At 74.5% G+C, this 57,671-nt stretch carries 50 protein-coding genes (2 of these 50 only partly in view); 24 read left to right on the top strand and 26 right to left on the bottom strand.

The window, feature by feature from the left end; translation table 11 throughout:
• The 9 genes from LN037_RS04690 to LN037_RS04650 form a co-directional block, all read right to left on the bottom strand.
• A protein-coding gene (locus tag LN037_RS04690) for an N-acetylmuramoyl-L-alanine amidase (protein WP_230750277.1) crosses the window boundary here: on the bottom strand, nucleotides 1–271 show its start. The gene continues 890 nt to the left of window position 1, outside the view; the window shows 271 of its 1,161 coding nt (coding positions 1–271); it begins with the start codon at nucleotides 269–271; its stop codon lies off the left edge, out of view.
• Between the two features lie 245 nt (nucleotides 272–516).
• Entirely contained in the window at nucleotides 517–843 is a 327-nt protein-coding gene (gene trxA, locus LN037_RS04685) for a thioredoxin (RefSeq protein WP_230750275.1), read from the bottom strand.
• 35 nt (nucleotides 844–878) lie between these two features.
• Entirely contained in the window at nucleotides 879–1,892 is a 1,014-nt protein-coding gene (gene trxB / locus LN037_RS04680) for a thioredoxin-disulfide reductase (RefSeq protein WP_230750273.1), read from the bottom strand.
• Between the two features lie 58 nt (nucleotides 1,893–1,950).
• Nucleotides 1,951–2,622, bottom strand: coding sequence for an RsmA family anti-sigma factor (locus LN037_RS04675; RefSeq protein WP_230750271.1), 672 nt, complete (start codon nucleotides 2,620–2,622; stop codon nucleotides 1,951–1,953).
• Nucleotides 2,619–3,281, bottom strand: a complete 663-nt coding sequence (gene sigM, locus LN037_RS04670) for an RNA polymerase sigma factor SigM (protein WP_230750270.1) — start codon at nucleotides 3,279–3,281, stop codon at nucleotides 2,619–2,621. The genes LN037_RS04675 and sigM overlap by 4 nt, the downstream gene beginning before the upstream one ends.
• Before the next feature lie 78 nt (nucleotides 3,282–3,359).
• Nucleotides 3,360–5,417: a hypothetical protein gene (locus tag LN037_RS04665; RefSeq protein ID WP_230750268.1), complete on the bottom strand. Its 2,058-nt coding sequence runs from the start codon at nucleotides 5,415–5,417 to the stop codon at nucleotides 3,360–3,362.
• A 166-nt stretch (nucleotides 5,418–5,583) separates the two neighbouring features.
• Entirely contained in the window at nucleotides 5,584–8,082 is a 2,499-nt protein-coding gene (gene murJ, locus LN037_RS04660) for a murein biosynthesis integral membrane protein MurJ (protein WP_230750266.1), read from the bottom strand.
• Entirely contained in the window at nucleotides 8,079–10,358 is a 2,280-nt protein-coding gene (locus LN037_RS04655) for a hypothetical protein (RefSeq protein WP_230750264.1), read from the bottom strand. Before LN037_RS04655 ends, murJ begins: the two co-directional genes overlap by 4 nt.
• Nucleotides 10,355–10,840: an NUDIX hydrolase gene (locus LN037_RS04650; protein ID WP_026204159.1), complete on the bottom strand. Its 486-nt coding sequence runs from the start codon at nucleotides 10,838–10,840 to the stop codon at nucleotides 10,355–10,357. The genes LN037_RS04655 and LN037_RS04650 overlap by 4 nt, the downstream gene beginning before the upstream one ends.
• A 194-nt stretch (nucleotides 10,841–11,034) precedes the next feature.
• Between LN037_RS04650 and LN037_RS04645 the strand changes: the two genes are divergently transcribed.
• Nucleotides 11,035–12,453 carry a CCA tRNA nucleotidyltransferase gene (locus tag LN037_RS04645; protein WP_230750408.1) on the top strand — a complete coding sequence of 473 codons (1,419 nt, stop codon included), beginning with the start codon at nucleotides 11,035–11,037 and terminating at the stop codon, nucleotides 12,451–12,453.
• Nucleotides 12,454–13,019: 566 nt separating this feature from the next.
• Here the strand turns inward: LN037_RS04645 and LN037_RS04640 are convergent.
• Nucleotides 13,020–14,489, bottom strand: coding sequence for an MFS transporter (locus LN037_RS04640; protein ID WP_230750261.1), 1,470 nt, complete (start codon nucleotides 14,487–14,489; stop codon nucleotides 13,020–13,022).
• A 143-nt stretch (nucleotides 14,490–14,632) separates the two neighbouring features.
• Here LN037_RS04640 and LN037_RS04635 point away from each other — a divergent pair, with 143 nt between their 5' ends.
• On the top strand, nucleotides 14,633–15,238 hold the full coding sequence (locus tag LN037_RS04635; protein ID WP_230750259.1) for a YqgE/AlgH family protein: 606 nt from the start codon (nucleotides 14,633–14,635) through the stop codon (nucleotides 15,236–15,238).
• 80 nt (nucleotides 15,239–15,318) lie between these two features.
• The gene (locus tag LN037_RS04630) at nucleotides 15,319–15,846 is read left to right on the top strand and encodes a DUF427 domain-containing protein (RefSeq protein ID WP_230750257.1); all 528 of its coding nucleotides are present in this window, start codon (nucleotides 15,319–15,321) and stop codon (nucleotides 15,844–15,846) included.
• 13 nt (nucleotides 15,847–15,859) lie between these two features.
• Here the strand turns inward: LN037_RS04630 and LN037_RS04625 are convergent, their stop codons facing one another.
• Nucleotides 15,860–16,333, bottom strand: coding sequence for an SdpI family protein (locus tag LN037_RS04625; protein WP_230750255.1), 474 nt, complete (start codon nucleotides 16,331–16,333; stop codon nucleotides 15,860–15,862).
• A 103-nt stretch (nucleotides 16,334–16,436) separates the two neighbouring features.
• Between LN037_RS04625 and leuS the strand changes: the two genes are divergently transcribed.
• Nucleotides 16,437–19,352 carry a leucine--tRNA ligase gene (gene leuS / locus LN037_RS04620; RefSeq protein WP_230750253.1) on the top strand — a complete coding sequence of 972 codons (2,916 nt, stop codon included), beginning with the start codon at nucleotides 16,437–16,439 and terminating at the stop codon, nucleotides 19,350–19,352.
• Between the two features lie 227 nt (nucleotides 19,353–19,579).
• On the top strand, nucleotides 19,580–20,500 hold the full coding sequence (locus LN037_RS04615; RefSeq protein WP_230750251.1) for a putative endonuclease domain-containing protein: 921 nt from the start codon (nucleotides 19,580–19,582) through the stop codon (nucleotides 20,498–20,500).
• A gap of 167 nt (nucleotides 20,501–20,667) precedes the next feature.
• Here the strand turns inward: LN037_RS04615 and LN037_RS04610 are convergent, their stop codons facing one another.
• Entirely contained in the window at nucleotides 20,668–21,741 is a 1,074-nt protein-coding gene (locus LN037_RS04610) for an inositol-3-phosphate synthase (protein ID WP_230750249.1), read from the bottom strand.
• 16 nt (nucleotides 21,742–21,757) lie between these two features.
• Nucleotides 21,758–22,342 carry a PadR family transcriptional regulator gene (locus LN037_RS04605; RefSeq protein ID WP_230750247.1) on the bottom strand — a complete coding sequence of 195 codons (585 nt, stop codon included), beginning with the start codon at nucleotides 22,340–22,342 and terminating at the stop codon, nucleotides 21,758–21,760.
• A 133-nt stretch (nucleotides 22,343–22,475) separates the two neighbouring features.
• Here LN037_RS04605 and LN037_RS04600 point away from each other — a divergent pair, with 133 nt between their 5' ends.
• The 9 genes from LN037_RS04600 (at nucleotide 22,476) to dnaB (ending at nucleotide 33,420) form a co-directional block, all read left to right on the top strand.
• Complete coding sequence (locus LN037_RS04600; RefSeq protein WP_230750245.1) at nucleotides 22,476–22,883, top strand: DUF5318 family protein; 408 nt, start codon at nucleotides 22,476–22,478, stop codon at nucleotides 22,881–22,883.
• A gap of 64 nt (nucleotides 22,884–22,947) precedes the next feature.
• Nucleotides 22,948–25,617: a transglycosylase domain-containing protein gene (locus tag LN037_RS04595; protein ID WP_230750244.1), complete on the top strand. Its 2,670-nt coding sequence runs from the start codon at nucleotides 22,948–22,950 to the stop codon at nucleotides 25,615–25,617.
• A 5-nt stretch (nucleotides 25,618–25,622) separates the two neighbouring features.
• Nucleotides 25,623–27,242 (top strand): glycosyltransferase family 87 protein, encoded by a 1,620-nt coding sequence (locus LN037_RS04590; RefSeq protein WP_230750242.1) that lies wholly within the window; start codon nucleotides 25,623–25,625, stop codon nucleotides 27,240–27,242.
• Between the two features lie 186 nt (nucleotides 27,243–27,428).
• Nucleotides 27,429–28,472, top strand: coding sequence for a hypothetical protein (locus LN037_RS04585; RefSeq protein WP_230750240.1), 1,044 nt, complete (start codon nucleotides 27,429–27,431; stop codon nucleotides 28,470–28,472).
• 149 nt (nucleotides 28,473–28,621) lie between these two features.
• Nucleotides 28,622–28,954, top strand: coding sequence for a 30S ribosomal protein S6 (rpsF, locus tag LN037_RS04580; protein WP_230750238.1), 333 nt, complete (start codon nucleotides 28,622–28,624; stop codon nucleotides 28,952–28,954).
• The gene (locus LN037_RS04575; RefSeq protein WP_230750236.1) at nucleotides 28,954–29,505 is read left to right on the top strand and encodes a single-stranded DNA-binding protein; all 552 of its coding nucleotides are present in this window, start codon (nucleotides 28,954–28,956) and stop codon (nucleotides 29,503–29,505) included. The genes rpsF and LN037_RS04575 overlap by 1 nt, the downstream gene beginning before the upstream one ends.
• A gap of 33 nt (nucleotides 29,506–29,538) precedes the next feature.
• Complete coding sequence (rpsR, locus tag LN037_RS04570) at nucleotides 29,539–29,775, top strand: 30S ribosomal protein S18 (protein ID WP_018330393.1); 237 nt, start codon at nucleotides 29,539–29,541, stop codon at nucleotides 29,773–29,775.
• 17 nt (nucleotides 29,776–29,792) lie between these two features.
• On the top strand, nucleotides 29,793–30,245 hold the full coding sequence (gene rplI / locus LN037_RS04565; RefSeq protein ID WP_230750234.1) for a 50S ribosomal protein L9: 453 nt from the start codon (nucleotides 29,793–29,795) through the stop codon (nucleotides 30,243–30,245).
• Between the two features lie 553 nt (nucleotides 30,246–30,798).
• Nucleotides 30,799–33,420 carry a replicative DNA helicase gene (dnaB, locus tag LN037_RS04560; RefSeq protein ID WP_308286107.1) on the top strand — a complete coding sequence of 874 codons (2,622 nt, stop codon included), beginning with the start codon at nucleotides 30,799–30,801 and terminating at the stop codon, nucleotides 33,418–33,420.
• 27 nt (nucleotides 33,421–33,447) lie between these two features.
• Here the strand turns inward: dnaB and LN037_RS04555 are convergent, their stop codons facing one another.
• The gene (locus tag LN037_RS04555) at nucleotides 33,448–34,350 is read right to left on the bottom strand and encodes an NADP-dependent oxidoreductase (protein ID WP_230750232.1); all 903 of its coding nucleotides are present in this window, start codon (nucleotides 34,348–34,350) and stop codon (nucleotides 33,448–33,450) included.
• Nucleotides 34,351–34,427: 77 nt separating this feature from the next.
• Between LN037_RS04555 and LN037_RS04550 the strand changes: the two genes are divergently transcribed.
• Both LN037_RS04550 and LN037_RS04545 read left to right on the top strand, forming a co-directional pair.
• Nucleotides 34,428–34,985 (top strand): carboxymuconolactone decarboxylase family protein, encoded by a 558-nt coding sequence (locus LN037_RS04550; RefSeq protein ID WP_230750230.1) that lies wholly within the window; start codon nucleotides 34,428–34,430, stop codon nucleotides 34,983–34,985.
• 53 nt (nucleotides 34,986–35,038) lie between these two features.
• A complete protein-coding gene (locus LN037_RS04545) occupies nucleotides 35,039–35,194 on the top strand; it encodes a hypothetical protein (protein WP_230750228.1) in 156 nt (51 codons plus the stop codon).
• Here LN037_RS04545 and LN037_RS04540 read toward each other — a convergent pair whose 3' ends face one another.
• The 6 genes from LN037_RS04540 to LN037_RS33360 all read right to left on the bottom strand — a co-directional run bounded on the left by LN037_RS04540 (nucleotide 35,195) and on the right by LN037_RS33360 (nucleotide 39,148).
• On the bottom strand, nucleotides 35,195–36,205 hold the full coding sequence (locus LN037_RS04540) for a sigma-70 family RNA polymerase sigma factor (protein WP_230750227.1): 1,011 nt from the start codon (nucleotides 36,203–36,205) through the stop codon (nucleotides 35,195–35,197).
• Nucleotides 36,206–36,327: 122 nt separating this feature from the next.
• A complete protein-coding gene (locus LN037_RS04535; RefSeq protein ID WP_230750225.1) occupies nucleotides 36,328–37,560 on the bottom strand; it encodes an MFS transporter in 1,233 nt (410 codons plus the stop codon).
• Between the two features lie 11 nt (nucleotides 37,561–37,571).
• A complete protein-coding gene (cutA, locus tag LN037_RS04530; RefSeq protein ID WP_230750223.1) occupies nucleotides 37,572–37,886 on the bottom strand; it encodes a divalent-cation tolerance protein CutA in 315 nt (104 codons plus the stop codon).
• 11 nt (nucleotides 37,887–37,897) lie between these two features.
• A complete protein-coding gene (locus tag LN037_RS33370) occupies nucleotides 37,898–38,536 on the bottom strand; it encodes an MFS transporter (protein WP_308286104.1) in 639 nt (212 codons plus the stop codon).
• A gap of 31 nt (nucleotides 38,537–38,567) precedes the next feature.
• The gene (locus LN037_RS33365) at nucleotides 38,568–38,888 is read right to left on the bottom strand and encodes an MFS transporter (protein ID WP_308286103.1); all 321 of its coding nucleotides are present in this window, start codon (nucleotides 38,886–38,888) and stop codon (nucleotides 38,568–38,570) included.
• 44 nt (nucleotides 38,889–38,932) lie between these two features.
• A complete protein-coding gene (locus tag LN037_RS33360; RefSeq protein ID WP_308286102.1) occupies nucleotides 38,933–39,148 on the bottom strand; it encodes a hypothetical protein in 216 nt (71 codons plus the stop codon).
• A 95-nt stretch (nucleotides 39,149–39,243) separates the two neighbouring features.
• Here LN037_RS33360 and LN037_RS04520 point away from each other — a divergent pair, with 95 nt between their 5' ends.
• Together LN037_RS04520 and LN037_RS04515 are read left to right on the top strand one after the other, a co-directional pair.
• On the top strand, nucleotides 39,244–40,674 hold the full coding sequence (locus LN037_RS04520) for an MFS transporter (protein ID WP_230750221.1): 1,431 nt from the start codon (nucleotides 39,244–39,246) through the stop codon (nucleotides 40,672–40,674).
• Between the two features lie 143 nt (nucleotides 40,675–40,817).
• The gene (locus LN037_RS04515) at nucleotides 40,818–41,684 is read left to right on the top strand and encodes an aldo/keto reductase (protein WP_230750219.1); all 867 of its coding nucleotides are present in this window, start codon (nucleotides 40,818–40,820) and stop codon (nucleotides 41,682–41,684) included.
• 63 nt (nucleotides 41,685–41,747) lie between these two features.
• Here the strand turns inward: LN037_RS04515 and LN037_RS04510 are convergent, their stop codons facing one another.
• The gene (locus tag LN037_RS04510) at nucleotides 41,748–43,403 is read right to left on the bottom strand and encodes an SDR family oxidoreductase (RefSeq protein WP_230750217.1); all 1,656 of its coding nucleotides are present in this window, start codon (nucleotides 43,401–43,403) and stop codon (nucleotides 41,748–41,750) included.
• 393 nt (nucleotides 43,404–43,796) lie between these two features.
• On the opposite strand from LN037_RS04510, the gene LN037_RS04505 reads away from it, so the two are divergent.
• From LN037_RS04505 to LN037_RS04495, 3 genes are all read left to right on the top strand, one after another.
• The gene (locus LN037_RS04505; protein ID WP_230750215.1) at nucleotides 43,797–44,345 is read left to right on the top strand and encodes a hypothetical protein; all 549 of its coding nucleotides are present in this window, start codon (nucleotides 43,797–43,799) and stop codon (nucleotides 44,343–44,345) included.
• A 196-nt stretch (nucleotides 44,346–44,541) separates the two neighbouring features.
• Nucleotides 44,542–45,129 (top strand): DoxX family protein, encoded by a 588-nt coding sequence (locus LN037_RS04500; RefSeq protein WP_230750213.1) that lies wholly within the window; start codon nucleotides 44,542–44,544, stop codon nucleotides 45,127–45,129.
• Nucleotides 45,130–45,236: 107 nt separating this feature from the next.
• The gene (locus LN037_RS04495; protein ID WP_230750211.1) at nucleotides 45,237–46,532 is read left to right on the top strand and encodes a D-arabinono-1,4-lactone oxidase; all 1,296 of its coding nucleotides are present in this window, start codon (nucleotides 45,237–45,239) and stop codon (nucleotides 46,530–46,532) included.
• Here the strand turns inward: LN037_RS04495 and LN037_RS33355 are convergent.
• Nucleotides 46,475–48,889, bottom strand: a complete 2,415-nt coding sequence (locus tag LN037_RS33355; RefSeq protein ID WP_230750209.1) for an FUSC family protein — start codon at nucleotides 48,887–48,889, stop codon at nucleotides 46,475–46,477. The genes LN037_RS04495 and LN037_RS33355 overlap by 58 nt on opposite strands.
• Before the next feature lie 181 nt (nucleotides 48,890–49,070).
• On the opposite strand from LN037_RS33355, the gene LN037_RS04485 reads away from it, so the two are divergent.
• Nucleotides 49,071–50,930, top strand: coding sequence for an acyl-CoA dehydrogenase (locus LN037_RS04485; RefSeq protein ID WP_230750207.1), 1,860 nt, complete (start codon nucleotides 49,071–49,073; stop codon nucleotides 50,928–50,930).
• Nucleotides 50,931–51,052: 122 nt separating this feature from the next.
• Entirely contained in the window at nucleotides 51,053–52,468 is a 1,416-nt protein-coding gene (gene argG, locus LN037_RS04480; RefSeq protein ID WP_230750205.1) for an argininosuccinate synthase, read from the top strand.
• A 62-nt stretch (nucleotides 52,469–52,530) separates the two neighbouring features.
• On the opposite strand, the gene LN037_RS04475 is transcribed toward argG, so the two are convergent.
• The 4 genes from LN037_RS04475 to LN037_RS04460 form a co-directional block, all read right to left on the bottom strand.
• Nucleotides 52,531–53,415 carry a DUF1206 domain-containing protein gene (locus LN037_RS04475; protein ID WP_230750203.1) on the bottom strand — a complete coding sequence of 295 codons (885 nt, stop codon included), beginning with the start codon at nucleotides 53,413–53,415 and terminating at the stop codon, nucleotides 52,531–52,533.
• Entirely contained in the window at nucleotides 53,412–55,409 is a 1,998-nt protein-coding gene (locus LN037_RS04470; RefSeq protein WP_230750201.1) for a VanW family protein, read from the bottom strand. The genes LN037_RS04475 and LN037_RS04470 overlap by 4 nt, the downstream gene beginning before the upstream one ends.
• A complete protein-coding gene (locus LN037_RS04465) occupies nucleotides 55,406–55,705 on the bottom strand; it encodes a GroES family chaperonin (RefSeq protein WP_255693213.1) in 300 nt (99 codons plus the stop codon). The genes LN037_RS04470 and LN037_RS04465 overlap by 4 nt, the downstream gene beginning before the upstream one ends.
• A gap of 243 nt (nucleotides 55,706–55,948) precedes the next feature.
• Nucleotides 55,949–57,139, bottom strand: a complete 1,191-nt coding sequence (locus LN037_RS04460) for an ATP-binding protein (protein ID WP_230750197.1) — start codon at nucleotides 57,137–57,139, stop codon at nucleotides 55,949–55,951.
• A 177-nt stretch (nucleotides 57,140–57,316) separates the two neighbouring features.
• Here LN037_RS04460 and LN037_RS04455 point away from each other — a divergent pair, with 177 nt between their 5' ends.
• Nucleotides 57,317–57,671, top strand: the start of a protein-coding gene (locus LN037_RS04455) for an AurF N-oxygenase family protein (protein ID WP_230750195.1). Its footprint extends 551 nt past the window's final position; 355 of the gene's 906 nt are visible here — the first part of the coding sequence; the start codon lies at nucleotides 57,317–57,319; the stop codon falls past the right edge of the window.

Here is a 57,671-nt window from a genome sequence, read left to right as displayed (position 1 = left end):
TGTTGGTCATCTGCAGGCAGAGCATGCGGTCGCCCAGGGACCAGCGGGCGTCGCGCAGCGCACGGTAGGTCGCGGGGCCCACGACACCGTCCGTGATCAGCCCGCGGTTCTGCTGGAACGCGCGGACCGCGTCCTCGAGCGCCGAGTCGAACAGCGCCGTGTCGAACACGGAGTGCGCCGCGTCGGCGGGCTCGAGCAGGCCCAGACCCTCGAGCGCTGCGCGGACCTCGGCGACCGCCGGACCGGTGTCGCCGCGGCTGAGCAGCTGCATTCGGTTGCTCCCGTCCTGTCCGGTCACTGCGGCGGTGAGGCCGATCCCGCGCAGGCGGCAACGGTGTCGCACCGCCGACGTGGACTGCGTCGGTTTCACCCGAGCCTCATTGTGCCCTGCCGCCCCGCACACACCCGGCATCGGGCCCGCGCCGGAGGGTCACGGTTCGGGTTCGGGCGACCCCGGACACGACGACGCCGGGCCCGGACGAGGTCCGGACCCGGCGTCGGGAAACGTGCGGCAGGTCAGCCGAGCACGTCGGAGAGGTCGTTGAGCAGCGCGGCCTTCGGCTTGGCGCCCACGATCTGCTTCACCGGCTTGCCGCCCTGGAAGACGATCATGGTCGGGATCGACATGACCTGGTAGTCCCGCGCGGTCGCCTGGTTCTGGTCGATGTCCAGCTTGGCGACGGTGATCTTGTCACCGTGCTCCTGGGCGATCTCCTCGAGCACCGGGGCGACCATCTTGCACGGCCCGCACCAGGTCGCCCAGAAGTCGACGACGACCGGCTTGTCGCTGTTCAGCACCTCGTCCGAGAACGTGGAGTCGGTGACGTTGATCGGGCTGCCCATGAGGGCTCCTTCCGGAGGTACGGATCGGGACGGGTTCAGTGCGCCGGGACGGCGTCGAGCTCGGGGGTGAGCTCGGTGCCGGCGCCGGGCTTGGGCGAGGTGTCCGGGACGGCGGTCGCCGGGTTCTCGGCGAGCCAGCGCTCGGCGTCGATGGAGGCCGTGCAGCCGCTGCCGGCCGCGGTGATGGCCTGCTGGTAGGTCTTGTCGGTGAGGTCGCCGCAGGCGAACACGCCGGGGAGGTTCGTGTAGGTGCTGGGGTGCGCCACGTGGACGTAGCCCTCGTCGTCGAGGTCGACCTGGCCGGCGACCAGCTCCGAGCGCGGGTCGTGCCCGATGGCCACGAACATCCCGGTCGCCTCCAGGGTGTCCTCCTCGCCGGTGACGACGTCGCGCACCCGGACCCCCGTCACGGAGTTCTCGCCGAGCACCTCGGTGACCACGGCGTTCGTCCGGAAGCGAATCTTCTCGTTGGTGCGCGCCCGCTCCAGCATGATCCCGGAGGCCCGGAACTCCTCGCGGCGGTGCACGATCGTGACCGATCGGGCGAACCGGGTGAGGAAGGTGGCCTCCTCCATGGCGGAGTCGCCGCCGCCGACGACCACGATGTCGTGGTCGCGGAAGAAGAACCCGTCACACGTGGCACAGGCCGACACGCCGTGGCCCAGCAGTCGCTCCTCGCCGGGCACGCCGACGTAGCGCGGCGCGGAGCCCATGGCGAGGATCACGGCGCGGGCGGAGTGCCGCTCCTTGCCGACGGTGACCGTCTTGACCTCGCCGGACAGGTCGATGCCGTCGACGTCCGCGGGGCGCAGGTCCGCGCCGAAGCGCTCGGCCTGGCGGCGCATCTGGTCCATCAGCTCCGGGCCCATGATTCCTTCGACGAACCCGGGGTAGTTCTCGACCTCGGTCGTGGTCATGAGGGCACCACCGAACTGGCTGCCCTCGAAGACCACGACGTCGAGCTGCGCCCGGGCCGCATAGGTCGCCGCGGTGTACCCCGCCGGTCCGGAACCCACGATGATGACGTCGTGGATGGTCTGCTCACTCACGTCCGCTGAAACGTCGCCCACGGCCCCAGGATTCCCCACGCCGTGTCGCCCGGCCCACTCACCCGCCCACCGTGACGTCGCCGAGGGTGTCCGGCGTCCCGGGCGCGCAGCCGGGGCCGACGACGAGCAGCCGGAACCGGGCGGCCACTCCGGTGGTGAGCACGTACAGCGTGCCCGGTCGCCCGTCGAGCACCACGGCCCGGCTGCCGACCGGGACGGTGCCGGCCGGCAGCCCGTGCGCGACCAGGCAGGACGCGCGCGCGGCCGGGTCGGGCGTGCCGTCCCGGCCGCCCAGGCCCGACCGGAGCGCCTGCGGCAGGTCCGCCGAGGTCAGGACGACGGGTGCACCCGGTGTGGGGGCCGCCGTCGGCGCCGGGGGCGGGACGGGACCGCCGCCGGACGGCCCGAGGACCACGACGGCCACCGCCGCGGCCGCCGCGGCGACGAGACCCACGGCCGCGGTGGCGGCCCACCGCCGACCCGGCCGGGGCACCCGTCGTCGGGCGGGCGGCCGGTCCGGGGCGTCCCGTTCGGCGGCCACGGCGGCCAGCAGGGACCCCGTGAGGCCCTCCGGGGCGACCGGGCGCGGGGCGGCGGCGAGGTCGGCGCGCGTGCGGTCGAGGGCGGCGAAGAGCTCCTCCTCGCCGGGACGGGGGCCGTCGCCCTCGCCGTGGCGCAGGGCGGCGTCGGGGACGTCCCCGGCGCGCGCGCCGGGGGCCGGGTCGGTCATCGGTCCCCTCCTGACGGGCTGCGCATCCGGCCTCCCGGGGCTCGGACGTCGCCGACCCCCGGTTCGTTCCCGACGATTCTCGCCGCCGGGCCCCGGCGCTCCTCGGGGGCGGTGTCGAACTCCGGCCGCAGGTGGCCGAGCAGGGTGGCGAGGCGGTAGCGACCCCGCGCGGCGCGACTCTTGACCGTGCCCTCCTTGATCTCGAGCACCGCGGCGGCCTCGGCCACCGTCATGCCCTCCATGTCCACCAGGACGACCGCGGCGCGCTGGGCCAGCGGCAGCCGCCCCAGGGCCTCCTCGACGGCCAGGGCACGCTCCCGGTCGAGGATCGGGTCGCGGTGCAGCGGGACGTCGACGGCGTCGGTGAGTGGCTCGGCGGGGCGGGTGCGCCGTCGGCGGAGCCGGTCGAGGCTCGCGTGGTGGACGATGCGGTGCAGCCAGGTGTTCACGGTGGCCTCGCCGCGCCACCGGGCCGCGTTGCGGTAGGCCGAGATCATGGCCTCCTGGACGACGTCGGCCGCGTCGTGCGAGTCCCGCAGGATGCGGGTCGCGAACGCCCAGAGCCGCTCGGAGTAGCGCCGGACGATCTCCTCGAACGCGGTCGGGTCCCCCGCGACGTGCGCCGCGAGCAGCGCCTCGTCGGATCGGGTGTCGGCCACGGTCGCCGACGCTAGGCGGCCCGTCCGGCGGGCAGGGGCGCTTTCGTGGAACCCGCGCGAGCGGGGACCGGCACGGGCTCAGGGCCCGCCGATCACCGTCACCTCGGAGATCTCGCTGGCGTACTGCCCGTCGGACTGCCCGAGCGCGGTGATCCACACGAGCAGGTTCGAGGTGGGTGCCCCGGCCTGCAGCGGGATCGTGGTGGTGTCCCCGGACACGGTGCCCGTGCCGAGCAGCTGCGTCTGCGCCAGCGGGAGGTTCGGCGCGGCGGCGGAGCGGACCTCGATCGTCGTGCCCGGGCTCGGGGACCGCACGATCACCTGGGTGGGCCGGCTCGGCGTCCGGAACGTCGTCATCAGCCCGATGCCCGGCTTCAGCGCGGGGAACTGCTGGCGGTAGTCCGACGTCGACCACGTCGTGGACGGGTCGTTGTCGGCGGCGCGCCCGACGCGGTCGGGGTTGTCGGGGTTCCCGGACGGGTCGTAGACGGCGATGCTCGCGAGCTGCACCGGGGCGCCGGGTGCGGCGGGCACGGCCGGGACCGCGGGCGCCGGGGCCTGGCTGGGCGCGGGTGCCGGGGCGGCGGACGTCGGGATGACGAGCGGCGGTCCCGAGGAGGGGCCGCCCCCGAGCAGCGAGACCGCCTGGAAGGCCACGAACGCGACGATCGCGAGCACCGCGACCACCAGGAGCGTGACGCCGATCCGCAGCTTGCGGCGCGTGTCGGGGTCGGGGCGGTCGCCGTCCTCGTCGTCGGGGTGCCAGACGGCCCCGTCGTCCTCGGCGAGCTGGACGCCGTCCTCGGTGAGGGGCAGGAGCACGCCGTCGTCCTCGGCGCCCTCGCGCAGCTGCCGGACGAGGCCGTGCACCGCGGCGGCCGTGCGGATCCCGCCGGAGGCGTCGATCGTGCGGTCGACGAGCGCCGCGAGCCCGACCGGCAGGGCGGGCCGCAGGTCCCGGACCGGCGCGATCCCGCCGGTGGCGGTCCGCGGGGCCGCGGTGAGCCCGGCGGGGGTGGCGCCGTCGCTGGAGGGCCAGCGGCCGGTCAGGAGCAGGTAGAGGATCGCGCCGAGGCCGCGGACGTCGTCGTCGACCTCGGCGTCGCCACGCGGCATGGGGAACGCGAGCCGGGCGTTGGCGCGGGCCGTGACCCGCACGCGCTGCGGGTGGTCCAGCCCGAGGACGAGCCCGGCGCGGTGCGCGTCCGCCACCGCCTGGGCGAGCGGCTCGACCACGCGCAGCGCCGCGCTGGGCGAGAGCGGCCCGCCGGCGACGAGCTCGGCGAGGTCACGGCCCGGGGTCCACTCGGCGACGGCGGCGCCGAGGACACCGCCGGGCAGACGGCTGGAGCCGGGCTGGATGACGTCGAGGACGCGGGCCGCGTTCCGGTGGGCGAAGTGCGCCGACCGGGTCGCGCGGGACAGCGCGGAGGAGGCGCGGGCGTCGGCCTGCCAGCCCCCGACCAGCAGCGTCATCGCGACGTCGCGCTCGAGCGTCGTGTCCCGGGCCTTCCACAAGGCGGCGTCGGCGGCCAGGTCGCGCCCGACCTCGGCCACCAGCCGGTAGCGGTCGGCGATGACCGTGCCGGGCACGAGGGCGCCGCGCGGGCCGACGGGGATGGGGCCCGACGACGGCGGGCGCGGGCCCGGGGGCGGGCTCGGGCGGCGTGAGCCGCGGGCCGGCGTCGACGACCGGTTCCCGGGACGACCGCCCGTGCCGCCGCGCCGGGCACCGTCGGGCAGGAAGGTGGTGGGGCCGTCGATGCCCGTCCCGGAGGGGGCGACCGGCGGCACCGCGGTCGTCGGGGCGTCGTCTGCGGGCGCGGGCGACGGGGTCGCGGCCGGGGTGGACGGCTCCTCGGCCGGGGTCTCCCGGCGCTCCGCGGCGGCTCCGTTCGTGGCCGAGCCGTTCGCGCCGGGGCCGTCCGCAGCAGAGCCGTTCGTCGGCGACCCGTTGGTGGGCGACCCGTTCGTCGGGGAGCCGTTCGTGGTCGGGCCGCTCGCGGCGGACCCCGTCGTGGCGGCTCCGGGCGTCTCGGCGGGGGTGGCACCCTCGGTCGGGTCGGCCACCGCGCCGGACGCCGGGCGTCCGGTGGACGGGCCCGGCACGCGCCGCGCGGTCGCCGCCTCGTCCACCCCGTCACCTCCGGGCTCGCCCCACCCGCGCCACCGCTCCCCGCGGGGAGCACGTCACCGGCGAGACTACGGGACTCGGGGCCCGTCGTCGTGGACGCGGGCCCGGGCGCGACCCCCGTCACCGGCACGCAACCCGTCCGGGCGTCGGGTCCGACCCGACCGGGGGTCAGCGGCCGACGAGGCGGCGCAGCCGCGTGACCACCGGATCCAGCTCGGGCACGCGCAGCAGGCGCATGGCGACCACCAGCACCAGCAGGGACACCACCCCGCCGACGCCCACGGTGAGCCAGGCCCGGGCCACCGTCCCGCCGCCGGGCAGCAGCCGTTCGAGCAGGGTCACGAGCAGGACCGCGACGAGGACGGACATGACGGACGCCAGGCCGGTGAGCAGCACCGTGCGCAGCACCCGGCGGGTGTCGAGCCGGCCGAGCCGCACCCGCAGCCAGACGTCGCCGACCACCAGCCCGACCACGAAGCCGAAGGCGTTGACCGCGGCGAGCCCGAGCACCACCTGGTCGGGTGGCAGCAGGACGGGGCAGAGGTAGGCCAGCGGCACCTTGACCACCGTCATCACGATCATGATCAACGTCGGCGTGCGCGCGTCCGCCATCGCGTAGAAGACGCGCAGCTGGAGCATCGTCACGGCCATGGGCAGGAGCCCGAACGCGGACGCGGACAGCGTCATGCCCAGCGTGGCGGCGGACGCCCCGCCGGAGCGGCCGAGCGAGAACATCGCGACGCCGAGCTGCGACCCGAAGACGGTGAGGATCGCGCTGACCGGCAGCAGCGTGACGGTGGACAGGCGGGAGCCGAGGGAGAGGTCGGCGACCACCTGGTCGAGCCGGCCGTTCGCCGCCGCGGCGCTCATCCGCGGCATGAGGGCGGTCAGGAGCGACACCCCGAGCACGCCGTAGGGCACCTGGATGAGCAGCCAGGCGTTCGAGTAGACCGACGGTCCGCCGGGGTCGGCGGAGAACGCCACGCGCAGGATCGCCGTGAGGCCGACCTGCGAGATGATCACGTAGCCGATCACCCACGCGGCCAGGCCGCCGAAGGCCGTGAGCCGGGGGTCCCAGCCGAAGCGCCAGCGCCAGCGGAAGCCGGTGCGCCGCATCGCGGGCAGCATCACGGCGGCCTGCAGGACGATGCCGAGCGTGCTCCCGACGCCGACGACGAGCAGCTGGGTGGTCGAGATCCCGCCGTCGGGCGGGCTCGGCAGGAACCAGTAGACGGCGAGCGCCACCAGCACGACGACGTTGTTGAGGACGGGCGCCCACGCCGCCGGTCCGAACACCGCCCGGGCGTTGAGGATCGCCCCGAACAGCGCGCCCATGCCGTAGAAGAAGATCTGCGGGAGCAGCAGGTAGGCGAAGTCGGTGGCGAGCGGGCGGTAGGCCTCGTTCTCGATGTAGGGCAGCACGAGCAGCGGCGCGGCGACCGTCGCAATCGTCGTCGCCACCAGCAGCGCCACCGCGGCGCCGGAGAGCAGCTTCTGCGCGAAGGCGTCCCCGTCGTCGCCGTCCTCCTTCGCGGCCCGCACGAGCACCGGGATGACGACGCTCGTCAGCACGCCGCCGAGCAGCAGCTCGAAGATGATGTTGGGGAGCGTGTTCGCGATCTGGAAGGCGCTGCCGACCAGCTCGAGACCGATCGTCGCGGCCAGCGCGAGCGTGCGCAGGAAGCCGGTGAGGCGGCTGACGAGGGTCGCGATCGCCATCCCGCCGGACGCCTTGACCAGCGAGGAGTCGTCGCGGTCGTCGCTCGGGGCGCGCGGGGCCGGGACCGCGGGCGCGTCCTGCTCGAGCGGTGGACGGGGCAGCAGGACGGTCTCGTCGCGGGAGTCGCCGACCGTCCATGAGGCCAGCGGGGCCGCCCGCACGGTCGCGGCGTCGACGCCGGGCAGCGCGCCCAGCCGGGTCGTCGCCTCCTCGACGCGCGCGGGCGGACGACCGGTCGTCGGGTGCTCCTCGACCGGCAGCGCGCGGGCGGGGACGGTGACCGCGTCCCGGGCGGCGAGGGGACGGGTGGCGCCCGGGTCGGGCGTGCGGGCCGGCGGCACCGGGCCCGCCGGCATCGGGCCGGGCGAGGGCGTCGGCCCCGGCATCGGCGCGGCACCGAGCGGCGGCACGGCGGCCTGCGGCGTGCCCGACGACGGGCCACCGCGCGGGCGTCCCGGGCCGTGGTCACCGAGCACCTGCAGCGGTCCGCCGGGCCGGTCGGGCGCCGAGTTTGCTCGATGATCGTGGTCGCGCTCGTGCCCGGGACGCGGCGGGGCACCGGGCGCCTGCGGAGGCGGCCCGGGATGGGCCCCGGGCGGAGGACCGGGCCGTCCGGGCGGCGGGCCGGGGGGTCCGGCCGGACCCGGGGCTCCCGGCGGGGGTCCCTGGGTCGGCCCGGCCGGTCGACCGGCGGGCGGGGGCGGGCCGGGACGGTGCGGCGGTGCGGCGTCCGGGCCGACGGGTGCGAGCGCGGACGGCGGCGGCCCCGCCTGCGGCCGGGCGGCCGTGGGGCGGGTGCGGGCCTCGGGGTCGTCACCGGGCGGACCCGGGGGCCGGCGGGCGGGCTCGTCGACCGGGGCGGGCGGGGGCGGCACCACGACGTGGCCGTCGGGGTCCTGGGCGGACGTGTCGGCGCCGGGACCCGGCCCTCCGGGGCGGGCGCTCATCGCGCCTGCAGGGTGCGGTCGTCGTCCGTCGTCCGGGAATCCCGGCCGTCCGGCGTCGTCCCCGGGCGTCGCCTGCGCCGGGATCGACGGTCGCGCCGCGCCGCGCGGACCCGCAGCGCCACCCGCAGGCTCGCCAGGATCACCAGCACGACGGCTGCGGACGCGGTCAACCACACCGTGATCGTGCCGTAGGCGGTCGATCGCAGCAGGAGACGAGCCGTGGGGCCGAGCGACTCGCCGCCGGGGGTACGCGCGGTCGCGTCGATCGTGAACTGGCCCGCGCGCTCGACGTCGAGCGCGACCTGGAACTGGTAGCTGCCGAACGCGGGCACCTGGCGCACCGTGACCGGCGAGGCGCGCACGCCCGGCGTCGGCTCGAGCGCGACGGTGACGTCCACCGCCACCGGGAGCTGGTTCTCCACGGTGAGCAGCAGCGGGGCGTCGCTGGACCCGAGCGAGTAGGTCCCGGCGGGCTGGATCACGCGCACCATGCCGCGCAGCGTGCGCATCTGGGCCGCGACGTCGTCGGCGGCCGCCCGCTGCAGCGCCGGGTCGCCGCGGCCGGCGGCCGAGAGGCTGCGCAGCAGCGCCCCGGTGAGCGGCTCGAGGTAGTCCGTCGGCGTCGGCGCGCCCGCCCGGTCCTGGCGGCTGGCCGCGAGCAGGTCGCGCTGGTCGTCGCGCACCGCCCGGATCTCGTCGAGGACCGCGGGCGACTGGTCGGACACGGCCGCCCGGTCGCCCGGCCCGAGCGCGACCGCCGGAGTGGCCGGGTTCACGGCCGCCCGGGCCACGAGGGTGCCGAGGTCGGCGGGGACGACGAGGTTCTGCCGCGCGAGGTCGTCCACGCCCGCGAGCAGCGCGGACGCCGCGGCCCCGTCGACGGCCCACTCCGCGGGCGGGGCGAGGACGACCGGGGCGGGCACGGCGAGGGGCTCGAGGGCGCGGAGGGCGACGACGGCGAGGGCGTCCTGGGTGGCGAGCGCCCCGTCGGCGACCGTCGAGCCACCGGCGGTGCCGTTCGGGTCGGCCGGGCTCTGCGCGAGCGCCCGGGCCGCCAGCGGATCGGTGGCGACGGCGAGCGGGCTGCTCCCGCCGGCCCCGCCCGCGAACCGGCCGACCCCGCCCGGCGGGACGCCGTCGGTGAGGGTGGCGCCGTCGACCACGAGCGCCCGGGCGCCGCCGACGGCCAGGTCGGCGAGGCTGCGCTCGTCGAGGAGCCCGCCGGCGGGGACGGTGGTGTCGGGCACGGGGGTGACCCCGAGCAGGGCGGCCGTGCGCTGCGCCCCGAGGGTGCGGGCGGCCGTCGTCAGGTCGCTCATGTTGCCGCGGCTGGTGGCGAGCAGGTCGGCGTCGGCGTAGGGCAGCGCGACGACGCAGCGCCCGACGGCGGCGGCGCGGACCGCGTCCAGCCACCGGCCCGCGACCGCCGCGCCGACCCCGGGACGCGGCCCGGTCGGGCTGGCGACCTGGTAGCCCGCGCTCATGTCCCGGGCGGTCTCGAGGAGGTCGGCGTCCACCGCGAGGCACGTGGCGGCCGCGGCGGGGCTGCCGAGCGGCGCGGCCCGCGGCAGGGCGTCGACGAGGCCGGAGAGGCGCCCGCCCGGGGCGAACGAGGCGGCGAGGGAGTCGTCGGCGAGCAGCGTCGGTGCCCCGGGCGGGACCGCGAGGCGCCGCGGGCGGTCGGTGAGCGGGTAGAGCAGCGAGACCGTCGTGGGGGCGGGTGCCGCGGCGGGCCGCCCGGGCAGACCGGCGACGGGGAGCAGGAACCGCTCCGCGGCGACCCGCTCGGGGGCACCGGTGCCCGGGGTGCCGTTCACCTCGACGACGACGGGGTAGACGCCGGGGCCGGGCAGCGCCAGCGCCGCCAGGGGCACGGGCAGCGTCAACGGGACCGAGTCGCCCGGGTCGAGCTGGGCCGCGACGGGGGTGAGGGGCGGGGCCACGGCCGTCGGGTCGGGCGAGATCCCGCCGGCTAGGGCGCGGTCGGCCTCGCGGTCGGCGACGACGGGAGCGCCCCGCTGCAGCCGGACGCCGAGGTCGCGCACCGGGACGGGGCCGCGGTTGGTCAGCCGGCCGGTGACGGTCAGCGCGGTCGTCCCCGGCCCGACCACCCGGGGGGTGAGGTCGAGCGCCAGCGCCACCGGTCCCGACGACGGGTCGGGTCCCTGGTCCGGGGCCGCGCGCGCGGCCGGGGCCCACCCGGCGGCGCCCAGGAGCAGGACGAGCACCGCGACCACGAGGGGCAGGAGGGTCCGGCGGGCCCCTCCTGCGATCACGCGGACTCCTCCAGGATCTCCGCCGCCAGCCGCACGAGCCGACGCTCGTCGGCGTACGCCAGGCGCGAGCCGAGCTCGGTCAGCGGCACCCAGGCCACCTCGGTCACCTCGACGTCGGCGTCCGAGAGCTCCCCGCCGCGCGCCGCGAGCAGGAAGTGCTGGACGGTCTTGTGCACGCGCCGGTCCTCGGCGACGAACCAGTAGTCGATGCTGCCGAGCGGGGCCTGCACGGCCGCGATGATCCCGGTCTCCTCCTCGACCTCGCGCACCGCCGCCTGCTCGGCGGTCTCGCCCTCCTCGATGTGGCCCTTCGGCAGCGACCACAGGAGGCGGCCGCGCCGGTCGAGCCGCCCGATGAGGGCGGCGCAGCCCCGCTCGGCGTCGACGACGAGGCCGCCCGCGGAGAACTCGTCGACCGTCCGCATCCGCCGCCGCGGACCGCGCCGACGGCGGTCGGCGGGTCGGCGTGGCGACGGGGGCATTCCGTGATGGTACGGCCTCCCGGCCCGCGGACGGGGTCGTGACGAGGCCCGGCGGGGCCCGCTCACACGGTGGTGGTGGCGGGCGTGGAGCCGACCGCGCGATAGGCTGTCCCGCCGTGCCCGCACCATCCCCGACCGCCTCCCAGGCCCCCACGTCCGTCGTCGGGAAGGCCGGAAACGAGCAGCACGAGCCCGTGGACGCCGGTCAGACTGCCGTGGTGGAGCTGTTGCGCTACTCCCCCGTCGCCGACGATCTCGGTCGTCGGTTCGCGGACGCCGGGCACCGGCTGTACCTGGTCGGCGGCAGCGTCCGCGACGCCCTGCTCGGGCGCGACTCGACGGATCTCGACTTCACCACCGACGCGCGCCCGGACCGGGTGAAGAAGATCGTCTCCGGGTGGGCCGAGGCCGTGTGGGACACCGGCATCGAGTTCGGCACGATCGGGCTGGCGCGCCACGGCGTGACCCTCGAGGTCACGACCTTCCGGGCGGACAGCTACGACGGGGTCTCCCGCAACCCGGTGGTGGCCTTCGGGGACACCGTCGAGGGCGACCTGGTGCGCCGCGACTTCACGGCGAACGCGATGGCGGTCTCGCTGCCCGACCGCACCTTCGTCGACCCCTGCGGCGGCCTCGCGGCCCTCGCCCGCGGCGTCCTCGACACGCCGATCGAGCCGGAGCGCTCCTTCGACGACGACCCGCTGCGCCTGCTGCGGGCCGCGCGGTTCGTCTCCCAGCTCGGCTTCACCGTCGCCCCGCGGGTCCGCGAGGCGATGACGGCGATGGCGCCGCAGCTCGCGCGGATCACCGCCGAGCGCGTGCAGGCCGAGCTCTCGAAGCTGCTGCTCGGCGCGCACCCGCGGGCCGGCATCGAGCTGATGGTCGACACCGGCCTCGCCGACGTCGTGCTGCCCGAGGTGCCCGCGATGCGGCTCGAGATCGACGAGCACGCCCAGCACAAGGACGTGTACGAGCACTCGCTGACCGTCATGGAGCAGGCGATCGACCGGGAGACCGACGGTCCGGACCTGACCCTGCGCCTCGCCGCGCTGCTGCACGACATCGGCAAGCCCGCCACCCGCAAGGTGGAGCCGGGCAACCGCGTCAGCTTCCACCACCACGAGGTGGTCGGCGCCAAGATGACGCGCAAGCGGCTGCGCGAGCTGCGCTACCCGAAGCAGCTGATCGACGACGTGTCGCAGCTCGTCTTCCTCCACCTGCGCTTCCACGGCTACGGCAAGGGCGAGTGGACCGACTCCGCCGTGCGGCGCTACGTCACCGACGCGGGGCCGCTCCTGGACCGCCTCCACCAGCTGGTGCGCTCGGACTCGACGACCCGCAACAAGCGGCGGGCGGCCGCGCTGCAGCGGACCTACGACGACCTCGAGGAGCGGATCGCCCGGATCGCCGCCTCCGAGGACCTCGCGCGCGTCCGCCCCGACCTGGACGGCAACGCGATCATGGAGCTCCTCGGGGTCGAGCCCGGACCCGTCGTCGGGAAGGCGTGGCGGCACCTCAAGGACGTGCGCCTCGAGCGCGGGCCGCTGGACCGGGACGAGGCCGAGGCGGAGCTGCTGGCGTGGGCCCGCGCGGAGGGGATCCTCGACTCCTGATCCCTCCCCCCGGGGTGGCAGGAAAGCGTCGTTGCTGTCGTCCAGTGGCAGGATCTCCGCATCGTCGGCCCGGCGTGGAACCGATCGGCCGCGCGCCGAGTCCGAACCCGTGTGATCACCTATCGGTTCGGCACCGGCGACGGGCCGGTCCACCGCCACCGCTCACCGGCCGACCGGGCGCTCGGCGGCGGGGCGCCGGACGCCGTCGCGCTCGACTTCGACGGTGACGGGCGGGTCGACGACGCCCTGTGGGACACCGACGGCGACGGCACGGCCGACCGCGCGGTGCTCGACCTCGACGACGACGGGCGTCCGGAGCGCGCCTACGCCGACCCCTCCGGCCGCGGGGTGTGGGACGCGCCGGCCACGGTGACCTTCACCGACCTCCGCGGACGGCGCGGCTCGACCGTCGCGGTGCTCGACACCGACGGCGACGGCGTGCCCGACGGCGGGTGGGCGCAGCTGGGCCCGACGGACCGCCGGGACGTCGTCTGCGACCTCGACGGCGACGGGCGGGCCGACCAGGTGCTGGTCGACCACGACGGCGACGGGCGCGCCGAGAGCGCCTACGCCTCGTCGGATCCGGTGGCGCCGGAGGGTCGCTGGGACGTGCTGCTCGCCGACACCGACGCCGACGGCACGGCCGACGCGGTCATCGACGAGGACACCTCGGGGTGGCTGCCGCCCTGAGCGGGCACCACGGCCCCGCCGTCCGGGCCGCGCGTGTCCCCGACCGGCACGCCCCGGCGCAGCGCGATCTCGTGGACCACCAGACCGAGCACGTACAGCCCGGCGGCGAGGAGCACCAGCGTCACCGACCGGCCGTCCGGCGGGCTGAGCAGCGCGGCGGCGGCGACGGCCGAGACGTAGGTGACGTTGAAGACCGTGTCGGAGAGCGCGAACACTCGGCCGCGGCGGGCGTCGTCGACCTCCCGCTGCACCGCGGCGTCCGCGCAGAGCTTGATGGCCTGGCCCACGAGACCGAGGACGAACGCCGCCGCGAGGATCGTCGGGAGGACCATCGGCAGCCCCAGGGTCACCAGGGCGGCGACGGCGAGGGCGAGCATCACGCGCACGGTCGCGGGGCGCCCGATGCGCGCGGTCAGCCACGGGGTGACCACCGCGGCCACCCCGAGCCCCGCCGCGGCCGCGACGACGGTCTCGCCGAGCCCGGCCACGCCGGCCTGCAGCGGCCCCCAGTCGGTGAGGCCGTTGCGCATCAGCAGGAGCATCACCAGCGTCGCGACCCCGAACGCCAGGCGGTGCGTCGCGACCGCGCAGAACGCCGCCACCACGCCCGGTGCCTCCCGGGCGGCGCGCGCGCCGTCGGCGAGCCCGAGGGCCACCGCCCGGACCGCCTGTGCGGCCTCGGAGGGGTCGTCCGGCCCGAGCGAGCCCCGCCGGATGCCGACGGCCACCACGACGATGACCACCGACCCGAGGACCGCGGCCGCCGCGGCGATCCCGGACTGCACGTTGCCCGCGCCGATGAGCCCGGTGAGCACGAACGAGCAGGCCGCGCCGAGGGCGGCGGCGATCGCGCCGCTCGTCGTCACCAGCGAGTTCGCGGCCACCAGCCGCCGGGGCACCACGACGTGCGGCAGCGCCGCCGAGAGCCCGGCCTGCACGAACCGGCTCACCCCGATCGTCGCCAGCGCGCCGAGGTAGAGGGCGGGGCCGGTGACCCCGGCCGCCACCACCGCGGCCGTCGCGAGCGTGAGGACGGCCCGCAGCGCGCCGGCGACGACGAACACCCGGCGCCGGTCCCAGCGGTCGAGCAGGGCCCCCGCGAACGGGCCGACGAGCGAGTACGGGAGCAGCACGACGGCGAGGCCGAGCGCGACGAGCACCGGGTCGGACTGACGCTCCGGGTTGAACAGCACGGCGCCGCCGAGGGCCGCCTGGAAGACGCCGTCGCCCCACTGCGCGCCGAGCCGGATGGACAGCAGCCGCAGGAATCCCGGGTGTGCGGCGAGTTCCCGACGCCGGGCGCGGCCGGGCCGCGCGGGCGGGTTCCGGTCGGTCGAAACGGGCACGACGACCCACGCTACGCGGACCTCCGCACGACCGGGAGGGTGGTGGTCGCCCGTCCGGCGGCCCCCTCCGTCCGGTCAGGTGACGCGGACCGCGTCCGCGGCCGGTCGGGCTGACCGGGGCACGGCGGTGGTGTCACGATGGGGTGGTGGCCGAGGGAACCCGCGGTGAACCCGCCGAGCGGTCGGCGTACTCGGTGGAGGCCGGCACGCTCCTGGTCGCCGCGCCCTCCCTCACCGACCCGAACTTCGCGCGCACGGTGGTGTTCGTCATCGACCACCGGCGGGAGGGCACGCTCGGCGTGATCCTCAACCGTCCCAGCGAGGTCGCCGTCTCCGACGTCCTGCCGACGTGGGGACCGCACATCAGCCGGCCGAGCGCGGTGTTCGTCGGCGGGCCGGTCGAGCAGAAGACGGCGCTGTGCCTCGCCGCGCTGCGCACCGGGGAGGACCCGGCGGGCACCCCCGGCGTCGTCGGCGTCCGCGGGCCGGTGGCGCTGGTCGACCTCGACGGCGACCCGGCCGCTCTCGCCCCGCGCGTGCGGGGCCTGCGGGTGTTCGCGGGCTACTCGGGGTGGGACCGCGGGCAGCTCGCCGGCGAGATCGGGCGCGGCGACTGGTACGTGGTGCCCGCCCTGCCCGACGACGTGCTCGCCCCGGCGCGCTACGACCTCTGGGGCGGCGTCCTGCGCCGCCAGGGCGTGCCGCTCGCGCTGCTCGCCACCCACGTGTCGGAGCCGTCGCGGAACTGAGCCCCGTCGCGGGACCGAGCCCCGTCGCTGCGTTCGTCCGCCACGGCGAGGGGCCCGCGCCCGGCGTAGCGTCGTCCGGCGTGCGGATCACGCGTGAGACCCCCGGGCCGGGGCAGGAGTCGGTGTGGGACTACCCCCGCCCGCCGCGGACCGAGCCGGACCGTCGGCGCTGCGTGATCACCCACGCCGGCACCGTCGTGGTGGACACCGACGACCTCGTCCGCGTGCTGGAGACCAGCCACCCGCCGACCTTCTACCTGCCCCGCACCGCCTTCACCGAGGGTGTGCTCCGGCCGGCGCAGCGCCGCACGGTCTGCGAGTGGAAGGGCACGGCGCGGTACGTGGACGTCGTGGTGGGCGAGCGCGGCGACGGGAGGTCCGTGCCCGGCGCGACCCTGTCCGACGTCGGGTGGTGGTACCCGGAGGGCGACGTCAGCGCGACCTACCCCGAGCTCGCCGACCGCGTCGCGCTCTACCCGGCGCCGTTCGACGAGATCACCCTCGACGGCGAGCGCGTGCAGCCCCAGCCCGGCGGCTTCTACGGCGGGTGGATCACCGCCGACGTCGTGGGCCCGTTCAAGGGCGGGCCGGGCTCCTGGGGCTGGTGAGTCGGGCCGACCCCTACGCGCCCGCGCCCTTCGGGCAGATCGCACACGACCCGGCGCAGGCCGAGCGCGTCTCCGGACCACACCCGTCGTCCGGAACGGGGACGGAACAGGGCTGCACCGGGCGGTTCTCCGCCTCGAGGGTGGCCGCCCGGTCGGCCTCCGCGTAGCGCCCGCCGAGGACGCCGCCGATCCCGAACAGCACGACGAGGCCGAGGGCCCCGACGACGAGCAGCGTCACCGCCGCGACCGTGACGGGGCTGAGCAGCGCGGTGACGCCCGCGACGAGACCCAGCACGCCCGCCCCGGTGAACGCGGGGGCGGCGACCCGGTTGGCCCGCCGGAAGGCGTCGATGCGCGCCATCGTCCAGCCCGTGCGCACACCGATCACGCGATTGCGGGGCAGCCGCTGGGTCGCGGCGAGAACTCCGACGACGGCGACGACGAGGCTCGCGAGGATGAGCACGGCGGCCAGCACGGGGACGACCATGCCTCCAGAGTAGGCTCGACGGTCGAATCGCCGGTCCTGCGGGACCCGGCGCCGCCCCGGCTGTGGATCGCGCCGGAGGCTTGTGGTGACCAGGAGGAACGCCGTGACCGCCCAGCCCGACGTCGCCCGGCGGGAGGCCCTCACGCCGCCCTACCGGTACACCGCCGAGCTCGCAGGAGAGATCGAGGCGCGGTGGCAGGACCGGTGGGAGGCCGAGGGCACCTTCGACACCCCGAACCCCTCGGGCCCGCTCGCCGACGGCCGCACGCTGGACCCGGCCGAGAAGTACTACCTGATGGACATGTTCCCGTACCCGAGCGGTGCGGGCCTGCACGTCGGGCACCCGCTGGGCTTCATCGGGACCGACGTCCTCGGCCGGTTCCTGCGCATGACCGGGCGCACCGTGCTGCACACGATGGGCTTCGACGCGTTCGGACTGCCCGCCGAGCAGTACGCCGTGCAGACCGGCACGCACCCGCGGACCACCACCGAGGCGAACGTCGAGCGCTACCGCGCCCAGATCCGTCGGCTCGGGCTGGCGCACGACAAGCGCCGGTCGGTGTCCACAACCGACGTCGGGTTCTACCGCTGGACGCAGTGGATCTTCCTCCAGATCCACGGCTCGTGGTTCGACCCGTCGGTCGACCGCGCGCGCCCGATCGCGGAGCTCGAGGCGGAGTTCGCCGCCGGGGAGCGCGCCGTCCCGGGCGGCCGCGCGTGGTCGGAGCTGTCGCGCCCCGAGCAGGACCGCGTGCTGGACGGCTACCGCCTGGCCTACCTGGCCGACGCGCCGGTGAACTGGTGCCCGGCGCTGGGCACGGTGCTCTCCAACGAGGAGGTCACCGCCGACGGGCGCTCCGAGCGCGGCAACTTCCCCGTGTTCCGGCGCAACCTGCGCCAGTGGATGATGCGGATCACCGCCTACGCCGACCGGCTGGCCGACGACCTGGACGGCGTCGACTGGCCCGACTCGGTCAAGGCGATGCAGCGGAACTGGATCGGCCGCTCCCAGGGCGCCACCGTCCGCTTCCGCAGCGGTGAGCACTCCCTCGAGGTCTTCACGACCCGGCCGGACACCCTGTTCGGTGCCACCTACATGGTCGTGGCGCCGGAGCACCCCCTGATCGACGCTATCGTCCCCGACGCGTGGCCGACGCTCGCCGACGAGGCGGAGCTCGACGGTCGGTGGACCGGCGGCGCCCCGACCCCGGCCGACGCGGTCGCCGGGTACCGGCGCGTGGTGGCCTCGCGGTCCGACCTGGAGCGTCAGGAGGCCCGCGACAAGACCGGCGTCTTCACCGGCGCCTGGGCCGTCAACCCGGTCAACGGGGAGCCGCTGCCGGTCTTCGTCGCCGACTACGTCCTGATGGGCTACGGCACCGGCGCCATCATGGCCGTCCCGGGCCAGGACCAGCGCGACTGGGACTTCGCGACGGTCTTCGGGCTGCCGATCCGGCGGACCGTGCAGCCGCCGGAGGACTTCGACGGCGAGGCCTACACGGGCGCCGGCGCGGCGATCAACTCGTCGAACGACGAGATCTCGCTGGACGGGCTCGGCGTCGACGAGGCGAAGGCGACGATCATCGCGTGGCTCGCGGAGCGGGGCGACGGCGAGCCGGTCGTCCAGTACAAGCTGCGCGACTGGCTGTTCAGCCGGCAGCGGTACTGGGGCGAGCCGTTCCCGGTCGCCTACGCCGCCGACGGCGAGACCGACGGCGGGCCCTCGATCCCGCGCGCGCTGCCCGAGTCCGACCTGCCGGTGGTGCTGCCCGACGTCGACGAGTACGCGCCGAAGACGTTCGCCCCCGACGACCGCGACTCCGCCCCGGAGTCGCCGCTCGCACGCGCGACCGAGTGGACGACGTTCTCGGCCGACCTCGACTCCGACGACGAGCGGGCCTGGGCGCGCTACGTCCGCGAGACGAACACGATGCCGCAGTGGGCCGGCTCCTGCTGGTACCACCTGCGCTACCTCGACCCGACCAACGACCAGCGCTTCGTCGACCCCGACGTCGAGCGGTTCTGGCTGGGCCCGCGACCCGACGTGTTCGGCCCGGCCGACCCCGGCGGCGTGGACCTCTACGTCGGCGGTGTCGAGCACGCGGTGCTCCACCTGCTCTACGCGCGGTTCTGGCAGAAGGTGCTGTTCGACCTCGGCCACGTGTCGGCGTCCGAGCCGTTCCGGCGCCTGTTCAACCAGGGCTACATCCAGGCGTGGGCGTACACGGACGCGCGCGGGGTCTACGTGCCGGCCGAGGAGGTCGTCGAGGGTCCCGACGGTGGATTCACGTGGAACGGTGAGCCCGTCACCCGCGAGTACGGGAAGATGGGCAAGTCGCTTCGCAACGTGGTGACCCCGGACGACATGTGCGCCACCTACGGCGCCGACACCTTCCGGCTCTACGAGATGTCGACCGGCCCGATGGAGGCCTCGCGCCCCTGGTCGACCCGCGACGTCGTCGGCTCGCAGCGCTTCCTGCAGCGCGTGTGGCGGCTGTTCGTCGACGAGACCGACGGGTCGCTGCGCGTCTCCGACGACGAGCCGGGCGACGACACGCTGCGCCTGCTGCACCGCACGATCGACGGCGTCCGCGCCGACTTCCCGGCGCTGCACTACAACACCGGCGCCGCGAAGCTCATCGAGCTGTCGAACCACCTGACGAAGGCCTACCCCGACGGCGGGTGCCCCCGGTCGGTGGCGGAGCCGCTCGTGCTCCTGCTCGCGCCGCTGTGCCCGCACCTGGCCGAGGAGCTGTGGTCGAAGCTCGGCCACGACGCCTCGCTCGCCTACGCGGACTTCCCGGTGGCCGACCCGGCGCTGCTCGTCGAGGACACCGTCGAGTACCCGATCCAGGTCAAGGGGAAGGTGCGCTCGCGGATGACGGTGTCCGCCTCGGCCGGTGAGGACGAGGTGCGGGCCGCGGCCCTGGCGGACGACAAGGTCGTCGAGCTGCTCGCCGGTGCGGAGCCGCGGAAGGTGATCGTGGTGCCGGGTCGTCTGGTCAACGTGGTCCCGTAGCCCGGGGCCGCCTCTCCCCTCCTTGAGCGAAGGGCACCTTCGGTCGCATAGACGGGCCGTGGGCGCCCATCGCCAGGGTCATTGCGTGCCCGGCCGTTTCGAGCGAAGGGGCCCTTCGCTCAATAGAGCCGCACGCGGGCGCCCCTCGCGATGACGGATGGATCCGGACGGGCACCGGCTGCGTCAGCACCCATGTGCCCCCTCGTGCAGCAGTCGACTGGGACGCGGTGTCCGACGCCGCCCCCCAGCGCCTCATCCTCGTCCGAACCCTTCTCGCGCTCGGCGTGCCGTCGAGCACCATCGCGTTCCGCTGTCGCAAGGTCGGCGGGCTCTGGTGGCGGCCGCTCGCCGGCCTGATCGCCCTCACCCGCGGCGTGCTCACCGTGTACCAACGGCTGGTCGCCGCGCTCCTGGTCTGTGGGGACGCCGCGCAGGTCACCGGGCTCGCCGCCTGCCGGCTCTACGGACTGGAACGGGTCCCCGACCACGACGAGGTCCACGTCCTCATCCCGCACGACCAGCGCCGCCGGTCAGAAAGCTTCCTCCTCGTCGAGCGGACGTCGCGTCTGCCGCCCCACCCGATCGTGCGGGACGGCATCCGGTGCGCGCCGCTCGCGCGTGCGCTCGTCGACGCCGCCCGCCGGCTCCTGCGCATCGACGAGGTCCGGGCTCTGCTCTGTGAGGCGGTCCAACGTCGCATGGTCACCGTCGCGGCGCTGCGGGCGGAGCTGGAGGCCGGATCCTGTCGTGGCGCGGCGCTGGTGCGCCAGGTCGTGGTCGAGCTGGAGGACGGCGTCCGGTCGGCGGCGGAGGGATGGCTCCGCGACCTGGTCCTCGCCATGCCGGAGTTCGCCGACATCCGGTGGAACGTCGCCGTGCGCCTGCCGAACGGGACGAGGGTCATCGCCGACGGATTCGTCGACGGCGTCGCGCTCGCCATCGAGCTCAACTCGTTCGCCTACCACGCCGATCTCGAGAAGTTCGACGCGACGATGCGACGGCAGGCCGAGATGATCGCCGCGGGCATCGTCGTCGTCCCCGTGACGCCGCGCGAGCTGCGGGAGGACCCGGCGGCGGTCCGTCGCAAGCTGCGGGCCGCGCTCGAGCAGGCGCGCCTGCGACCCCGACCCGCCGTCGTCGTCGGCTGACCCGACTCGAACGAAGGGCCCCTCCGGTCGAGTAGATCGACCGAAGGGGCCCTTCGCGCGGTACGACGAGTCGCCCGAGCCGTATGGCGGTGGGCGCCCACGGCTCATCTATTCGACCGAAGGTGCCCTTCGGTCAACGGGGGCCGGCCACGCCAGCAGGGGGAGCCTCAGGACTCGCCGCGGATGAACGACTCGACCGCGTCGTAGGCCACGGAGTCCCGGTACTGCACGGGCGGCGACTTCATGAAGTACGACGAGGTCGCGAGCAGCGGCCCGCCGATGCCCCGGTCGAGCGCGATCTTCGCGGCGCGGACGGCGTCGATGATGATGCCGGCCGAGTTCGGGGAGTCCCAGACCTCGAGCTTGTACTCCAGCGACAGCGGCACGTCCCCGAAGGCGCGCCCCTCGAGGCGGACGTAGGCCCACTTGCGGTCGTCCAGCCACGGCACGTGGTCCGACGGGCCGATGTGGACGTTGTCCTTGCCCATATCGCGGTCGATCTGGGAGGTGACCGACTGGGTCTTCGACGTCTTCTTCGACTCCAGCCGCTCGCGCTCGAGCATGTTCTTGAAGTCCATGTTGCCGCCGACGTTCAGCTGCATCGTGCGGTCGAGGTGGACGCCCCGGTCCTCGAACAGCTTCGCCAGCACGCGGTGGGTGATCGTGGCACCGACCTGGGACTTGATGTCGTCACCGACGATCGGCACGTTCGCGTCGGTGAACTTCTGCGCCCACTCGGGGTCGGACGCGATGAACACGGGCAGGGCGTTGACGAAGGCGACGCCCGCGTCGATCGCGCACTGCGCGTAGAACTTGTCCGCCTCCTCGGAGCCGACCGGCAGGTACGACACGAGCACGTCGACGCGCGCCTCGCGCAGCGCCGCGACCACGTCCACCGGCTCCTCGTCGGCCTCGGTGATCGTCTCGCGGTAGTAGCGGCCGAGGCCGTCGTAGGTGTGGCCGCGCTGGACGGTCACGCCGGTCGGGGCGACGTCGGCGATCTTGATCGTGTTGTTCTCCGACGACACGATCGCCGAGGCGAGGTCCTGGCCGACCTTCTTGGCGTCCACGTCGAACGCCGCGACGAACGTCAGGTCGCGGACGTGGTAGCCGCCGAAGTCGACGTGCATGAGACCCGGCACGCGGGCGGCCGGGTCGGCGTCGGCGTAGTACGTGACGCCCTGGACCAGCGACGCGGCGCAGTTGCCCACACCGACGATGGCCACTCGGACCTGACCCATGGATGGTCTCCTTCTGCTATTCCGGACGACGGGTCCGGCCCGTCGCCTCGTCGGTGGCGGTAGGGCTCAGCGACCGCTCGTGGTCGATGAGCTCGTCGAGCCAACGGACCTCGCGCTCGGTGGTGTCCAAGCCGATGCGGTGCAGTTCGCGGGTGTAGCGGTCGATCTGCTCGCCCGCGCGCGTCAGCGTCGAGCGGAGCCCGTCGCGGCGTTCCTCGACGCGGCGGCGGCGGCCCTCGAGGATGCGCATGCGCACCTCGGCGGGCGTGCGGGAGAAGAACGCCAGGTGCACGCCGAACCCGTCGTCGTCGTAGGCCTGCGGGCCGGCCTCGCCGAGCAGTTCGTCGAGCCGGTCCTTGCCCTCCGCGGTGATCTCGTAGACCTTGCGGCTGCGGCGGCCCTGGCGGCCCCAGCTGCGCTCCTCGCCGGCCGGTGCCTGCTCCGCGATCAGGGCGGCACGTTGCAGCCGACGCAGGGTCGGGTACAGGGACCCCCAGGAGAACGCGCGCAGCGGCCCGAGGCGGGCGTGGAGCTGTTTGCGCAGCTCGTAGCCGTGCATGGGGGCCTCGTGGAGGAGGCCGAGGACGGCGAGTTCCAGCACGACGCCCTCCTCCCGCTCCGCTCCGGCACGACCGGCCGACCATATCGCGGCGATACATCGGGCGACCCTCCGCGACGATCTCGTCACACCGCGACCGGCGCGCCCGGGCCGGTCGCTGGCTACGCTGGAACGCGTGCGCCCACCCCGTCAGGTCGTCGACTACGCGCTGCAGCGTCGCGCGCACCTCGCCGACGTGGCCGCCGGACGCACCTCGACCACGGACGCCTGCGACGCCGGGGCCTACCTGCTCCAGGCCGCCGCGTACCACGGTCTGCCGACCACCACGCCGTGTCCGCTGTGCCGCCGCGACGACCTCGTCAACGTGTCCTGGGTCTTCGGTGACCGGCTCGGTCCGGTGTCCGGGTCCGCCCGTTCGGCCGACGAGATCGCTCGGTTGGACGACGCGGCGGGCGAGTTCACGGTCCACGTGGTGGAGGTCTGCCGTACGTGCCGGTGGAACCACCTCGTACAGTCCTACGTCTTGGGAGCGGACGACGCCTCGGGATCGGGTCGCCGTCGGCGTCGCACGGCCTCGCCCTGACGCCGCGGTGGGCGCGACCTGACGCGACGCCGCACCCGGCCGAGATGTTCCTGGGAGGCGCCACGTGACCGACGACCGTCGAGGTGACCGTCGTCCCGGCGACGGCGCCGCGCCGCCGCCGCCGGTCGGTCCCCGGGGCAACCTGCCGCCCGGATGGTCGCCCGTCCCGCCCTCGCGGACGCCCGGCCGGGGCCCCGACGGTGCCAACGGCGGCGCACCCCACGGCCCCGGCGGCGCGAACGGCCGGCCCGGCCCGGCGCCGACCCGCGTCGGACCGACGCCCGGCGCGGAGCCGGCCCGACCCGCCGTCGGGAACGGGCCGGGCGGCCCGAACGCGACGCGCGTCGGCGGTCCCTTCCCCGATGCCGGGCGCCCCGCAGCGGACCAGCGTCCCGAGCCGCGCCTGCTGACCCACGACGGGTCGCGGCCGCTCGCGACCGCCGCCGCGGCGACCTCCCCCACCCGCGCGAGCGCGGGGGCACGCGCCGGCGGTCGGCCCGGCACGGCACCGACCGCGGCGACCGAGGTCGTGCAGGGCACGGCTGCGCCGGGGCGCGGCGGCTCGCGCACCCCGCCGCCCGGGACCCCGCCCGTCCGCGGCGGTGACGACGACTCCGAGCCCGACCCGAAGCGTCGGGGACGGCGCATCCGGCGGGTCGTCTACGTCCTGCTGGCCCTGCTGATCCTGGGGCCGGTCCTCGCGTTCGCCGTCGGCTGGATCTTCTTCCGCATCCCGAGCCCGGACGACGCGACCAACAACCAGGTGGCGACGATCGCCTACGCGGACGGCAGCCCGCTCGCGAGCCTGACCCAGGCCGAGGGCAACCGCATCAAGGTGCCGCTCTCCCAGGTGCCGCTCGCGGTGCAGCACGCCGTGGCCTCCGCGGAGGACCGCAGCTTCTACACCAACTACGGCTTCGACCCGATCGGCATCGCCCGTGCGGCCTGGAACCAGGCGCAGGGCGGGGTCGGCGGCGGGTCGACGATCACCCAGCAGTACGTGAAGAACGTGCTGGTGGGCGACGAGTACTCGCTGTGGCGCAAGTACCGCGAGGTGGTGATCGCGGCGAAGATCAACCAGGAGCAGTCGAAGGAGCAGATCCTCGAGAACTACCTGAACACGATCTACTTCGGTCGCGGCGCGTACGGCATCCAGGCCGCCTCGCAGGCCTACTTCGGACGTCCCGTGGAGACGCTGTCGCCGTCCGAGGGCGCGATGATCGCCGGGCTGATCCAGGCCCCGTCGAAGTGGGACCCGGCGGTCGACCGCGGCGGCTCGCAGCAGCGGTGGAACTACGTCCTCGACGGCATGGTCGAGAAGAACTGGCTCTCCCGCGCCGACCGCCAGGCCGCCGTCTTCCCGACGACGATCCCGCCCTCCCAGCGCCGGTCCGGCATCCCCGCGAACGACCGCGGCCACATCGTCACGGCGGTCAAGGACGAGCTCGCCTCCTACGGCATCACCGAGCAGCAGGTGAACCAGGAGGGCCTGAAGGTCGAGACCACCATCGACCCGAAGCTCCAGCAGCAGGCGGCCGACGCGGCGGAGAGGACGCTGCAGGGCCAGCCCGCGAACCTGCGCACGGCCCTGGTCTCGGTCGACCCGCGGACCGGCTCGATCGTCGCCTACTACGGCGGCGAGGAGGGCTCCGGCTTCGACTACGCGCAGGCCAAGCGGCAGCCGGGGTCGTCGTTCAAGCCGTTCGTGCTGCTCGCCGGCCTCGAGAAGAACCCGCCGATCGGCCTCGGGACGACCTACGACGGGTCGTCCCCGAAGGAGATCGCCGGCACCAAGGTCTCGAACTCCGAGGGCGAGAGCTGCCCGAACTGCAACCTGAAGGAGGCGATGACGCTCTCGATCAACACGGTCTTCTACCAGCTGGGGGTCGACGTCACGCCGCAGAAGGTCGCCGACGCCGCCCACCAGGCCGGGATCTCCGCGGCCCTCGACAGCCCGAGCGGCGGTATCGCCCTCGGTGACAAGGAGGTGCGCCCGGGCGACATGGCCTCGGCCTACGCCACCTTCGCCGCCGACGGCCAGTTCCACCGGCCGCACATGGTCACACGGGTGACGACGGCCGACGGGCGCGTGCTCTACGACGGCGGGGTCCCCGCCGCGGAGCAGCGGATGAGCCAGCAGCTGGCCCGCAACGTCACCGAGTCGATGCTCGACGTCGCCTCGCACTCGCAGATCCCGCTCTCGAGCGGCCGCCCGGTCGCGAGCAAGACCGGCACCGTGCAGTCCTCGGTCGAGGGCCAGAACAACGACGCCTGGACGGTCGGCTACACCCCGCAGATGTCCACCGCGGTCTGGGTCGGCACCGACGACAACTCGCCGATCAAGAGCTCCAACGGCAGGCCGATCTACGGCCGCGGCGTGCCCGGCCAGATCTGGCAGCGCTACATGAACACCGCGCTGCGCAACGAGCCGGTGCAGCAGTTCTCCGACTTCAAGGCGATCGGGACGGCGCCCGCGCCGCCGAAGCCGCCGGAGGGCCAGGACCCGAACAACCCCGACGGGCAGAACGGCCAGTACTGCGTCGACGGGGTCTGCGTGAACTACGGGGGCCAGAACGGCGACGGCAACAACGGGAACAACGGCGACGGGAACAACGGCGACAACAACGGGAACAACGGGAACAACGGCGACAACGGGGACAACAACGGCGGGGACGGGAACGACGACGGCAACCGGGGAAGACCCGACTTCGGTGACTTCTTCCCCGGTGGCTGACCCGCGTGTCCGCTGACGCCCCGCCGACCCGCAGCCGCGCGCACGACCCCGAGTCGCTCGACGCGGCGTCCCGGGTGCTCCCGGCCCACGACGACGGGTTCGTCCGCGCCGCGAGCGCCGCGGTGGGCGGACCCGTCGGTGCCCACGCCGTCGTCGGACGCGCGAACTTCTTCACGCCGCTGCGGGTGGTGCTGCTGCTCGCGACGATCGTGCTGGCGCTGGGCTGGTTCGCGAAGTCGCCGTGCCTGCAGCAGTACGTCGACGACTCCGGTCAGCTCCAGCTCGACTGGCGCGACAGCCGCCAGTACGTGGCGATGTGCTACTCGGACACCGTCCCGCTCTACACCGCGGAGCGCCTCGACCAGGGCGGCGTCCCGTACGTGACCAGCTGGGTCGACCAGCGCGACGACGGCAGCACCCAGGTGCGCTACATGGAGTACCCGGTGCTCACCGGGTTCTTCCAGTGGGCCAACGCCCGGCTGACCGCGGGCTGGCTCACGCTCGGGCTGCCCGCGGCGCTGCCGGTGGTCGTCTACTTCGACCTGTCCGCGTTCTGGCTGGCGCTGGCGTGGCTCGGTGTCATGTGGGCGATGGTGCGGCTGCGCCCGGGCCGGCCCTGGGACGCGGCGATCGCCGCGGTCTCCCCGCTGGTCGCGGTGCACGCGTTCACCAACTTCGACACGCTGGCCGTCGCGGGCGCGACCCTCGGCATGCTCGCGTGGTCGCGCCGCCGACCCGGACTCGCGGGGCTCGCCCTCGGTCTCGGGGCCGCCGCGAAGCTCTACCCGCTGTTCCTGCTGTTCCCGCTGCTGCTGCTCTGCCTGCGCGCCGGGCGGATGCGGTCGTGGTGGACGGTCGCGCTGACCGGGATCGGCGCCTGGGTGGTGGCCAACGCGCCCGTCGCGATCCTGGCGCCGACCGGCTGGTGGGAGTTCTTCCGCCTCAACTCCACCCGCGCCGCGGACCCCGACTCGCTCTACAACATCGTCGCGGCCCTGACGGGATGGTCGGGGTTCGACGGTCCCCTCGCCCCCGGCCAGGCGCCGAGCGTGCTGAACGCGGTCACCGCGGTGCTGTTCGCCCTGTGCTGCGTGGCGATCGCCGTCCTGGTGTGGCGGGCGCCCGTACGCCCACGGCTGGCGGCGATCGCGTTCCTCGTGGTCGCCGCGTTCCTGCTGACCAACAAGGTGTGGAGCCCGCAGTACTCGCTGTGGCTGATCCCGCTGGCGGTGCTCGCCTACCCGCGCTGGAAGCCGCTGCTGATCTGGATGGCGGTCGACGCGTTCGTCTGGGTCCCGCGGATGTACTACTACCTCGGCACGAACAACAAGGGCCTGCCGGCGCCGTGGTTCTACGGCGCGGTCGTGCTCCGCGACCTCGCCGTGATCGCCGTCGCCGTGCTGATCGTGCGCAGCGTGCTGCGCCCCGGGCTCGACCCGGTCCGGCGGCGTCCTGGCCGTCCCGGCCCGCCGGTGGTCGGGGCCGATCCCGACGGCGGGGTCCTCGACGGTGCCCCCGACGCGCCCTGGTTCGCGCGACGGAGGGGCCTTCCCGACGCCGGGTCCTCCCGCACCCCGGTGGGCGACGTCCGGGCCGCCGTCACCACTCGATCCGGGAACGGGTAGGCCCGCCCGGCCCAGGCCGGGGCGCACCCCCCGTGGCACGACCGTGACGGATCGGTGATGTGCGCGTCACCCCCGGAGCAGTGCCTCGTTGGGGAGGTCGACCGTCTCCTCCGACGTTCGCGCACGGGGCATGTGCTGGACCGGGAGGCGGCCGGGCAGCGTTGGTGTGAGAAGGGGTCGAAGCTGATGGGTGCGCGGTTCTCGCGTCTGGTGTCGGTCGCTGCGGCCGGAGGTGTCCTCACCGGGTCGCTGTTGCTCGGAGGTGGCGCCGCCCTCGCGGCGCCCGCCGCCCCGGCGGCCCCCGGCGACGTCGTCCCGGCGCGCTGCGGGCAGACGGTCCAGGCGAGCCCGGGCGACACCGTCCAGGTGACGCCGACCCTCGGTGCGCCGTTCCTCGTGCCGATCACCTCGGCCGCCGGCCCGCTGCAGTCGATCACCCGGCCGCTGACCGGGCTGCTGTGCCGCGTGCAGGTCCAGCTGGTCGAGCCGGTCGCGACGGCCGCGGCCGCCGCGGTCCCGCCGGCCGCGCCGCTCGCGTCCGCGGTGGCGAACGGGTCGCGCGCCGCCCTCGACCCGCAGTCCGCGCAGCCCTCCGCCGCCGCCGCGAGCCCGACCGCCGCGGCCGCCGCCGCGCCGGCCGCCCCGGTGGCGCCGATGGTCGCTCCGGCTCCCGCGCTGCCGCCGGCCGCGCTCGCCGCGCCGGCCTTCGCGCCCGCGTTCACCGGGCTGCCCTCGTCGTTCCTCGGGACCCCCGCCGCCGGCTCCGCGCCCGCCGGTCTCCCGGCCTACGACCCCGGCCAGCTGCTCGGCTCGGCCTTCCCGGGCCTCAAGGCCGGCGCCCCCGCGTACCTCGGCTACGACCCGGCCAGCGCGGTGACCACCGCCAGCCAGGTCCAGGCGCTGCCCGTCGACGGCCTGTCCGGCGGCATGGGCGTCCCGGTCATGCTCGCGGTCCTCGCCCTGGCCGGCGTCGCCGCCTTCGTCGTCCGCTCGATGGTGCTGCGCCGCGCCGCCGGCGCGAGCGTCGCGGCGACCGGGCCGGCCGAGCCGGCCGGACCCGTCGTCGGGAACGACGGGAACGCCGGGAACGAGGACGACGACTACGCGGTCGGGTCGATGGAGGAGCTCACCGCGCGCCACGGTGCGGCCCCGGAGTCGCCCGCGAACGGCTTCCCCGCCGCGCGCGGCGAGGCCCGCGAGACCGAACTGATGGGAACCACGCGCCGCTGAGCTGCGTCGGAGCCCACGAGGGACCAACTCGGGCGGGTCGGGGGTCACCCCGGCCCGCCCGTCGTCGTCTCGGGCACCGCCCGTAGACTGGTCGGACCGAGTTCCCTCCTGCCACGGATCGTCCGTGGCCGCCAGCCCATGGGAGGTGAGTGGTTCTCGTGCGCCACTACGAAATGGTCGTGATCCTCGAGCCGAGTCTCGACGAGCGCACCGTCGCCCCGTCCCTGGAGACGTTCCTCAACGTCATCCGCAAGGACGGCGGCACCGTCGAGAACGTCGAGGTCTGGGGCCGTCGACGTCTCGCCTTCGAGATCGAGAAGAACGCCGAGGGCATCTACGCCGTCCTCGACGTCAACTGCGAGCCCGCCACCATCAAGGAGATGGACCGGCAGCTCGCGCTGAACGAGTCGGTGCTGCGCACCAAGGTCATGCGTCGTGACCCGAACGCCGGAGCGCGTCGGGGCAAGGCCGGCGCGAGCTAATGGCCGGCGACACGGTCATCACCGTGGTCGGCAACCTCACCGCCGACCCGGAGCTGCGGTTCACGCCGTCGGGCGCCGCCGTCGCGAACTTCACCGTCGCGTCGACCCCCCGCACCTTCGACCGCCAGAGCGGCGAGTGGAAGGACGGGGAGGCGCTCTTCCTGCGCTGCAACATCTGGCGCCAGGCCGCCGAGAACGTCGCGGAGTCCCTGACCCGCGGAGCGCGTGTGATCGTGTCCGGTCGCCTCAAGCAGCGCTCGTTCGAGACCCGTGAAGGGGAGAAGCGCACCGTCATCGAGCTCGAGGTCGACGAGGTCGGCCCCTCGCTGCGGTACGCGACCGCGTCGGTGACCAAGGCCAGCCGCTCCGGCGGCGGCCCCGGCGGCGGTGGGGGCGGCTACGGCGCCTCCAACGGCGGCGGCGGCTACTCCGGCGGCGGTGGCGGGTACGGCGGCGGTGGCCAGTCCGGCCCGGCCGACGACCCGTGGGCCTCCGCGCCCGTCGCCGGTTCGTCCGGCGCCGGCGGGTACGACGACGAGCCCCCCTTCTGATCCCCAGAATCATCACCAGGAGATAGAGACACCATGGCGAAGCCGCCGGTGCGCAAGCCCAAGAAGAAGGTCTGCGCGTTCTGCAAGGACAAGAACCAGCTGATCGACTACAAGGACACCAACCTCCTCCGCAAGTACATCTCGGACCGCGGCAAGATCCGCGCCCGCCGGGTCTCGGGCAACTGCTCGCAGCACCAGCGGGACGTCGCCGTCGCCGTGAAGAACTCGCGTGAGATGGCGCTGCTGCCCTACACGTCGACCGCGCGCTGAGGAAGGGGACCCACGCGATGAAGCTCATCCTCACCGCCGACGTCGCCAACCTCGGTGGCCCCGGTGACCTCGTGGACGTCAAGGACGGCTACGGGCGCAACTTCCTGCTGCCCCGCGGACTGGCGATCGTCGCCACCCGCGGCGCGATGAAGCAGGTCGAGACGATCCGCCGCACCCAGGAGGGCAAGCGGATCCGCGACCTGGACCACGCCCGCGAGGTCGCCGGCGAGATCCAGGGCCTCGGCAAGGTCACCGTCGCCGCCAAGTCGGCCGGCGAGGGCGGCAAGCTGTTCGGCTCGATCAGCCCCGCCGACATCGTGGCCGCCGTGAAGTCCGCGGGCGGCCCGAACCTCGACAAGCGTCTCGTCGAGATCTCCGGCCACATCAAGTCCACCGGGTCGCACTCGGTCCACGTCCGGCTCCACCCGGACGTGCGCGTCGAGCTCCCGCTGGCCGTGCAGGGCATCTGAGCCCTCCCGTCCCACCTCGGGCCCCGGACCGCGTCGTCGGTCCGGGGCCCGACGTGTGTCCGGGGTCGCCCCGTCCCGACGACGGGTCCCGGCCGTCGATCGGCGAGGGGTCTCAAGCCCGTCGTCACCGCCTGTGGACAGTTCGGCCACGCTGCGCCGAGAGGTCACGAAACGGTCACCGCGCCGCCCGGCGCCCGCCGTCGGCCGGTCGCCGCCACGTCCCGTGGCCGTGTCGCGACACGCCGGTGATCTCGCGCGACGACATGCCGGTCCACTTGTTGTCCCCAGGGGGCACAACCCTCTGACCTGGGAGGACGCCGAATCTGAGCGGGTTGCCAACAGGTTGTCCCCAGGTGTGCCCACCTCGGGGGGCTGTGCTTGGTCGTCGGTCCCCAGTCCATGCACAGGGGCGTGCACACCACCGCCTCGCGGCCCCCGGGGCGACGGCCCTAGCGTGCGCCCCGGCGGGTGCACGGCGTGATTGTCGGACCCTCGTGCGAACGTACGTTCGACGGGGTCTCCGGTCAGGTCCGGACGGGTGGGAGGAACGATCGTGGCGGTGCTCGACGAGCGGGGCGCGGGCGGACGCGACGGCGGGTTCGGCGGCCAGCGCTCCCGGTCCGGCGACGGCGAGGGGCGTCCGGAGTTCGACCGGCAGCCTCCGCAGGACATCGCGGCCGAGCAGTCCGTGCTCGGCGCGGTCCTGCTGAGCAAGGACGCGATCGCTGACGTCATCGAGCTGCTGAAGCCCGACGACTTCTACCGTCCCGCGCACCAGACCGTCTACGAGTGCGTGCTCGACCTGTACGGCCGCGGGGAGCCCGCCGACGCCGTGACCGTCTCGGCCGACCTCGAGCGTCGTGGCGAGCTGCTGCGCATCGGGGGCGCGCCCTACCTGCACACGCTCATCGCCAGCGTCCCCACCGCGGCGAACGCCTCGTACTACGCCGAGATCGTGGCCGACCGCGCCGTCCTGCGGCGCCTCGTGGAGGCCGGCACCCGCATCGTGCAGCTCGGCTACCACGGCGGCGACGGGGCCGACACCGACGACATCGTCGACCGCGCCCAGGCGGCCGTGTACGAGGTGACCGACCGGCGCGTCACCGAGGACTACGTGGCCCTCGAGGACGTCCTGCAGCCGACGATGGACGAGATCGACGCGATTGCCTCGCGCGGCGGCGTGTCGTTCGGCGTGCCGACCGGGTTCGCCGACCTCGACGACGTCACGAACGGCCTGCACGCCGGGCAGATGATCATCGTGGCCGCCAGGCCCGGCATCGGGAAGGCGCTCGCGCTCGACACCCCGCTGGCCACCCCGACGGGCTGGACCACGATGGGCGAGGTCACGGTCGGCGACGAGCTGCTCGACGCCGACGGCCGCCCGACCCGCGTCGTCGCGGCCACGGACGTCCTGAGCGACCGCCCCTGCTACGCGGTCACCTTCTCCGACGGCACCGTGATCGTCGCCGATGCGCAGCACCAGTGGCTCACCGACACCCGCGCCTCGCGCCGTTCCGAGCGGGTGCCGGCTGCAGTGCGCACCACGGAGGAGATCGCGGGGACGCTGCGGACCCCGACCGCGGACGCCCGCCCCAACCACTCCGTGGACACCTGCCGTGCGCTCCAGCTGCCCGAGCAGGACCTGCTCGTGCCGCCCTACGCATTCGGCATCTGGCTCGGTGACGGCACCGCCGCCGGCGCGAGTTTCACGAGTGCGGACCCGGAGGTGGCCGCGCTGATCGAGGCCGAGGGCCTGATCGCGCCGGAGCTCGGGACGCCGATGCGGTACGGCCTGCGGCTCCCGCCGGAGGCGGGACCGGTCGAGCGCGCCTGCGTCGTGTGCGGAGCCTCCTTCGTCCCCACCGCCTCGCAGGTGCGCACCTGCGGGCAGTCCTGCGGCGGCGGGGCCCGCTTCGACTCGGCGCTCGGACGGCCGACCTGCCCCGACTGCGGAGCGCCCACCTCCGGGTCGGTCCGCTGCCAGGCCTGTCATCACGCCTCCGGGACGGTGCAGGGGCGGCTCGGCACTCTCGGCGTGCTCGGGGACAAGCACATCCCGGCGCAGTACCTGCGTGCGTCCGAGGCGCAGCGACGGGCTCTGCTGGCCGGGCTGCTGGACTCCGACGGCACGGTGCTGCCGACGGGTGCGATCCAGTGCGCGGTGACCGACCGTCGCCTCGCCGAGGACGTGGCGGAGCTGATCGTCTCGCTCGGCTTCCGCTGCTCGCTCACGACGACGGCGGTCCGCGGTCGGACCGCGGCTTCCATAGCGTCCTACCTCCTCACGTTCAGCACCACCGAGCAGGTCTTCCGGCTGGAGCGGAAGCGGCTCGCGCACAAGGAGCGGTGCCCCGCCGTCACCGACGTCCGGACGAGGCGCCGTTACGTGACGGACGTGCGCCCGGTGCCGTCGGTGCCGGTGCGGTGCGTCGAGGTGGACAACTCCGACCACCTCTATCTCGCGGGCCGCGCGATGGTGCCCACGCACAACTCGACGCTCGGGCTCGACTTCGCCCGCTCCGCGAGCGTGAAGCACGGCCTGACCAGCGCGGTGTTCTCGCTGGAGATGAGCCGCACCGAGATCGTCATGCGCATGCTCTCGGCCGAGGCGAAGATCCGTCTGGCCGACATGCGCGCCGGCACGATGACCGACGACGACTGGACCCGCCTGGCCCGCCGGATGAGCGAGATCTCCGAGGCCCCGTTGTTCATCGACGACTCGCCGAACATGACCATCATGGAGATCCGGGCGAAGGCGCGGCGGCTCAAGCAGCGGCACGACCTGCGCCTGATCATCCTCGACTACATGCAGCTGATGACCTCCGGCAAGAAGGTCGAGAGCCGCCAGCAGGAGGTCTCGGAGTTCTCGCGGCAGCTCAAGCTGCTGGCCAAGGAGCTGGAGATCCCGCTGGTCGCGATGAGCCAGCTCAACCGTGGTCCCGAGCAGCGCACCGACAAGAAGCCGCAGCTGTCCGACCTGCGTGAGTCCGGGTCGCTGGAGCAGGACGCCGACATGGTCATGCTGATCAACCGGCCCGACGCGTTCGAGCGGGACGACCCGCGCGCGGGCGAGGCGGACATCATCCTGGCCAAGCACCGCAACGGGCCCACCGCGACGATCCCGATCGCCCACCAGCTGCACTACAGCCGGTTCGCCGACCTCGCCCGGGGCTGAGGCGACCGGGTCGTCCGCGGGTCCGGCTCAGGGCAGGGTGACGACGACCTTGCCGCTCCCGCTCTCGGCGAGCGCGTGGGCCTTCACGATCTCGTCGAGCGGGAGGACGTGGGCCACGCGCGGCCGGTAGTGGCCGTCCCGCCCGAGCTCGGCGGCCTCGGCCAGGACGGCCGAGTCGTTCTCGGCGTCGACCTGGTGCGTCCCGAGGCGGGCGGCGCCCTCGCGGTCGAGCACGGTGACCACGCGGGTCGGGTCGCCGACGATCTCGACGAGCGCGGGCAGGGCGTCGGAGGGCGCGGCGTGCAGGGCGACGTCGACCCCCTGCGGGGCGAGCTCCCGGACCCGCTCGGGCAGGCCCGGGCCGTACGTGGTGGGCACGACGCCCGCGTCCCGCAGGGCGGCGTGGTTGGCCTCGCTCGCGGTGCCGATCACCGTGGCGCCGGCGTGGAGCGCGGCGGCCGCCGCCGCGGTGCCGACGGCCCCGGAGACGCCGTCGATCAGGAGCGTGCGACCCCGGAGGTCGCCGAGCGGCGCCAGGCCCCGCAGAGCGGTCACCGAGCCGAGCCCGGCGGCCGCGGCCTCCTCGATGCTCCAGGTCGGGGGGACCGGGGCCCAGGCCGTGAGCACGGCGAACTCCGCCGTGGTGTCGGCCAGACCTCCGAGCCCGAACACCGGCTCGCCCGGCTCGACGCCCTCGACTCCGGGCCCGACCTCGTCGACCACGCCGGCCGCGTCCCGCCCCGGGACGGCGGGCAGCTCGAGGGGCACGGCCTGGGCGAGGGCCCCCGAGCGGAACAGCCAGTCGATCGGGTTGATGCTGGCGGCCCGGACCCGGATCCGGATCGAGCCCGGCCCGGCATGCGGTTCGGGCGCCTCCTCCACCGTGAGGACCTCGGGGCCGCCGTAGCGGTGGAAGCGCGCTGCGCGCATGGTCTGCTCCTGATCGTCGCGATACCTGTCGACGGCAACCGGAGCCGGGCGCGGATGTTCCCGGGCACGATGAGCCTGTGACCCGACCCTCGCGCCTGCGCCCCGACGAGCTCGACCCGGCCGGACGCCGGGTGTACGACGCCATCGCGTCGGGGCCGCGGGCGGGCAGCGGGCTGGTGAACGACGACGGATCGCTCCGGGGTCCGTTCGACGCGATGCTGCGGAACCCCGCCGTCGGGGAGCCGCTGCAGGCCGTGGGCGCGGCGCTGCGCTACGGCGGGCAGCTGTCCGACCGGGCCCGCGAGCTGGTCATCCTCCGGGTCGCCGGGGTGCGGGAGAGCGGTTTCGAGCGCGCCACCCACGAGCCGATCGCCCGCCGGGCGGGACTCACCGACGACGAGCTCGCCGCGCTCGCCGCGGACGCCGTGGTCACGTGGCCGGACCCGGTGGAGGACGCCGCCGACACCGCGGCCCGCACCCTGTTGCACCACGGGCCGGTCGACGACGACACCTACCGGGCGTGGGTGGACGTCCTGGGCGAGGCACGGCTGGTCGAGGTGACGGCCCTTGTCGGCTACTACGGCCTGCTCGCCGACCTGCTGCGGGTGTTCACCGCGGAGGGATCGAGGAGGTGACGGGGACCACGACGCGGGTAGCCCATCGGGTCCACCACACGAGAGGACCCGTCATGAGCACCGAGAAGCACACCGACCCGTCGATGGTCGTCCCGCCCGCCGAGCAGCTGACCGGGGAGTCGTCCGAGCCCGACCGGCCCGCCGTGTCGGACGTGTTCCCCGCCGGCGAGGCGGCCTCCGAGGAGCACCTCGAGCCGAACGACCGCTGATCACCCGAGGACGAGCGGGAGACCCGCCGTCGTGAAGGGCTCCGGCCCGAGGAAGGACGTCAGCTCGGCGATCCGGTCGCCGCGCAGGGTCAGCACCGTGATCGACCAGGCCCGGTAGGACCGGTCGTCGGGACCCTGCGCGACGGCGGGCCCGTTCAGGTAGAGCGCGAGCGCGGGTTGGCCGTTGGCGCTGGTGACGACGGTGCGCCACGTCCCGCACGCGCCGAGGGGCACCGCCCGCGTGAAGGCGTCGACCGCCGCGTGGCCCGCGTACCAGCCGGGCAGCGGCGGCATCGACCACGTGACGTCCTCGGTCAGCAGCGCCACGAGCCGGTCGGCGTCGCCCTGCTCGAGCGCGGTCGCGTAGCCGGTCACGACGGCGCGCAGGCGGGCGTCGTCGAGCTCGGCCAGCGTCCGGGCCTGGGACACCGGCGGCACCCGTTCGGCCACGATCCGCCGCGCGCGTTGGAGGGCGGAGTTCACCGACGCGGTGGACGTGCCCATCGTCGTCGCGATCTCGGCGGCGGAGAACCCGAGCACCTCGAAGAGCAGCAGCGCGGCCCGCTGGTTGCCGGGCAGGTGCTGCAGCGCCGCGACGAACGCGAGCTCGACCGACTCCCGCTCCTCGACCGCGAGCGCCGTGTCCGGGTAGGGGGTCAGCCAGGCGACCTCGGCGGGTGCGTCGTCGAGGACCGGCTCGGGTGCCGCCGGCCCCAGGTCCATCGGGAGGGCACGGCGACCGCGGGCGTCGGCGAGGTCGAGGCAGGTACGGGTGGCCACCGTGTACAGCCACGACCGGAGCGCGCTGCGGCCCTCGAAGCGGCCGATCCCGCGCCACGCCCGCAGCAGGGCGTCCTGGAGCGCGTCGTCGGCGTCGTGGACCGAGCCGAGCATCCGGTAGCAGTGCGCGTGCAGCTCGCGGCGCAGCGGCGCGACCAGCCGGTCGAACGCGGCCCCGTCCCCGGCGCGCGCGGCGGCGAGATCGGTGGCGTCGGCGAGCGCGGCGTCCATGCGCCGAGTCTGCCGCGTGCTCGGGTCCGATTCGAGCGACGGGACCCCTCGGTCGGAAGAACCGCCCGTGGGCGCCCCTCGCCGGACGGCCGCCGGGATGGCGGTGGGCGCCCCTCGCCCGTCTACCCGACCGAGGGTGCCCCTCGGTCGGGAGCGCCCGGGGACGACGACCGCAGCGGCAGCACCACGACCGCCGTCCCCGCCACGAGCAGCACGAGGAACCCGACGGTCGCCGACCAGCCCGCGGCGCCGAACACCACCCCGCCGAGCGTGCCGCCGACCGACGAGCCGACGTAGTAGCTGAACAGGTAAATCCCCGAGGCGACGGCCCGCCCGTGCTCGGCCCGCCGCCCGACCCACGCCGAGGCCACCGCGTGGCCCGCGAAGAAGCCGACGGTGAGCAGCGCGAGCCCGCCGATCACCAGGGCGAGGACGGGCGCGAGCATCGCGACGGCGCCGAGCGCGGCCACCCCGCACGCGGCGAGGACGGTGGTGCGCGCGCCGAGCCGACCCGAGAGCCGGCCGGCCACGGTGGAGGTCACCGTGCCGACCGCGTAGAGCACGAACACGAACCCGACGACGAGGTCGGACAGCGAGAACGGGGGCCCGAGCAGGCGGAAGGCCACGTAGTTGTAGGCGCAGACGAACGTGCCCATGAGCAGCAGCCCGACTGCGAACAGCCGGCGCAGCACCGGGTCGCCCAGGTGCGAGCGCACCTCGGCGGCCAGCGCACCGGCGGAGACGGGCGTGGGCGTGAACCGGCGCGACGGCGGCAGCACCAGCCAGAACACGAGCAGGTAGACCGCCGAGACCCCCGCGATGCCGCCGAGCGCGAGCCGCCAGGAGCCGGTGAGGTCGTTCAGCGCGGACACGACGATGCGCCCGCCGAAGCCGCCGACCGAGTTCCCCGCGACGTAGAGGCCCATCGCCCCGCCGAGGTGCCCGGTGTCGATCTCGTCGGCCAGGTAGGCCATGCCCACCGCGGGCAGCCCGGCGAGCGCCACCCCCTCGAGCGCGCGCAGCACCAGGAGCAGCCAGAGCGAGGGCGCCGTCGCCGCGGCCAGCCCGAGCACCACGGCGCCCGCCAGCGACCACACCATGACCGGCCGCCGGCCCCACCGCTCCGAGAGCGCCGAGGCGGGGATGATCGCGAGCGCCAGCCCGCCCGTCGTCACCGACACCGACAACGAGGCCGTGCCGGGCGACACCGCGAACACCTCGACGAGCCGCGGGAGCAGGGGCTGCGTGGCGTAGAGCAGCGCGAACGTGGTGAAGCCCGCGAAGAACAGCCCGACCGCGACGCGCCGGAAGCCCGCGTCACCACGCCGCAGGGCGGGCGCGGCGGTCGTCGACATCGTTACTCAGGCTAACCGGACGATTCGTCCGCCACCCACGTCAGGTACGTCTCATGTCCCCCGACGACCGGCAGCGCGACGACCTCGGGCATGTCGTAGGAGTGGTTCGCGACGATCCACGCGGTCACCTCGTCGACCCGGGTCGTCTTCACGACGAGCTGGTACTCCGGTTCGACCTGCACCCCGCCCTCCCAGCGGAACACGCTGCGGACCGGACCGACGATCTGGACGCAGGCGGCCAGTCGGGACTCGACGAGGCCGCGCGCCAGGCGCTGCGCCTCGTCGTCGGAGTCGGTGGTGGAGAGGACGACGTGGGGCTCGGGCACGCCCGCCAGTCCTACCCGACCGGCTCGGACTCGCGCGCCCCGAACACCTTCCCCTTCGCCTCCGGTCCCAGCAGCAGCACCACCGCCGTCAGGACGAGCACCGGCACGATGACCGCCGCCAGCGCGACCGAGCCGCTGTAGGCGGCGGCGAGGGCGGCCTGGATCGGCAGGTTGAACGAGGCGATCGCGTTGCCCAGCTGGTAGGTCACGCCCGGGTAGAAGCCGCGGACCTCGTCGGGCGAGAGCTCCGCGAGGTGGGCGGGCACCACGCCCCAGCCGCCCTGCACGAGGAGCTGGAGCAGGAACGCCCCGAGGGTCACGAGGCCGAGCGTCGGGGAGAAGGCGAAGAGGAACGCGACCGGGATCGCGAGGATCGCGCAGCCGGCGGCCGTGCGCCGCCGTCCGAAGCGCTCGGACAGCGCCCCGAAGTAGGCGCCGCCGATGATCGCGCCGACGTCGTAGATGATCGCGACGACGGTGACCGTGCCCGTCGAGGCGGCGAAGTCCTCCTCGAGGAAGGTCGGCACGAAGTCCTGGGTGCCGTGGCTCATGAGGTTGAACAGGGTCATGAGCACGATCAGGTAGACGAACCGGCGGAGCACGGCCGGCTGCAGGAACACCTGCCGTGGCCCGACCTTCGTCAGCTCCACCTTCTCCTGCGTCCGCTCCCACGCCTCCGACTCACCGACCCGGGTGCGGATGAGGAAGGCGATGAGCGCCGGGATCGCGCCCAGGACGAACAGCCACCGCCAGCCGAGGGCCGGTCACGACGACGTTGGCGACGGTCGCGAGCAGGTACCCGACGGGATAGCCCTGCTGCAGCAGACCGGACCAGAAGCCGCGCTTGTCCGGCGGGCTCTTCTCCAGGGCCAGCGACGCGCCGAGGCCCCACTCCCCACCCATGCCGAGCCCGAACAGGAAGCGCAGCACGACGAGGACGGTGAACGTGGGCGCGAGCCCGGAGAGCACCTCCATCGCCGAGTAGAAGAGGACGTCGACCATCAGCGGGATGCGGCGGCCCTTCTTGTCCGCCCGGATCCCGAAGATCAGCGCTCCGATCGGCCGGCGATCAGGGTGACCGTCGTGAGGAAGGCCACCTCGGCCGTCGAGCGGCCGAACTCCTTCGCGATGTCGGACAGGGCGAACACGACGAGGAAGAAGTCGAAGGCGTCCATCGCCCAGCCCAGCCAGGCGGCGAGGAAGGCGTTGCGTTGCTCGCGGGTCAGTCCCCGCGCCTGCTCGAGAAGTCCCGGACCGGCCATGAACCCAGAACTGAGGCTCAACAACAGACGGGTGGGCGCCCGTCGTCGGGAACGTCCCCCGATGTCCGCCGTCGGACGCGCCTACGCTCGTGAGCATGGCGAACGACCCGCGCGGCGGCCCCCGACACCGCTGGCTCGTCCTCGGCATCTGCTGCACGAGCCTGCTCGTGGTGTCGATGGACAACACGATCGTCAACGTCGCCCTGCCGGCGATCCGCGCGGACCTCGCGGCCTCGATCACCGAGCTGCAGTGGACGGTCGACGCCTACACGCTCGTGCTCGCGTGCTTCCTCATGCTCGCGGGCGCCACCGGTGACCGGCTCGGCCGGCGCCGGACGTTCCAGACCGGGCTCGCCGTCTTCGGGCTCGGCTCGCTGCTGTGCAGCCTCGCCCCGTCGGTCGGCTGGCTGATCGCGGCGCGCGCGGTGCAGGGCATCGGCGGCACCATGCTCAACCCGATCGCGCTGTCCATCGTCACGAACGTCTTCGTCGACCCGCGGGAGCGCGCCCGGGCCATCGGCGTCTGGGGCTCGGTGGTCGGCATCTCGCTCGGCCTCGGACCGGTGCTCGGTGGACTGCTCACCGAGTCGATCGGCTGGCGGGCGATCTTCTGGGTCAACGTGCCGATCGTGCTCGCCGCGATCGCGCTGACGGCGCGCTTCGTGCCGGAGTCGCGGGCCGCGCACGCCCGCCGCCCGGACCCGGTCGGCCAGCTGCTGGTGGTGGTCCTGCTCGGGTCGGTGACGACCGCCGTGATCGAGGCGCCCCGCCTGGGCTGGACCTCGGGCGCCGTCGTCGGGCTCGGGGTGGCGGCCGTGGTCGCGCTCGTCGCCCTGCTCGTCTGGGAGCGGCGCCGCCGCGAGCCGCTGCTCGAGCTCGGGTTCTTCGCGAGCGTGCCGTTCTCCTCGGCGACCGTCATCGCGGTGTGCTCGTTCGCCGCGTTCGCCTCCTTCCTGTTCCTCTCGACGCTCTACCTGCAGGAGGTGCGGGGGCTCTCGGCGCTCGCCGCGGGGCTCGCCCTGCTGCCCGCCGCCGTGACGGCCACGGTGTGCGCGCCGCTGTCCGGTCGGCTGGTGGCCACCCGCGGGTCACGGCTCTCGCTGGTCGTCGCCGGCGTGACGATGACGGCGGTGTCGGTCGTGCTGACCCAGGTGGGGCCGGAGACGCCGGAGTGGGTCCTGCTGGTCGTCTTCGCGGTCTTCGGGATCGGCTTCGGCCTGGTCAACCCGCCCATCACGAACACGGCCGTCAGCGGGATGCCGCGCGCGCAGGCGGGCGTGGCCGCGGCGGTCGCCTCGACGAGCCGGCAGGTGGGCTCCACCTTCGGGGTGGCGGTGAGCGGCACCCTGGTGGCCGCCTCCGTCAGCGTCGCCGACGGTCTGCCGGTGGCGTGGGTGGCGGCGGCGGTCGCGACGGTCGTCGTCGGGGTGCTCGGGATCGCGGCGACGACCGCGCGGGCCCGGGCCTCCGCCGACCGGGTGGCCGCCTCGTTCGCGGAGGACGCGGCACCCGCCCGCCCGGTGTGACATGGGACGACGGCATCGGCGAAGCGGATGACCGCTGAACGAACCCATCGTGGGAGATCGACCACTCCTCCGGGCGCCGTCGCGGCCCGAGGGGCAGGCTGGGCGCTCCGCGCGGACCCGTCGCGGGGGGAAGGAGATGCCACGTGACGACGACGCAGACGCCGGCCGCTGCCGCCGGGACGTTCCAGCTGGGGGGCGAGCTCACCGTCCGGCGCCTGGGCTACGGCGCGATGCGGCTCACCGGTGAGGGCATCTGGGGCCCGCCGAAGGACACCGACAACGCGCTGGCCGTGCTGCGCCGCGCCGTGGAGCTGGGGGTCGACTTCGTCGACACCGCCGACTCCTATGGCCCGTACGTCAGCGAGGAGCTCGTCCGGGAGGCGCTCTACCCCTACCGCGACGTCCGGGTCGCCACGAAGGCCGGCCTGCTGCGCACCGGGCCGAACCGGTGGATCCCCTGCGGTCGGCCGGACTACCTGCGCCAGGAGTGCGAGATGAGCCTGCGCCGCCTCGGCGTGGAGACCATCGACCTCTTCCAGCTCCACCGCGTCGACCCGCACGTGGCCGCGGACGAGCAGTTCGGGCTCCTCGCCGACCTGCAGCGCGAGGGCAAGGTGCGCCACGTCGGCCTGTCCCAGGTGTCGGTCGAGCAGATCGAGGCCGCCGGGCGGATCGTCGACGTCGCGTCGGTGCAGAACCGCTACAACCTCGTCGACCGGTCCTCGGACGCCGAGCTGCGCCACTGCACCGAGCACGGCATCGCGTTCATCCCCTGGGCGCCCGCCGACGCCGGGAACCTGGCGAAGGAGGGCAACGCCGCCCACGACGTGGCCGTCGAGCTCGGCGCCACCCCGGCCCAGGTCGCCCTGGCGTGGCTGCTGCAGCGCAGCTCGGTGATGCTGCCGATCCCCGGCACCGCCTCGCTCGAGCACCTCGAGGAGAACTGCGGGGCCGGCGCCCTGGAGCTCCCCCGCAACGCGGTCGAGCGCCTGGACGCCGCAGGGGCCTGACGGCAGGTGAGCACGAGAGGTGGCTGCAGCCACCTCTCGTGGTCACACGGCCGCAGGCCACCCCTACGCCCCGACGCGGCTGCGCGCCTTCTCGGCGTCGCGCAGGGCCCGGTCGCGCCGGCGGCGCCGGAGCGCCGCGAGCGGACCACGCCCGTCGTCGGGAACGGCGAGCGGTCCGCTGCCCTCGGCGAGCTCGGCGGCAGCGACGATGCGCCGTTCCATCCCGCCGAAGACGAGCACGTGGAACGGCGCGATCACCCACCAGTACGCGTGCCCCGCGAGGCCCTTCGGCAGGAAGATCGCGCGCTGGCGGTAGACCGACCCACCCGGGCGCGGGGCCACGCGCAGCTCCAGCCAGGCGAGCCCGGGCGCCTTCATCTCGGCACGCAGGCGCAGCAGGTACTCGCCGTCCTCGAGGTCGGGCACCGTGGACGAGCGGTCGGCCCCGCCCGCGTGTCCCTCCGTGCACTCCTCCACCCGCCACCAGTCGAGCGCGTCGCCGACCTTGAGGCTGTCCTCGTCGCGGCGGCCCCGGCGCAGGCCGACGCCGCCGACCAGTCGGTCGATCACGCCGCGCGCCCACCAGCCGATGGGGAACGAGTACCAGCCGCGGTTGCCGCCGATGCCCACGACGACCTTCCACAGGGCGTCGGCGTGCGCCGCCGAGGGGCGCTCGCGCACGTCGGTGTAGACGGTGCCGCCGGCCCATTCCGGGTCGGAGGGCAGCAGGTCCGACGGCATCGGGTCGGACGGCGCGTAGCGGGCGTTGGCGCCCGACCAGCGCGTCTCCACCTGGCCCTCGCGGATCCGGGTGAGCGCGAGGTCGACCGCGCGCCGGAAGCTCGTCAGGCCCTCGGCGGGCGGCGCCACGTAGGAGTCGATGTCGTGCTCGGAGGCGACGACCTCGTGGATGAGGGAGTCGATGAGCGGGACGGCCGTGGACCGCGGGACGGGGGTCACCAGGTTCACCCAGTGCGAGGAGAGCCGCGGGGTGAGCACCGGGACCGGCAGCATGCGCCGCGGCGGCAGCCCGGCCACCTCGGCGAAGCCCTCCATCATCTGCAGGTAGGTCAGGACGTCCGGGCCGCCGATGTCGAACGAGCGGTTCACGTCGGACGGCAGGTCGACCGCCCCGACCAGGTAGTGCAGGACGTCGCGGATCGCGATCGGCTGCACGCGGTGGTGCACCCAGCTCGGCGTCAGCATCACCGGCAGGCGCTCGGTGAGGTAGCGCAGCATCTCGAAGCTGGCCGACCCCGAGCCGAGGATCACCGCGGCCTGCAGCACGGCGGTCGGGACCCCGGAGCGCAGGAAGATCTCCCCGACCTCCGCCCGCGAGGCGAGGTGCTCGGAGAGCGTGACCCCCGAGGGGTGGATGCCCCCGAGGTAGACGACCCGGCGGACACCGGCCGACCGGGCCGCCTCCGCGGTGATCAGCGCGGCGTGGCGGTCGACCTCGGCGAAGCCCGACTCGGACAGCGAGTGCACGAGGTAGAACAGGACGTCGGCGCCCTCGCAGGCGGCCCGCATCGAGTCCTCGTCGAGCACGTCGCCCGCGACCACCTCGACGGCGTCCTGCTGGGCCCACGGGATGTCCTGCATCTTCGCGGGGGTGCGGACCACGCACCGCACCTCGTGGCCCTCGGCCGCGAGCCGCGGCGCGAGACGTCCGCCGATGTAGCCGGTCGCGCCGGTCACCACGCACTTCACGCCCGTCATGGTCCCGGCTGCGGCGTCGCGGCGCAGCACCGCGGCGCGCCACGACCTGCCTCGATGGGGTGTGCCACCACCGTGCGCATCCGCTCGATGGGGTGGACGACCGGCCGTGTGCGTCCCGCCGGGGCGGGCGAATCACCCGGGTGCCCGATCGAGCGCGTCGACCTGACCCGCGGTGACCGGTCCGGGGTCGAACGACACGGATGTGGTTCTGCTCCTCTGGAGTGACACACGACCAGGGGGTCTTCGGGCGTGTCGCGATTTGATCGGCGCGTCGCCCGAAAGGTGCGCGGCCGGGGTGCCGTTGGGCCCTGCAGACGCGCGGCGCAGCAGTGGACACGGCTGTTCGTCGCAGCGCGGTAGGACCGTGTGGTGCAACGGCGGAGGTGGGGAACGATGTGGGTCTGGCGCGACGAGACGGTGCGCGGTGGATGGCGTCTCGACAACACGGGGTCGTGGACGTACGACGAACCCGCGCGCCTGCAGCCGGTGGGGGCGCAGCGGCGTGCGGAGCCCGACGCGCGGGTGCGTGAGCAGTGGGCGCGGGAGCGCTTCCTCGCCGACCAGCGGGCGCGGCAGGAGCGCCTGCGTCCCGCCCTCGCGGCGACGCCGGGTGACCCGTTCGAGGCGGAGCCGATCTTCCGGTCCGTGGCGCACGAGGTCTCCCACGAGCGCCGCTACGAGGGCGGGCGCTACCGGCACACGCCGCACGCCGCGGGCGAGCGGCACGGCTACATCCCGGAGCCGCACCCGGGCTCGGGTCCCTTCCCCGCGCAGGACGGCGGCCGCCGTCGCCTCGCGCCGGTCGACGAGGTCCCCCCGCCCCCGGTGTCGCAGGACCTCGGCCCCGTCGGGTCCCCGGAGGACGAACTGCGTCGCCGCGCCGAGCGGCGCCGCCGTCCCCGCAGCGAGCCGGAGAGCGGCCGCCACGTCCTGCGTCGCTGACGTCGCGGACCGGACCCGTCGGGGGTGTCCGGCACGCCCGTGAGCACGAGCACGACCCGGCTCGACGCCGGCCGAGGGCCCCTCGCGCACCGCGCGGGGGGCCCTCCGTCGTGACGGCACGAGGTGTGCCGTCGACCGACGCGGGGTATCGCCCCGGCCAGCGCCGGTGTCCCCTCGATCGCAGGAGGTCCTCCCCATGCTCGTCCGCCGTCTCGCCCGGCCGATGTTGGCCGCGGTGTTCATCAAGGGCGGGATCGACACCCTGCTCAACCCGGAGCCACGCATCGGGATGGCGGCGCCGAAGATCCAGCAGGCCGAGAACGCGGTCGGGGACAAGCTCCCGCCGCAGGCGCCCACCGAGCCCGACCAGCTCGTGCGCATCGACGCCGGGGTGAAGATCGGCGCGGGCGTGCTGCTCGCGCTCGGGAAGTTCCCGCGGATCGCCTCGCTCGCCCTCGCCGCCAGTGTCATCCCGACCACGGTCGTCGGCCACGCGTTCTGGGAGGTCGACAACCCCGCGGACCGCTCCGCGCAGGAGATCCACTTCCTCAAGAACCTCGGGCTGCTCGGCGGCCTGATCCTCGCCGCGGTCGACACCGAGGGGAAGCCGTCGCTGGGCTGGCGGGCCCGCCGGGCCTCCCGCAAGCTCGCGAAGCAGACGCGCGAGCTCACCGGGTCGGCGCAGGAGCACGACTTCGCCGGGCAGGCGAAGTCGGCCGCCGGGACCGCGGGCGCCACGGCGCGCGACGCGGTCGACGTGGCGATCGGTCGCTTCGTCGCCTGATCCCGGTCCCACCCCGGTTCCACCCGGACGGCCCGGTCCTCGCCCTCGGGGCGGGGACCGGGCCGTTCGTGCGTTCGGCGCAGGGTCGGGCCCCTAGGGTGGGACGGGTGTGGACGAACTGGTCGGGCGGGCAGCGCTGCCGGCCCGTCGCCACCGCGCGTCCGCTCGACGAGGCCGGCGTCGCCGGGGTGGTCCGGCGGGCCGCCGAGCGCGGGCAGACGGTCCGACCGGTCGGGGCCGGCCACGGGTTCTCCGACCTCGCCGTCACCGACGGCGTCCACCTCGACTGCTCGGCCTTCGCCGGCATCACCGGCGTCTCCGCGATCGGCGGCCCCGCGGCCGCCTCCGGGGAGGCCGTCGTGCGGGTCCGCGGCGGGACCACCGTCGGCGAGCTCCAGGAGGGGCTGGCCGAGCGCGGCCTCGCCCTCCCGGTGCCGCTCGACCTGGCGGCACCGACCCTCGGCGGGGCGCTCGCGGTCGGCGCGCACGGCAGCGCCGCGACCCGGGGATCCCTCGCCGAGCAGGTCCTCGCGCTGCGCGTGGTCGACGGCCGCGGCCGGGTGCGCGACGTCCCGCGCGCCGACCTCGACGCCGCCCGCACCGCGCTCGGGGCGCTCGGGGTCGTCCTCGACGCGGAGCTGGCCGTCGTGCCGGCGACGCCGATGACGGTGACGCGGACGCAGCGCCCCGTCGACGAGGTGCTCGACCCCGCGTTCTGGGAGTCGCACGACCTCGCGGAGGCGGCCCTCTTCCCGTCGTCGCCGACCGCCCTGGCCCGGTGGGCACGCGTCGCGGACTCCGCCGACGAGGAGGAGCCCGAACGCGGCGTGGGCGTCACGAGCGCCGGGGCCACGGGGCGCACGGCGCTCGGCGGGGCCGTCGTCGTCGAGCGGGCCCTCCCCCGCCTCGCGCCGTCGCTCAACCGGGTCGTCTCCCGCCTCGCCCGCACCGTGTCCGCGACCGGGGCCGGCCACCGCGTCCTCTCGAACCCGCCCGCGGTCCGCTACGAGCAGACCGAGTGGGCCGTGCCGCGCGAGGTGCTGGTCGGCAGCCTGCGGGCGCTGCTGGCCCAGCTCGCCGACGGGCTGGAGACCGGGCTGCCCGTGCGGATGCGGGTCGGGCCCGCGGAGCGGGGCTGGCTGCACCCGGCCTACGGCCGCGACACCGGCTGGGTCGCCGTCCGCGTCCCGCGCGGCACCGACCCCGGGCCCGTCCTCGCCCGCACGGCCTCGGTGATGCGGGCCCACGGCGGGCGGCCGCACTGGGGCACCCGGCACGACTTCGACGCCGTCGACGTGGCGTCGGCCTACCCGCGCTTCGCGGACTTCGCGCGGGTGCGCGACGACTACGACCCCGACCGCGTGTTCACCAACCCCGCGCTCGCCCGCCTGCTCGGCGACTGATCGTCGTCGGGGTCCGCCGCCGCGCCGAGGTCGATCGCGAGCGCGACGACGGCCTGGTCGATGCGCCGCAGCAGCCGGGCGATGACGAGGGCGTCGTTGCGCCGGCGCGGGTCCTGGCTGCGGGCGGCCTGCTCCTCGGCGCGGTCGACGAGCTCCTCGGCGGAGTGCACGAGGACCTGCCCGCCGTCGGAGCGCCGCTTCCCGCGCACCACGACGTCGCGCAGCCCGTCCAGGTTCGCCCGGACCGCGGCGAGCGCGGGCTCGAGGGTCGGCGCCCAGCCCGGCGTGGGGTCGGACCCGAGCTCGGCGCCGGTCCGGGCCAGGGAGCGCGCGTAGTGGTCGACGATCGTGAACACGCGCAGGGCCCGGCGGTGGCTGGAGCGGCCCCGGCGCTTGGGCGTGTTCACCAGCAGCGGCTTCGTCCGCGCGCGCAGCGTGGCCAGCGCGGTGTCCATGTCCCGCGCGCCCTCCAGGGCGGCCGGGCCGCCCCGCCCGCGGCCGAGGACCGTCGCCACCCCGGCCTCCAGCACCGCGTCCGCGGCGTCGACGAACTCCTCGACGGCCTCGCCGAACGCCTCCCGGGTGCCCTTGGGCAGCACGAGGAACGCGGCCACGACGCTCGCCAGCACGCCGACCAGCGTCTCCTCGATGCGCAGCACCAGCGTCTCGACGCTGAACTGCCCGATCAGCCCGTACACCAGGGCGAGCACCGCGGTGATCCAGAACGCCAGCATCCCCGGCGAGACGCGCACGAGGTAGAGCGCGAGGAACGCGCACACGAACAGCAGGAGCAGCGAGAGCACCTGGTTCCCGGCGGTGAGGGCGGCGAGCGCCATCCCCGCCGCGACCCCGCCGACCGTGCCCACCACGCGGCCCCACCCGCGCGAGAGCAGGTCGCCGCGGCTGGAGGTGTTGGCGAAGACGACGAACGAGGCGATCACCGCCCAGTACCAGCGCGACGGCGCGAGCAGCTCGCCGAGCCCGATGGCGATCGTCGTGCCCACGCCCACCTGGATCGACTGCCGAGTGGTCAGCAGCAGGCCGCGGTCCCGGTCGGGTGCCCCGTCCGTTTCCGACGGCGGGTCGTCCGGCTCGGGCGTCCCGGCCCCCGCCGCGGCGTCCGGCCGCCCGTGCGCGATGCCGTCCGGAGCGGCCTCGGCGGCGACGGCCATCGGGGAGGCGGCCGTCGTCGAGCGCGGCACCCCGGGCAGGACGATGCCCTCGGTCGTCGCCTCGCCGGGCCGCGCGGGGAGGTCCCGCTGCGCGTACTCGACCGAGTCCGCGGTGCGCCGCACCGCGAAGGCGGCCCGCTGGACGCGTTCGTGTCCGCGGCCGGTGTCCGCCACCAGGCCCGCGACCGCCCCCCGCGCGTCCGCGAGCTCGGAGAGGATCTGCCGGTGCGGCACCCGCCGGTCGGTGGCGCGGGCCAGGTGCGTGAGCCCGGTCCGCAGTGCAGTGAGCGCGAGGGGGCTCGGACGCTGCTCGTCGTCGGCGCGGACGAGTCGCCGGGCGGCGACGCCGAGGCGCTCCAGCCCCAGCTCGGTGTCCACCACCCGCAGCGCGAGCAGGTCGTTCTCCAGCCCGGGCCACACCCGGTCCGCCGCGCTGTACTCGAGCTGGTCCTCGACGAGCAGCGCGGTCTCGTTGAGCCGGCGGCGGGCGCGGTAGAGCCGCTCGAGGACGGCGTCCCCGACCTGCTCGTGCTCCGCCCCGGGCGCCCGCGCCGCTCCCTGCTGCGCCTCGGCGAACACCTCGTCGACCCGGAGCACCATCTCGTGGGCGCGCGCCCGGAACGCGTCCACGAGCCGGCGCAGCGTCCGCTCGGGGCGCTCGGCGAACAGGACCCCGCGCAGCAGTAGCGTGGTGCCGAGCCCGAGGAGCACGGCCACGCACAGCGCGGGGATCTGCGGCGGCTTCGCCTGCAGGAACTGGGTGAAGAAGAACGGCATGAACGCGCCCATGCCGAGGGCGAAGCCGCGCGGGCCGTAGCGCCGCACGTAGACCGCGCCGATCATCACGGCCACGAACACCACGTCGGCGACGACCCGGTACGGGGAGAGCAGCGTGCCGACGGTCGTCGATGCCAGCGCCGGCAGCACCATCAGCGCGGTCGTCACCCGCTGGCGCGCGACGGTCTTCTCGTTGACCGCCAGGTTGGAGATCATCGCGAGGACGCCGGCGAAGAGCACGACCGTCACCGGTTCGTCGGGCACGAGGGCGGCCCGGCCCCAGGCGACCAGACCCGCGGCGATCGCCATGGACGCGACGGCGACCGACGCGAGGCGCAGCCGCGCCAGGCCGGGGTCGGCGGTCACCAGCAGGGTGCGCAGCGACTCGATCGCCCTCGTCGTGCCCACGGTGCCCGGCCGCTCCTCTCGTCGCGGGCGGAGTCTCCCACGCGGCACGCGGGGCGGGATCCACTCTCGACACGGTTACCGGGGGGTAATAGCCTGCAGTTACCCGCCGGTACGGACCGGCTCGAGCCCGCCGCGTCACCCCACGACGGGCCTTCTCGACGGAGCACGGAGCAGCCACGTCATGAGCCACTACAAGGCCAACGTCCGCGACATCGAGTTCACGCTGTTCGAGCTCCTGCGCGTGCAGGACCGGTTCGGGCAGGGTCCGTTCGCGGAGACCGACGAGGAGACCGCCCGCGCGCTCCTCCACGAGGCCGCCGCGCTGGCCGAGGGGCCGCTCGCGGAGTCCTACGAGTCCGGTGACCGCAACCCGGTCCGCTTCGACCCGCAGACCCACACCGCCCACCTCGACGAGGGCATCAAGCGGTCCTACCGCGCGATGTGGGACGCCGAGTGGTGGCGCCTGTCGGCCGACAACGCGATCGGCGGCATGGGCGTGCCCCCGTCGATCCAGTGGTCGGCGGCCGAGATGATCCTGGGCGCCAACGCGCCGGTCTTCATGTACATGACCGGCCCGAACTTCGCCTCGGTCATCTACCGCAACGGCACCGAGCAGCAGAAGCACTGGGCGCAGGTCATGGTCGACCGCGGCTGGAGCGCCTCGATGGTGCTCACCGAGCCGGACGCCGGCTCCGACGTCGGCGCCGGCCGCACCAAGGCCCGCGACAACGGCGACGGCACGTGGTCGATCGAGGGCGTGAAGCGCTTCATCACCTCGGCCGACTCCGACGACCTCGTCGAGAACGTCCTCCACCTCGTGCTGGCCCGCCCCGAGGGCGCGAAGCCGGGCACGAAGGGCCTCTCGCTCTTCCTCGTGCCGAAGTTCCACTTCGACCCGCAGACCGGCGAGCCGGGCGAGCGCAACGGCGCCTTCGTGACGAACGTCGAGCACAAGATGGGCCTGAACGCGTCGGCCACCTGCGAGCTCACCTTCGGCGCCCACGGCACGCCGGCGGTCGGCTACCTGCTCGGCGACGTCCACGACGGCATCGCGCAGATGTTCCAGGTCATCGAGTACGCCCGGATGATGGTCGGGACCAAGGCCATCGGCACCCTCTCGACCGGCTACCTCAACGCCCTCGAGTACGCCAAGGAGCGCATCCAGGGCGCCGACCTCACCCAGCAGACGAACAAGACCGCGCCGCGCGTGCCGATCACCGCACACCCGGACGTCCGCCGCAGCCTCATGCTGCAGAAGGCGTACGCCGAGGGCCTGCGTGCCGTGTACGCGTTCACTGCGACCTACCAGGACACCGTGCGCCTCGGGTCGGCCCCCGACGCCGAGTCCGGATCGGTCAGCGCCGAGGACGTCGCGCTCGCGGAGAAGGTCAACGACCTGCTGCTGCCCATCGTCAAGGGCGTCGGCTCGGAGCGCGCCTCCGAGCAGCTGATCGGGTCGCTGCAGACCCTGGGCGGGTCCGGCTACCTGCAGGACTACCCCATCGAGCAGTACATCCGCGACGCCAAGATCGACTCGCTGTACGAGGGCACCACGGCGATCCAGTCGCAGGACTTCTTCTTCCGCAAGATCGTCAAGGACAACGGCCAGGCACTGGTGCACGTGGCCGGCCTCGTCCAGACGTTCCTGGAGTCCGAGGCCGGCAACGGCCGGCTCAAGGAGGACCGGGCGCTGCTCGCGACCGCGCTCGCCGACGTGCAGGCGATGCTCGGCTCGATGGTCGGCTACCTGACCTCCTCGCAGGAGGACGTCCGCAACCTCTACAAGGTCGGCCAGCACGCGGTCCGCTTCCTGCTCTCGGTCGGCGACATGCTCATCGGCTACCTGCTGCTGCGCGGCGCCGAGGTGGCCATCGGCGCGCTCGACCGCGGCGCCTCGGCCAAGGACACCGCGTTCTACGAGGGCAAGATCGCCGTCGCGCACTTCTTCGCGAAGAGCGTGCTGCCCGAGCTGACCGCGCGCCGCGCGATCGTCGAGGGCGCCGACAACGCCCTGATGGATCTGGACGTCGCCTCGTTCTGATCGACCCCGCCCTGCGGCAGGAAAGCGTCGTTGCTGTCTCCGGATGACAGCAACGACGCTTTCCTGCTGTTCGGGGCGGGTGATTCCTGGGTCACAGGCACCCGGGAGATAGGTTCTGCGACGTGTCGAAGGTCCTGACGAATCTGCCGGTCGGCGAGCGTGTCGGCATCGCCTTCTCCGGGGGTCTCGACACCTCCGTCGCGGTGGCCTGGATGCGTCACCACGGCGCCGTGCCGTGCGCCTACTCGGCCGACCTCGGGCAGTACGACGAGGACGACATGGCCACGCTGCCCGACCGCGCGAAGGAGTACGGCGCGGAGATCGCGCGCCTGGTCGACTGCCGCGGGCCGCTCGTCGAGGAGGGTCTCGTCGCGCTGATGTGCGGCGCCTTCCACATCCGCTCCGGCTCGCGCGTCTACTTCAACACGACGCCCCTCGGCCGCGCCGTCACCGGCACGCTGCTCGTGCGGGCGATGCAGGACGACGGCGTCTCGATCTGGGGCGACGGGTCGACCTACAAGGGCAACGACATCGAGCGGTTCTACCGCTACGGCCTGCTGGCGAACCCGCAGCTGCGCATCTACAAGCCGTGGCTGGACGCGCAGTTCGTCGACGAGCTCGGTGGCCGGGCCGAGATGAGCCAGTGGCTCACCGAGCACGACCTGCCCTACCGCGCCAGCAAGGAGAAGGCGTACTCCACCGACGCCAACATCTGGGGCGCCACGCACGAGGCGAAGACCCTCGAGCACCTCGACGAGTCGCTCGAGGTCGTCGAGCCGATCATGGGCGTCCGGTTCTGGGACCCCGCGGTCGCGATCGAGCCCGAGGACGTGACGATCACGTTCGAGCAGGGCTACCCGGTCGCGATCGACGGCGAGCGGTTCGCGAACAACGTGGACCTCGTGATGGCCGCGAACGGCATCGGCGGCCGGCACGGGCTCGGCATGTCCGACCAGATCGAGAACCGCATCATCGAGGCCAAGAGCCGCGGCATCTACGAGGCGCCCGGCATGGCGCTGCTGTTCATCGCCTACGAGCGGCTGCTGAACGCGATCCACAACGAGGACACGATCGCGAACTACCACAACGAGGGCCGCCGCCTGGGTCGGCTGCTCTACGAGGGCCGGTGGCTCGACCCGCAGTCGATCATGCTGCGCGAGTCGATCGTGCGGTGGATCGGCCGGACCGTCACCGGCTCGGTGACCCTGCGCCTGCGCCGCGGCGAGGACTACACGATCGTCCGCACCGAGGGCCCGGCGCTCTCGTACCACCCGGACAAGCTCTCGATGGAGCGCACCGAGGACGCCGCGTTCGGTCCGCTGGACCGCATCGGCCAGCTGACGATGCGCAACCTCGACATCGCCGACTCCCGCACCAAGCTGGAGCAGTACGCCGCGTTCGGTCAGCTGACGGGTCAGGCCGCGTTCGTCGGCGAGCTCGAGCAGGGCCGCGCGGACGCCATCACCGGCCGCGGCGACGACCAGGGCACCGACGAGTCGGCCCTGGACCGGGCGGCGATGGAGTCCGGGGTGGACTGACGTCCACGTGAGCACTTTCGGTCGCTATGGCGACCGAAAGTGCTCACACGGCCGCAGGCCACCTACACCCGGCGCGCCCGGGCCTCCGCGAACAGGTAGAGGCCGAAGGCCACGAAGCCCAGCGCCACGGCGAGCAGCAGGAACACGCCGAACGGCTGCCCCGCGAGGGTCTTGAGCGCGGCGTCGAGGCCGCCGGCCCGACGGGGGTCGGCGGTGAGCGCCGCGAGGGCGAACAGCACCGCCATCACCCCGAACGCGACCGCCCGGAGCACGTGCCCGGCCACCCCGAGGGGCACCATCGCGCTCCGCGCCCAGGACGGGAGGCGGGAGCGGTCGAGCTCCTCCAGGAAGTCGCGCCGGACGCCGGTCCAGGCCGTGGCGCCCGCGGCGATCAGCACGACGAGTGCGGCCACGCCGATGAGCAGCCGGCCGCCGGGCAGCGCGAGCACCCCGGCGGTCGCCTGCTGCGAGCCGCCGGTGGACGAGCCGGACGACCCGGTGACGAGCAGCCGCACCCCGAGGACGGCCACCCCGAGGACCGCCAGGGCGCGGGCCCCGCTGCCGATCCGCTTCTGGGCGCGGTCCCACCCGCTCGCCCACCGGAACCCGGTGAGGGCCGCCAGGCCCTGCCAGACGCCGAAGGCGAGCAGCCCCAGGACGATCACCACGATCACGACGACGCCGAACGGCTCCGCCGCGATCGCGCCCAGCGCCCCCTGCTGGTCGGCCTGCCCGCCGCCGGACAGCGCGATCTGCACCGCGATCCCGCCGACGAGCAGGTGGACGACCCCGTAGGCGACCAGCCCGACGCGACCGAGGAGCTCGATGCCGCGCGCCGGGGCCTCGCCCTCCCCGCTGCGGCCGAGCCCCTCCAGGGCGCCCCGGACCTCGCGGGCGGCGCGGTCCGCCCCGCCCTCCGCGCCGTCCCCGGACGTTCCGGTGCTCACCCGCCGCCGCAGGTGATCTCGGGCTCCGGGTTGTAGCGGACGGTGCGCGGCTCGGACTTCGTCTGGCCGGTGCGGACGTCCTTGAGGACCCGGGTGTCGGTGATGGTGAAGCCGCCGACGCCCTTGGACGGCTTGCACCGGGGGTTGTCGGAGAGGTCGCGGGTGCCGGGCGCCACCGGGTTGGTGCGCGGGCCGGTCTGCGACGTCACGTCGTACCGCTTCTGCCCGTAGATCTGGACCTTGATCGACGACGGGGTCCACTGCGTCCGGATGAGCACCGGGGTGTCACCGTCGTTGCGGAACTTCAGGTCGATCGCGCCCTCGAACACCGTCGCCTCGCGACCGGCCGGGTAGCGGCTGATGTAGTAGCTGTGCTCCTTGTGCTCGACCTGCTGCAGGCCGGCGAAGTACGAGGCGTTGTACAGCGTCGTCGCGAACTGCGAGATGCCGCCGCCGATGCCGCGCCCGGGCACGCCGTCGTCGATGATGCCCGCCTCGACGAAGCCCTGGCTGGCGTCGCGGGGGCCGGTGAAGCCGTTGAGGCTGAACGTCTCGCCGGGCTTCACGGTGGCGCCGTTGACGATCTCGGCGACGCGCTTGATGTTCTGCCCCGAGTCGGCGGCGAAGCCGTTGGTCTGGAACTCGCCGATGACGGTGGCCGGGCCGAGGGCCTGCAGCGCCTCGGTGGTGACCTTCGGCGGCGTCGTCGTGTACACCGCGTTCACCGCGCGGCCGCTCGCGGGCGGCGGCGGGGCGGGCGTCGCGCCCGGCGGCACCGGCGGCGGGGTGAAGGTGGTCGGCGGGGTCGCGTCCGCGGGCCGGCCGAGCGCCTCCACGAGGCCCTCGAAGGTCTTCCCGTAGTCGATGGTGCGGCCGGTGACGGCGGGGACGACGGTGGCGCCGGCGCCCTCGAAGGCGAAGGTGGCGTCCTTGGGCTCGGCCTCGGTCGAGGCGAGGTCGCGCTCGGCCACCCGCTCGGCGGCCGGGACGTCCACGCGCGGGGTGAGCCCGCCGGAGCCGTCCGGGTCGAACTTCAGGAACGACCCGATCTCCTCGGGCGAGAGCGTCGCGTTCTTCGCGTCGCCCACCACGTAGGCGGGGCCGGCGACGGCGGGGGTGGCCACCTCGCGCAGCGCGGTGTCGATCCCGTCCTGGGTGACCGTGACCGGCTGCTCGGTGACCGGGAGGCCGACCGGGGCCGAGTCGAGCCAGTGCGCGAACACGACGTCGGGGGCGGTGCGGCTGTCGACGATCGCGCCCGGCACCGAGGGCACCGGCACCGGCCGGTCGCCCTCGAAGCGGATCGTGCCCTCGACCGACGGCCGGTCCAGCTGCGGGCGGGCGGCGTCGACGGCCTGCCCGATCGCGACCGGGTTGCCCTTGCTGATCGGCGCGATCTCGCGGTCGGCGAAGAACGACGACAGGCGCGTGAAGGGGTTGAGCGGCTGCTCGCCGGCCTCGTCGATGGTCGCGGCGACGTCGAGGTCGAGTCCGGCGGCGCGCGGGTCGATCGTCGTGGTGCGGGCCTCGGGGCCCCCGCCCGCGACGAGGGTGATGGGGCGGGAGACGCGCGGGCCGAGCTCCGTGCGGAGCGCCTCCTGGGCGGCCAGCCGGTTCATGCCGCCGATCTCGACGCCCGCGACGGTGACGCCGCGCGGCACGTTCGTGGCGGAGATCAGCAGGTCGCCGACGTAGAGGACCGCGAGCAGTCCGACGACCGCCGCCCCCGCGACGAGGAGCGTGCGGCGGGACCGGCTCGACCCCCCGTCGGCGTGCTCGCTCGCTCCGTCGGGAGCGCCCTCCCCGGGCGGCCCGGCGACCGGCGGGATCTGGACCGTCGCCTCGGCGTCGGGGTCGTAGGCCGACGGCGGCCCGGCCGGCGGACCCGGCTCGGCCGACATCGCGCGCGTCGCCTCGGCGTCGGGCCCGGGTCCGTCGCCGCCCGTCGACTCGAGGCGGGTGTCCCCCGGGGAGTCCGGTGAAGGTGTCGTCACAGGTAGAGCCCCGTCCCGCTGGTCGGCTCGATGTTCTCGCTGGCCACGGCGTGCACGTCGCGTTCGCGCATCACCACGAACGCCCGGCCGTCGACCTCCACCTCGGCGTGGTCGTCCGGCCCGTACAGGACCCGGTCGCCGACCTTGACGGTCCGCACGTGGTTCCCGGTCCCGTACACGTCCCCCCAGCTCAGCCGCTTCGACACCGACGCCGTCGCGGGGATGACGATGCCGCCGGTGCTGCGGCGCTCACCCTCGGCGGCCGAGGGGGCGACGAGCACGCGGTCGTGCAGCATCTGGATTTCCAGCCGGGAGTCCGACACGCGCGAATCGTACGGGGAGGTCGGTATCGCACCCCCGGGTGGGCGGGCGCTCCCGAGCGTGTCGCGGCGGTGTTCCCGGGCCCGGACACGAAGCAGCCCCGTGGCCCTGCCAGGTCGGGGGTCCGGCAGCGCCACGGGGCTCGTGAGGGGTGTCGTCCGGGCCCCGTCGTTCGTTACCGCCCCCGGCAGGTTCACTCGTCCGGAGCAGCGACGGGCTCAGTCGCGGCCCAGGAGGAACCGGCCGAAGTGGGGCACGGTGAACGCGATCCACCCGCGCTCGGCGGAGAAGACGAGGCCCTTGCGCAGCAGGCTGTCGCGGGCCGGGGAGAGCGAGGAGGCGCGCTTGCCCAGGTGCGCCGCGAGCTTCGAGGTCTGCACCGCCTCGTCCCGGCCCTCGGCGAGCTCGGCCATGCCCTGCAGGTACTCGCGCTCGGCGGGGGTCGCGCGCTCGTAGCGCGAGCCGAAGAAGCCGACGGCGAGCTCCGCGCCGGCGTCGGGCGCGGCGACCCGGACGTCGTCGGCGTCGATCGGGCTCTGCACCGCCGCGTCCCAGGCGGCCTTGCCGTAGGCCTGGACGAAGTAGGGGTAGCCGCCGGAGACCTCGTACAGCGCGTCGAGCGCGGCCGGGGTGAGCTCGGCGTCCTCGCGCTTCGCGGGCGCGGTGAGCGCGAAGTCGGCGTCCGCGCGGTCGAGCTGGCCGATCCGCACGTAGCGGAACAGGCGCTCGGAGTAGGACTTCGAAGCGGACAGCACGGCGGGCAGGTGCGGCAGGCCCGCCCCGACGACGACGAGCGGCGCCCCGGACTGCGAGAGCTCGTGGCAGGCGGCGCACAGGGCCGAGATGTCGTCGAGCTGCAGGTCCTGCATCTCGTCGATGAGCAGGGCGACCCCGACGCCGACGTCCGCGGCGAGCTCCGCCACCACGCCGAACAGCTCGACGAGGTCGATCTCGATGTCCCCCGAGTCGGCGCGCCCGGACAGGACCGGCGCGTCGATGCCGGGCTGCCAGCGGTCCTTGAGCTTGGCGTCGGACGGCGTGGCCCGGAGCGCGAAGGCCTTCAGGACGCCGAGCGTCTCCTCGACCCGGTCCGGGGCCCGGTGGCGGACCGCGAGGTCGCGGACCGCGCGGTGCAGCGCCGCGGACAACGGGCGCCGCAGGTCCGCGTCCGGGCGTGCCTCGATCTTCCCCGCGCCCCAGCCTGCCCGGACCGCCATCGAGCGCAGCTCCCCGAGCAGCACGGTCTTTCCGACCCCGCGCAGCCCGGTGAGCACGAGGCTGCGCTCGGGCCGGCCGCGGGCGACGCGCTCGAGCACGACGTCGAAGGCGTGCAGCTCGCGGTCGCGGCCGGCGAGCTCGGGCGGGCGCTGTCCGGCGCCGGGGGCGAACGGGTTGCGCACCGGATCCACGCTCGGAGCGTATGGCGCTCTCTAGATCAGGTCCGATACGTCGCGAGAAACGGCGATCGGCGTGTCGCGGGTGTGACGGCGGAGACAGTCGCGGGTCGACGGACACCGTGTATCAGTTACCGTTGGTACGGGTAACCGCAGGTAACAGTGACCGTCGGTACGGAGGAGTTCAGCACCATGACCACCGTCGAGAACACCCCGAGCACCGGGCGGCGGGACGACGTCGCGGAACGGCTGCTCCGGTCGGCCGGGGAGCTCTCCTACGACCCGCTGGCCGAGGTCGACTGGGAGACCCCGCTCGACCCCGCCCACCACGGCTGCAGCCCGGAGTGGAGCACGCTCTACGGCACGTCCTACTGGGACGAGATGACCGAGGAGCAGCGCGCGGCGCTGACCCGGCAGGAGGCCGCGTCGGTCGCCAGCACCGGCATCTGGTTCGAGATGATCCTGCAGCAGATGGTCATCCGGGACTTCTACGCGAAGGACCCGACGGACCCGGCGTTCCAGTGGGCGCTGACCGAGATCGCCGACG

The sequence above is a fragment of the Actinomycetospora soli genome (assembly GCF_021026295.1).
Taxonomy (GTDB): domain Bacteria; phylum Actinomycetota; class Actinomycetes; order Mycobacteriales; family Pseudonocardiaceae; genus Actinomycetospora; species Actinomycetospora soli.
Note: the sequence above shows the minus strand (reverse complement) of the source record. Positions and strands in the feature narration are given on the sequence as shown.

What these genes read in the sequence shown, in the direction of transcription:
- LN037_RS04520 (WP_230750221.1), top strand. Translation starts at nt 39,244, where the DNA reads ATGGCGAACGACCCGCGCGGCGGCCCCCGACACCGCTGGCTCGTCCTC.
- rplI (WP_230750234.1), top strand. Translation starts at nt 29,793, where the DNA reads ATGAAGCTCATCCTCACCGCCGACGTCGCCAACCTCGGTGGCCCCGGT.
- LN037_RS04545 (WP_230750228.1), top strand. Translation starts at nt 35,039, where the DNA reads ATGAGCACCGAGAAGCACACCGACCCGTCGATGGTCGTCCCGCCCGCC.
- LN037_RS04540 (WP_230750227.1), bottom strand. Translation starts at nt 36,205, where the DNA reads ATGGACGCCGCGCTCGCCGACGCCACCGATCTCGCCGCCGCGCGCGCC.
- LN037_RS33365 (WP_308286103.1), bottom strand. Translation starts at nt 38,888, where the DNA reads ATGGTCGACGTCCTCTTCTACTCGGCGATGGAGGTGCTCTCCGGGCTC.
- LN037_RS04465 (WP_255693213.1), bottom strand. Translation starts at nt 55,705, where the DNA reads ATGCTGCACGACCGCGTGCTCGTCGCCCCCTCGGCCGCCGAGGGTGAG.
- LN037_RS04650 (WP_026204159.1), bottom strand. Translation starts at nt 10,840, where the DNA reads ATGCCCCCGTCGCCACGCCGACCCGCCGACCGCCGTCGGCGCGGTCCG.
- LN037_RS04505 (WP_230750215.1), top strand. Translation starts at nt 43,797, where the DNA reads ATGTGGGTCTGGCGCGACGAGACGGTGCGCGGTGGATGGCGTCTCGAC.
- LN037_RS33360 (WP_308286102.1), bottom strand. Translation starts at nt 39,148, where the DNA reads ATGGCCGGTCCGGGACTTCTCGAGCAGGCGCGGGGACTGACCCGCGAG.
- LN037_RS04675 (WP_230750271.1), bottom strand. Translation starts at nt 2,622, where the DNA reads ATGACCGACCCGGCCCCCGGCGCGCGCGCCGGGGACGTCCCCGACGCC.
- LN037_RS04535 (WP_230750225.1), bottom strand. Translation starts at nt 37,560, where the DNA reads ATGTCGACGACCGCCGCGCCCGCCCTGCGGCGTGGTGACGCGGGCTTC.
- LN037_RS04555 (WP_230750232.1), bottom strand. Translation starts at nt 34,350, where the DNA reads ATGCGCGCAGCGCGCTTCCACCGCTACGGCGGCCCCGAGGTCCTCACG.
- LN037_RS04510 (WP_230750217.1), bottom strand. Translation starts at nt 43,403, where the DNA reads ATGACGGGCGTGAAGTGCGTGGTGACCGGCGCGACCGGCTACATCGGC.
- LN037_RS04625 (WP_230750255.1), bottom strand. Translation starts at nt 16,333, where the DNA reads ATGGTCGTCCCCGTGCTGGCCGCCGTGCTCATCCTCGCGAGCCTCGTC.
- LN037_RS04485 (WP_230750207.1), top strand. Translation starts at nt 49,071, where the DNA reads ATGAGCCACTACAAGGCCAACGTCCGCGACATCGAGTTCACGCTGTTC.
- LN037_RS04585 (WP_230750240.1), top strand. Translation starts at nt 27,429, where the DNA reads ATGGGTGCGCGGTTCTCGCGTCTGGTGTCGGTCGCTGCGGCCGGAGGT.
- murJ (WP_230750266.1), bottom strand. Translation starts at nt 8,082, where the DNA reads ATGAGCGCCCGCCCCGGAGGGCCGGGTCCCGGCGCCGACACGTCCGCC.
- LN037_RS04500 (WP_230750213.1), top strand. Translation starts at nt 44,542, where the DNA reads ATGCTCGTCCGCCGTCTCGCCCGGCCGATGTTGGCCGCGGTGTTCATC.
- rpsR (WP_018330393.1), top strand. Translation starts at nt 29,539, where the DNA reads ATGGCGAAGCCGCCGGTGCGCAAGCCCAAGAAGAAGGTCTGCGCGTTC.
- LN037_RS04575 (WP_230750236.1), top strand. Translation starts at nt 28,954, where the DNA reads ATGGCCGGCGACACGGTCATCACCGTGGTCGGCAACCTCACCGCCGAC.
- LN037_RS04610 (WP_230750249.1), bottom strand. Translation starts at nt 21,741, where the DNA reads ATGGGTCAGGTCCGAGTGGCCATCGTCGGTGTGGGCAACTGCGCCGCG.
- trxA (WP_230750275.1), bottom strand. Translation starts at nt 843, where the DNA reads ATGGGCAGCCCGATCAACGTCACCGACTCCACGTTCTCGGACGAGGTG.